At 73.2% G+C, this 48,428-nt stretch carries 37 protein-coding genes; 19 read left to right on the forward strand and 18 right to left on the reverse strand.

The genetic code is table 11. The features are described 5' to 3' along the window. Window positions 1-174: 174 nt before the first annotated feature. On the reverse strand, window positions 175-3,075 hold the full coding sequence (locus tag ABZY91_RS24895) for an RICIN domain-containing protein (protein WP_355405294.1): 2,901 nt from the start codon (window positions 3,073-3,075) through the stop codon (window positions 175-177). A 628-nt stretch (window positions 3,076-3,703) separates the two neighbouring features. Between ABZY91_RS24895 and ABZY91_RS24900 the strand changes: the two genes are divergently transcribed. The 3 genes from ABZY91_RS24900 to ABZY91_RS24910 all read left to right on the forward strand — a co-directional run bounded on the left by ABZY91_RS24900 (window position 3,704) and on the right by ABZY91_RS24910 (window position 8,094). Continuing rightward, window positions 3,704-5,743, forward strand: coding sequence for a phosphocholine-specific phospholipase C (locus ABZY91_RS24900; protein ID WP_355405295.1), 2,040 nt, complete (start codon window positions 3,704-3,706; stop codon window positions 5,741-5,743). A 94-nt stretch (window positions 5,744-5,837) separates the two neighbouring features. After that, entirely contained in the window at window positions 5,838-6,242 is a 405-nt protein-coding gene (locus tag ABZY91_RS24905) for a hypothetical protein (protein WP_355405296.1), read from the forward strand. Between the two features lie 490 nt (window positions 6,243-6,732). After that, window positions 6,733-8,094 carry a PhoH family protein gene (locus ABZY91_RS24910; protein ID WP_355405297.1) on the forward strand — a complete coding sequence of 454 codons (1,362 nt, stop codon included), beginning with the start codon at window positions 6,733-6,735 and terminating at the stop codon, window positions 8,092-8,094. Between the two features lie 16 nt (window positions 8,095-8,110). On the opposite strand, the gene ABZY91_RS24915 is transcribed toward ABZY91_RS24910, so the two are convergent. The 3 genes from ABZY91_RS24915 to ABZY91_RS24925 form a co-directional block, all read right to left on the reverse strand. After that, window positions 8,111-9,520, reverse strand: a complete 1,410-nt coding sequence (locus ABZY91_RS24915) for a peptidoglycan-binding domain-containing protein (protein ID WP_355405298.1) — start codon at window positions 9,518-9,520, stop codon at window positions 8,111-8,113. Window positions 9,521-9,754: 234 nt separating this feature from the next. After that, window positions 9,755-12,175, reverse strand: coding sequence for a M4 family metallopeptidase (locus tag ABZY91_RS24920; RefSeq protein WP_355405299.1), 2,421 nt, complete (start codon window positions 12,173-12,175; stop codon window positions 9,755-9,757). A gap of 450 nt (window positions 12,176-12,625) precedes the next feature. Beyond that, a complete protein-coding gene (locus tag ABZY91_RS24925; RefSeq protein ID WP_355405330.1) occupies window positions 12,626-15,265 on the reverse strand; it encodes a SpoIIE family protein phosphatase in 2,640 nt (879 codons plus the stop codon). Window positions 15,266-15,932: 667 nt separating this feature from the next. On the opposite strand from ABZY91_RS24925, the gene ABZY91_RS24930 reads away from it, so the two are divergent. Further along, entirely contained in the window at window positions 15,933-17,084 is a 1,152-nt protein-coding gene (locus ABZY91_RS24930) for an RICIN domain-containing protein (protein WP_355405300.1), read from the forward strand. Between the two features lie 157 nt (window positions 17,085-17,241). Here the strand turns inward: ABZY91_RS24930 and ABZY91_RS24935 are convergent, their stop codons facing one another. Next, window positions 17,242-18,477, reverse strand: coding sequence for an amidohydrolase (locus ABZY91_RS24935; RefSeq protein ID WP_355405301.1), 1,236 nt, complete (start codon window positions 18,475-18,477; stop codon window positions 17,242-17,244). A gap of 437 nt (window positions 18,478-18,914) precedes the next feature. Between ABZY91_RS24935 and ABZY91_RS24940 the strand changes: the two genes are divergently transcribed. Both ABZY91_RS24940 and ABZY91_RS24945 read left to right on the forward strand, forming a co-directional pair. Beyond that, window positions 18,915-21,290 (forward strand): hypothetical protein, encoded by a 2,376-nt coding sequence (locus tag ABZY91_RS24940; RefSeq protein WP_355405302.1) that lies wholly within the window; start codon window positions 18,915-18,917, stop codon window positions 21,288-21,290. 265 nt (window positions 21,291-21,555) lie between these two features. Next, entirely contained in the window at window positions 21,556-22,743 is a 1,188-nt protein-coding gene (locus ABZY91_RS24945) for a YncE family protein (protein WP_355405303.1), read from the forward strand. A 252-nt stretch (window positions 22,744-22,995) separates the two neighbouring features. Here ABZY91_RS24945 and ABZY91_RS24950 read toward each other — a convergent pair whose 3' ends face one another. After that, window positions 22,996-23,433 (reverse strand): hypothetical protein, encoded by a 438-nt coding sequence (locus tag ABZY91_RS24950; RefSeq protein WP_355405304.1) that lies wholly within the window; start codon window positions 23,431-23,433, stop codon window positions 22,996-22,998. Window positions 23,434-23,680: 247 nt separating this feature from the next. Beyond that, complete coding sequence (locus tag ABZY91_RS24955; protein ID WP_355405305.1) at window positions 23,681-23,941, reverse strand: DUF4235 domain-containing protein; 261 nt, start codon at window positions 23,939-23,941, stop codon at window positions 23,681-23,683. Window positions 23,942-24,256: 315 nt separating this feature from the next. On the opposite strand from ABZY91_RS24955, the gene ABZY91_RS24960 reads away from it, so the two are divergent. The 3 genes from ABZY91_RS24960 (at window position 24,257) to ABZY91_RS24970 (ending at window position 26,027) form a co-directional block, all read left to right on the forward strand. Then, window positions 24,257-24,475, forward strand: a complete 219-nt coding sequence (locus ABZY91_RS24960) for a DUF6479 family protein (protein WP_355405306.1) — start codon at window positions 24,257-24,259, stop codon at window positions 24,473-24,475. A 42-nt stretch (window positions 24,476-24,517) separates the two neighbouring features. Beyond that, a complete protein-coding gene (locus ABZY91_RS24965) occupies window positions 24,518-25,075 on the forward strand; it encodes a type 1 glutamine amidotransferase domain-containing protein (RefSeq protein ID WP_355405307.1) in 558 nt (185 codons plus the stop codon). Window positions 25,076-25,334: 259 nt separating this feature from the next. Continuing rightward, window positions 25,335-26,027, forward strand: a complete 693-nt coding sequence (locus ABZY91_RS24970) for a TetR/AcrR family transcriptional regulator (protein ID WP_355405308.1) — start codon at window positions 25,335-25,337, stop codon at window positions 26,025-26,027. A gap of 10 nt (window positions 26,028-26,037) precedes the next feature. On the opposite strand, the gene ABZY91_RS24975 is transcribed toward ABZY91_RS24970, so the two are convergent. From ABZY91_RS24975 to ABZY91_RS24985, 3 genes are all read right to left on the reverse strand, one after another. Further along, entirely contained in the window at window positions 26,038-26,877 is an 840-nt protein-coding gene (locus ABZY91_RS24975; protein WP_355405309.1) for an amidohydrolase family protein, read from the reverse strand. A gap of 17 nt (window positions 26,878-26,894) precedes the next feature. Continuing rightward, the gene (locus ABZY91_RS24980) at window positions 26,895-28,073 is read right to left on the reverse strand and encodes an alpha/beta fold hydrolase (RefSeq protein ID WP_355405310.1); all 1,179 of its coding nucleotides are present in this window, start codon (window positions 28,071-28,073) and stop codon (window positions 26,895-26,897) included. Between the two features lie 149 nt (window positions 28,074-28,222). Beyond that, window positions 28,223-29,725, reverse strand: a complete 1,503-nt coding sequence (locus ABZY91_RS24985) for an FAD-dependent monooxygenase (protein ID WP_355405311.1) — start codon at window positions 29,723-29,725, stop codon at window positions 28,223-28,225. 496 nt (window positions 29,726-30,221) lie between these two features. Here ABZY91_RS24985 and ABZY91_RS24990 point away from each other — a divergent pair, with 496 nt between their 5' ends. Further along, entirely contained in the window at window positions 30,222-30,452 is a 231-nt protein-coding gene (locus tag ABZY91_RS24990; protein WP_355405312.1) for a DUF6296 family protein, read from the forward strand. A gap of 229 nt (window positions 30,453-30,681) precedes the next feature. Here the strand turns inward: ABZY91_RS24990 and ABZY91_RS24995 are convergent, their stop codons facing one another. After that, complete coding sequence (locus ABZY91_RS24995; RefSeq protein ID WP_355405313.1) at window positions 30,682-31,461, reverse strand: helix-turn-helix transcriptional regulator; 780 nt, start codon at window positions 31,459-31,461, stop codon at window positions 30,682-30,684. A 55-nt stretch (window positions 31,462-31,516) separates the two neighbouring features. Between ABZY91_RS24995 and ABZY91_RS25000 the strand changes: the two genes are divergently transcribed. Beyond that, the gene (locus ABZY91_RS25000) at window positions 31,517-32,803 is read left to right on the forward strand and encodes an MFS transporter (RefSeq protein ID WP_355405314.1); all 1,287 of its coding nucleotides are present in this window, start codon (window positions 31,517-31,519) and stop codon (window positions 32,801-32,803) included. 33 nt (window positions 32,804-32,836) lie between these two features. Here the strand turns inward: ABZY91_RS25000 and ABZY91_RS25005 are convergent, their stop codons facing one another. Further along, window positions 32,837-33,691 (reverse strand): alpha/beta hydrolase, encoded by an 855-nt coding sequence (locus tag ABZY91_RS25005; protein WP_355405315.1) that lies wholly within the window; start codon window positions 33,689-33,691, stop codon window positions 32,837-32,839. Between the two features lie 78 nt (window positions 33,692-33,769). On the opposite strand from ABZY91_RS25005, the gene ABZY91_RS25010 reads away from it, so the two are divergent. Both ABZY91_RS25010 and ABZY91_RS25015 read left to right on the forward strand, forming a co-directional pair. Next, window positions 33,770-34,735 carry a DUF5937 family protein gene (locus tag ABZY91_RS25010; RefSeq protein WP_355405316.1) on the forward strand — a complete coding sequence of 322 codons (966 nt, stop codon included), beginning with the start codon at window positions 33,770-33,772 and terminating at the stop codon, window positions 34,733-34,735. Window positions 34,736-34,792: 57 nt separating this feature from the next. Beyond that, window positions 34,793-35,896, forward strand: coding sequence for a glutamate--cysteine ligase (locus ABZY91_RS25015; protein WP_355405317.1), 1,104 nt, complete (start codon window positions 34,793-34,795; stop codon window positions 35,894-35,896). A gap of 39 nt (window positions 35,897-35,935) precedes the next feature. Here ABZY91_RS25015 and ABZY91_RS25020 read toward each other — a convergent pair whose 3' ends face one another. Continuing rightward, complete coding sequence (locus ABZY91_RS25020; protein ID WP_355405318.1) at window positions 35,936-36,334, reverse strand: helix-turn-helix domain-containing protein; 399 nt, start codon at window positions 36,332-36,334, stop codon at window positions 35,936-35,938. Window positions 36,335-36,573: 239 nt separating this feature from the next. Between ABZY91_RS25020 and ABZY91_RS25025 the strand changes: the two genes are divergently transcribed. Together ABZY91_RS25025 and ABZY91_RS25030 are read left to right on the forward strand one after the other, a co-directional pair. Further along, window positions 36,574-37,308 (forward strand): alpha/beta hydrolase, encoded by a 735-nt coding sequence (locus ABZY91_RS25025; protein ID WP_355405319.1) that lies wholly within the window; start codon window positions 36,574-36,576, stop codon window positions 37,306-37,308. Window positions 37,309-37,383: 75 nt separating this feature from the next. Further along, a complete protein-coding gene (locus ABZY91_RS25030) occupies window positions 37,384-37,989 on the forward strand; it encodes a flavodoxin family protein (protein ID WP_355405320.1) in 606 nt (201 codons plus the stop codon). Between the two features lie 143 nt (window positions 37,990-38,132). Here the strand turns inward: ABZY91_RS25030 and ABZY91_RS25035 are convergent, their stop codons facing one another. The 4 genes from ABZY91_RS25035 to ABZY91_RS25050 all read right to left on the reverse strand — a co-directional run bounded on the left by ABZY91_RS25035 (window position 38,133) and on the right by ABZY91_RS25050 (window position 43,306). Further along, on the reverse strand, window positions 38,133-38,471 hold the full coding sequence (locus tag ABZY91_RS25035) for a hypothetical protein (protein ID WP_355405321.1): 339 nt from the start codon (window positions 38,469-38,471) through the stop codon (window positions 38,133-38,135). A 92-nt stretch (window positions 38,472-38,563) separates the two neighbouring features. Then, window positions 38,564-39,460 carry an SDR family oxidoreductase gene (locus ABZY91_RS25040; protein WP_355405322.1) on the reverse strand — a complete coding sequence of 299 codons (897 nt, stop codon included), beginning with the start codon at window positions 39,458-39,460 and terminating at the stop codon, window positions 38,564-38,566. 91 nt (window positions 39,461-39,551) lie between these two features. After that, window positions 39,552-41,846: a catalase gene (locus ABZY91_RS25045; RefSeq protein WP_355405323.1), complete on the reverse strand. Its 2,295-nt coding sequence runs from the start codon at window positions 41,844-41,846 to the stop codon at window positions 39,552-39,554. Window positions 41,847-42,379: 533 nt separating this feature from the next. Then, a complete protein-coding gene (locus ABZY91_RS25050) occupies window positions 42,380-43,306 on the reverse strand; it encodes a LysR family transcriptional regulator (RefSeq protein ID WP_355405324.1) in 927 nt (308 codons plus the stop codon). Window positions 43,307-43,513: 207 nt separating this feature from the next. On the opposite strand from ABZY91_RS25050, the gene ABZY91_RS25055 reads away from it, so the two are divergent. Both ABZY91_RS25055 and ABZY91_RS25060 read left to right on the forward strand, forming a co-directional pair. After that, window positions 43,514-44,782 (forward strand): FAD-dependent monooxygenase, encoded by a 1,269-nt coding sequence (locus ABZY91_RS25055; RefSeq protein WP_355405325.1) that lies wholly within the window; start codon window positions 43,514-43,516, stop codon window positions 44,780-44,782. Window positions 44,783-45,094: 312 nt separating this feature from the next. Next, complete coding sequence (locus tag ABZY91_RS25060; RefSeq protein ID WP_355405326.1) at window positions 45,095-45,583, forward strand: hypothetical protein; 489 nt, start codon at window positions 45,095-45,097, stop codon at window positions 45,581-45,583. Window positions 45,584-45,738: 155 nt separating this feature from the next. Here the strand turns inward: ABZY91_RS25060 and ABZY91_RS25065 are convergent, their stop codons facing one another. Next, entirely contained in the window at window positions 45,739-46,632 is an 894-nt protein-coding gene (locus ABZY91_RS25065; protein WP_355405327.1) for an NADP-dependent oxidoreductase, read from the reverse strand. 70 nt (window positions 46,633-46,702) lie between these two features. Between ABZY91_RS25065 and ABZY91_RS25070 the strand changes: the two genes are divergently transcribed. Both ABZY91_RS25070 and ABZY91_RS25075 read left to right on the forward strand, forming a co-directional pair. Beyond that, window positions 46,703-47,278, forward strand: coding sequence for a helix-turn-helix domain-containing protein (locus ABZY91_RS25070; RefSeq protein ID WP_355405328.1), 576 nt, complete (start codon window positions 46,703-46,705; stop codon window positions 47,276-47,278). A 121-nt stretch (window positions 47,279-47,399) separates the two neighbouring features. After that, complete coding sequence (locus ABZY91_RS25075; protein WP_355405329.1) at window positions 47,400-48,353, forward strand: hypothetical protein; 954 nt, start codon at window positions 47,400-47,402, stop codon at window positions 48,351-48,353. Window positions 48,354-48,428: the final 75 nt, after the last annotated feature.

The raw sequence follows: 48,428 nt of genomic DNA on the forward strand, positions 1-48,428 counted from the left end.
TCCGTGGCCGCGCGCGGGCCCGCCAACTCCGCCCCGGTCCCGGGCCCCGAGGCGCGGGGGCGGGTCGCCCCGGGCGCCGCCGGCAGGGTCCCCCCGGCCCTGCGCCGCGGCGTGGCCGGGTCCGGGCGGGTCAGGTCCGGGCGAGTCAGGTCAGGTCCGACGGGTCGGGCCGGGTCAGGCGGTCTCCAGCTTCCAGTCCTGGCCGGCCGTGCCGCGGACGGGCTGCTGGACGATCCGGGCGCCGTCGGCGGTGGAGCCGGCCTCCACGTCGGCGCAGAGGCCGCTGGAGACGTTGACCAGGTGGACGTGGCCGGCGGTCGTGGCGGGCACGATCCGCCACCACTGGTTGGGGCTCCGGGTGTTGGTCCACTGGTCCAGGGCCTGGCCGGGGACGGTGGAGGCGCCGGGGTTGTCCAGGACCTTGCCGCTGTGGACGTTGACCAGGCGGAAGGAGCCGTCCGCCTCGGGTTCGAGGTCCCACCGCTGGTTGGCCCCGCCGTTCCAGGGCCACTGGACGACGCCTCCGCCGTCGGCGGTGGAGTGGTCGCGGACGTCGAGGACCTTCCCGCCGGCCCGGTTGACCAGGCGGTAGGTGCCGGCGAGCAGGCCGAGGTTGATCCTGGTGCGGGTGCCGGCGGTCAGGGTGATCCTCCTGGCGTGGGCGCCGAGCGGGGAGGCGGCGACCGGGGCCCGGGTGGTGATCGACGTGATGCCCCGGCGGCAGATCAGGGTGATCTCCTGGGTGAGGTCCGAGGTCACGGTGACGGTGGCGGTGCGGGCCGCGGTGTCCCAGACGAGGCTCTCGACGAGGACCCGGTTGCGGCCGCGGACGCCCTTGACGGTGCCCCTGGCGAGTTGGGCGGGCAGGGCGGGCAGGAGTTCCAGGACGCCCGGGCGGGTGTGGAGCAGGGCTTCGGCGAGGACGGCCGGCAGGGCGTTGGCGGCGTCGGCGTTGTACGTGGTGAGTCCGGGGTTGTGGGAGGTCATCAGGGAGCGGAAGACCATGTCGTTGCCGAGGATCTTCCGGAGGTTCTCGTGGACGCCGGCACCGTCCTTGAGCCGGGCGCGGGCCAGCGCGCGGTGGAGGCTGCCGTGCGCGGAGAGGTTCTCGTCGCCGCGCAGGTCCAGGGCCCGGCCGGCGGCGCGGACCAGGTCGGGGCGCTCCTCGGGGTTGATCTCGTGCAGGGGCCAGGCCCCGTACAGGTGGTGGACGTGCCGGTGGTTGTAGCGGTCGGTCAGGCCGGGCCAGGACCACTCCGCGAGCGCACCGTCGCCGTTGACCGTGTAGTCGGGCAGTTGGGCCAGCAGGGCGGTCCAGCGGGCGACGCCCCGGCCCGGCCCCTGTTCGACGCCGAGGGCGTTCGCGGCGTCGACCGCCGCCCGGAGGGCGTGCCGTCCGGCCGCGATGTCGCCGGTGGCGTTGACCGCCAGCATCTGCCCGGTACTGGCGGGCGCGTTCTCCATCGAGTAGGACGGGACGAAGACCTTCTTCCCGCCGGCGTCGGTGCGGGTCAGGAAGTCCTCGTAGAACAGGGCGAGTTCCATGAGGGCCGGGCCCAGCTTGTCGCGGAGGAACGCGGCGTCGCCGGTGACCTGGTAGTGCTCCAGCAGGGGGTGGAGCAGCCAGTCGGCGCCGCCGGTCCAGCACTGGCCGGGGAAGTCGCCGCCGTTGAAGTGGAGCATGTGGCCGTGCTCGCCGTCGGTGCGGCTGGGGGCGAGGAACCCGCGGGCGCCGTAGATCCTGGCGGCGTTGTCGCGCCAGTCGGCGAGCTGGCCGAGGACGAGGGTGAAGTAGCCCTGCATCGCGTCGCCGTGGCTGAGGATGTTGCCGCCGGCGACCTGGAGGTTGACGTTGGCGTCCGTGGTGATGTCGTCGGCCCAGGCGCCCGTCCAGCTGCCGGACCAGATGCCGGTGAGCCGCGGCGGGAGGATTCCGCTGGAGCTGACGAACAGGTAGCGCCCGGAGTCGTACATCCGCTCCAGGAGTGCCAGGTCGAGGCTCGACCGGTTGCCGTTCTGGCGGGCGATCAGTTCGCCGGTGGACAGCCGGCGGTCGGCGGCCGAGACGCCGAGGTCGAGACTCGAACCGTCGAACATCGCCCGGTGCAGCGGCCGGTGCCGGCCGATCAGGGTGCCGTAGTCGGCCGTCAGCGCGGCGAGCGCCTTCTGCAGCGGCTGGGCGTCCCAGGCGTCCGGCGTCTCGTACCGGTCGAGCTTGGTGAGGAGCAGGACCCTGGCGGCCCCGGCGACGACCAGGGTGGAGCCGTGGACGGTGACCGACGCGCGGGCGCCGGTGGCGACGACGCGGGTGACGCCCTGGTAGCCGAACGCTCCCTGTCCGGCAGGGTAGGTGCCGCGGACGTCGAGGTAGCCGTCCCGTCCGACGACCGTCGCCGTGGTGCGGAAGGTGACGCTGCTCGGCGTCCCTTCGAGGGCGGTGTGGACGCCGAGCACGGTGGCGACGGTGCGGCCGGCCGCGGGCAGCAGTTCGTGGACGACGACCCGGTCCGCGCGGGAGACGAAGGCACGGCGCCTCCAGGTGCCGGCCGCGTCGGCCCAGGCATGGGTGACCTCGCCGGTGCGGAAGTCGGTCAGCCGTGCGTAGTCGGCGGCGCCGCTCATCTCCGGTGTGCTCAGGTGGAGTTCGTAGCCGGGGTGGTAGGTCTGGGTCCAGCCCAGGTCCCAGTCTCCGGCGAAGGCGCCGGCCGCGCCGGCGTAGTCGCCGGCCAGTGCCTTGTCCTGCACCTCGGGGAGCCGTCCGGCGAGGTCGGGGGGCTGGACCGCGCGGGTGCCGTTGGGCAGGACGAAGCGGTGGTGGTTGACCACGACCTTCTCCAGGGCGGGGGTCCCGTGGAGCACCGCGCCGTACTCGCCGTTGCCGGTGAGGAAACCGTCGGTCCAGTCCGTGGCGGGCGTGGTGTCGTGGATCCCGCGCTCCGGGAGGGTGACCTGGGGCGGCACGGCGGCCGCGGCCCGGGGCGGCCGGAACCCGCCGGGCAGGACGACGGCGCCCGCAGTGGCGGCGGCCCCGGCGAGGAAGTGCCGGCGGCGCAGAGGGGGATCGGGCAGGCTCATGGTGGGGCTCCATTGGCCGGGTGGGGGGAGGAAGCATCAAGGGGGAGGCGCGGAGCGCCTGCGGTGCGCACGGGCGGCTCGGCGCCGTGGTCCGGGCCCGGTACTGCACATGGTCACGCCCGGTGGCATGTTAACGTGAACATCGGGTTGCAGCCGAGTTTCGAGGACGAGTCGGCCCGCGTCAAGACCTTGGCCCCACAGGCCATTTGTTCGCGGTGATCAGTCGGCCGAGCCCGCGGCCTCCGACCCGGCACCCCGGGCGGACGCTTGACACCTCCCCCGGTCTTCCGATGTCATGAGAGCCCTCGCCTGTTTGAACGCGTTTAATTCCGTCCTCTCCTGTTCGATCGCTCCCCCATGCCTGTCGGACGGACCGGAGCCGGGGGAAACGCGCGGCGAGTCTCGCAACACGTTCGCGATCCCGCCCGGATCGCATCCGCCTCACCCCCAGAGGAATCCCATGGCGCAGCCCCGACCCGTTCCCGCGAACGCACCGGCAGTCACCGTGCCGCCTTCGCCTCGACGGTGCTGAGACCGTTCACCTCGATCCCGGCGAAGTGACCCACCCCGAAGTCACCTTGCTCCGGCTCCCCCACATCCCTTTCAGCCGTAAAGGAACTCCCCCCTCATGAACGACGAATCCAGACCCGGTGTCAGTCGGCGCGCCCTCCTCGGCAGCGCTGCCGCCGTGGCCGGCGCGGCCGCGCTGCCGGCCGCGCTGCGCAGGGCGACGGCCGCCCCGGCACCGTCGGGCACCGGCACGATCGCCGACGTCGAGCACGTGGTGATCTTCATGCAGGAGAACCGGGCCTTCGACCACTACTTCGGTTCCCTCAGCGGGGTCCGCGGCTTCGGCGACCGCAACGCGGTGAAGCTCCCGAACGGCGAGCCGGTGTGGCACCAGCCCGCGTCCGGTGGCACCGGCTCCATCCTGCCCTTCCGGATGGACACCACGACCACCTCCGCCACGTGCGCGGAGGCACCGGCCATGAACTGGCCTGTCGACCTCGCCATCTGGAACGGCGGCCGGTACGACCGCTGGAACACGGCCAGGGAGCCGGGTGTCGGGATGGGCTACTTCACCCGCCCGGACCTGGACTTCTACTACCGGCTCGCCGACGAGTTCACCATCTGCGACCACTACTTCCAGTCCACCCTGACCCAGACCAACCCCAACCGGCTGCACGCCTTCACCGGCAGCAACGGCCTCTCGGTGGGTGAGGCCGCGGTCATGGACAACACGTGTCCGGAGCCGGGGTTCGGCTGGACCACCTATGCCGAACGCCTGGAGTCGGCCGGCGTCAGCTGGAAGGTCTACCAGCAGACCGACAACTTCGACGACAACGCACTCGCCTGGTTCGCGACCTTCAAGCAGTCCGGCCCCGGCCAGGCCCTCCACGACAAGGGGATCGCCACCGTCGCCGACCTCGTCTCGGCCTTCGGCGAGGACGTCGCCCGGGACACGCTGCCCCAGGTCAGCTGGATCGTCGCGCCGGAACCCCTGTCCGAGCACGCGAACCACCGCCCCGCCGACGGCGAGAACCTCACGGCGCGGTTACTCGCCGCACTCGCCGCGAACCCGGCCGTCCGGGACAAGACCGTGTTCATCCTCAACTACGACGAGAACGGCGGCTTCTTCGACCACGTGCCACCGCCCATGCCGCCGACCTCCGAGGCCGACGGGCTGTCCACGGTCACCACCGCCGGGGAGATCAGCGGCGGGAAGCCGATCGGGCTGGGCTTCCGCGTGCCGCTGATCGTCGTCTCCCCGTGGACCCGCGGGGGGTACGTCTGTTCCGAGGTCTTCGACCACACCTCCGTCATCCGCTTCTGCTCCGAGGTGTTCGGTGTGGCCGAGCCGAACATCAGCCCCTGGCGCAGGGCGGTCACCGGGGACCTGCGGTCCGCCTTCGACTTCACCTCCCCGCAGAGCGGTTGGCCGGACCTCCCGGACACCGGCGGCTACCCCGCGCAATCCGCCGCACAGTGCCGCGACCTCCCCGCGCCGAGGGTGCCCCGCGTGCAGACCCTCCCGGTGCAGGAGGCCGGGCACCGCAAGGCCCGGGCCCTGCCGTACGCCTTCGAGGCCTCGGGGCGGGTCACCCCGGAGGCCTTCCGGATCGACATGGTGAACAGCGGAACCGCCGGGCAGTGCGTCCACCTCTACGCCAACGACTTCCGGAAGGACGGGCCCTGGCGACACACGGTGGAGGCGGGCAAGAGCCTGACCGACCACTTCGTCCAGGGCACGCCGGCCGGCTCCTACGACCTCTCCCTCTACGGTCCGAACGGCCTGCACCGACGCTTTCGCGGCAACCGGCTCACCGCCACCACCGCCGGGCACGCCAACCCGGAAGTCACCGCGCAAGCCGACGTCCCGAACGGCCGCCTCACGCTCACCATGACCAACAGCGGCACCGCCCCGTGCACCGTCACGGTCACGGCCGGCGCCTACCGCACGGACGGTCCCTGGACGTTCCACCTGCCCGCCTCCGCGACCGTGCGGAACTCCTGGACGATCACCGACAGCAGCTGGTGGTACGACCTCACCGCCACCGCCGACACGGCCGACGGCTTCCTGCGCCGGTTCGCCGGCCACGTGGAGAACGGAGCCGAGAGCATCACCGATCCGGCCGCCGGCGGCGCCCCCGGGGCCGGCCTCCGGTAGGCCGGGGGTTCGGCGCGCGGAACGGGCCCGCGCGCCGTCCCCCCACCCGGATCCGCCCCTCCCCGTGCCGTCACCTCCACCGGATACAGGTCACATGCCCCTTCCCCTGCGCTGCGCATCGGCCCTCTGGTCCCTCTTCCTGCTCGTCGCGGGCCTGATGCTGCTGTACGTGTTCTCCCTCCGGATTCCCGCAGGGCTGGAGCCCGGCGACGTCGTCCTCCCGCTTCCGGCGATCGGCGTGCTGGCCGCGTCGGGCGTCACGGTCCGCCGCGCCGTTCACGGAGGCCGTCGTGCGCGGGGGGTGCTGGACGTCCTCGCCGCCCTCTCGCTCCTGCTGGTCCTCGTGACGGTGGTGCTGACGATCGACGCCCCCGGACCTGTGCCCGTCGTCGACCTGGCGATCGTCCTCCTCCCGCCGGCCGCCCAGGTGCTGATGCACCTGCCGTCGGTCCGGCCCGCCTACGGTGGCGGGAGAGCGGGTCCGCACGGCGCACCGTGACACCGCGCCGTGGCTCCGAGCCGTGATCCACGTCACGTTCCCCGTGGCGCGGATTGCTGGTTATCGTGCTTCCAACGAAGCGACGACGGATTTCCGGCCCACCGCAGTGCGGACCGATTCCGGGTAGCCCGATCCCGCCCGAGAATTGACCGGGATCGGCGAGGCCCGGTCGGCCGCCGGGATTTCCGCGCATTCGGAGCCGCACAACCGCAGGTCAGGGGCCGTCCCACGACGATTCCCCACCTCGCCGGAAGGAGGTCGCCCCGGTAAGGAATACGGCACCGGTCGGCATTCCGGCGGTCTCGCCCCCGATGATTCGCCCATGCCTCCGGGCTTTCGGACCGGACACGGTCGGCGGTCGCGGAACACCCCGCCGATCCGGCGTCCGCCGCGATCCGCGAAGGATCGCCCGCCCCGGCGGACCGTGCGCCGTCCGGCCCGTCCCCCGGGCCGCGGTTCCCGCTCCGGCCAGTCCCCCTGGAGGTACCCGATGAGCATCGAAGACCACGGCAGCCGGCCCGAGCAGTGGCTCCATGCACGCAAGCGCGACCGGCGCACGTACGTTCTCGACACCAGCGTCCTCCTGGCGGACCCTCTCGCCATGACCCGCTTCGAGGAGCACGAAGTCGTCCTCCCCGTGGTCGTGGTCACCGAGCTGGAAGCCAAGCGGCACCACCCCGAACTGGGCTACTTCGCCCGCCAGGCGCTGCGGCTGCTCGACGACTTCCGGATCCGCTTCGGCCGCCTCGACGAACCGATCCCGGTCGGCGAGCTCGGCGGCACCATCCGCGTCGAGCTCAACCACTCCGACCCCTCTATCCTCCCGGCCGGCTACCGGATCGGCGGCGGCGAGGCCGACACCCGCATCCTCGCCGTCGCACGCAACCTCCAGGCCGAGGGGTACGACGTCACCGTCGTCTCCAAGGACCTCCCCCTGCGGATCAAGGCATCCTCCGTGGGCCTGCTCGCCGAGGAGTACCGGGCCGAGCTGGCGGTCACCTCCGGCTGGACCGGCATGTCCGAACTCCACGTCGCGGCCGACGACGTCGACGCCCTGTTCACCGCCGGCCACGACGCCGCGGTGTCCATCGAAGGCGTCAGCGACCTCCCGGTACACACCGGACTCGTCCTCACCTCCGAACGCGGCCGGGCACTCGGCCGGATCACCGGCGACGGCCGCGTCCGGCTGGTCCGCGGAGAACGCGAGGCCTTCGGACTGCGCGGCCGAAGCGCCGAGCAGCGGGTCGCCCTCGACCTCCTGCTCGACCCGGACATCGGCATCGTCTCCATGGGCGGCCGGGCCGGCACCGGAAAGTCCGCGCTGGCGCTCTGCGCCGGCCTGGAAGCCGTCCTGGAACGCCAGCAGCACCGCAAGGTGATGGTCTTCCGCCCGCTCTACGCCGTCGGCGGCCAAGAACTCGGCTACCTGCCCGGCAGCGAGAGCGAGAAGATGAGCCCCTGGGCCCAGGCCGTCTTCGACACCCTCTCCGCCGTCACCACCCCCGACGTCATCGAGGAGATCATCTCCCGGGGCATGCTGGAGGTCCTGCCACTCACCCACATCCGCGGGCGTTCCCTGCACGACGCCTTCGTGATCGTCGACGAGGCACAGTCCCTGGAACGCAACGTCCTGCTCACCGTCCTCTCCCGGATCGGCCAGGGCTCACGCGTCGTCCTCACCCACGACGTCGCCCAGCGCGACAACCTCAGGGTCGGCCGCCACGACGGCGTCGTCGCCGTGGTGGAGAAACTGAAGGGCCACCCACTCTTCGCCCACATCACCCTCACCCGCTCGGAGCGTTCGCCGATCGCCGCCCTCGTGACCGAGATGCTGGAGGACGTCCAGGTCTGACCCCGCCGTGGAGCGCCTACCGGCAGACCGCGGCCCGGTCGCCCCCTTCCAGTACCTCACGGGTCGCGGAGCCGTAGGACACCTCGGTGCGTTCGGCGCCACCGACGCCCGCTCCCCGCTGGAAGCGCTCCAGGGCGGCCACGGTGGCCTCGTCGAACCGGCCGCGGACGAACGGCATGGCCCGGTGGTAGCAGCCCGCGCCGAGCAGGAGTTGTTGCAGCGTCAGGACACCTTCGCCGCTGTCACCCCAGTGCAGGGGAGCGGGACGGGCGGAGTCGGTCGGCGACGTTGTGCCGGGCCGGCCTGACGGTGTGGGCCCGGGCGTCGCCGGGCGGCTGCTCCCCGAACCGCCCGCCGTGGCGGTGGGGAGGGAGGGTGCCGGCGCGGCGTCCGGTTCCTCCTCCGGCCGGGTGGGCACGGCACGCCGGTCCTCCTCCAGGTCGGGCGTGGTCAGCACCGGCGTCATGGTGCAGGCCAGCGTCAAGGTGCCGAGTCCGGCCGCCCAGAGGGCCGCCGTCCAGCGCCTGCGGGCGTGCCGTGCCGACCGGCGGCGCCGACGGTGTCCGGGCATGCGCGGCTCCGCGCCGACCGCTGCGGGCGCCGCACGGTCGGCGGCGTCCCCGGCCGCGGCGTCGGACGGCTCCGGCGGAGCCGGATCCCAGCGGCCGAGCAGTGCGCGCGCCTGCAGTTCGGCAATGTCCCAGTGCTGGACGGCCCGCAGGTCGGCCAGTGCCCCGGCGCAGGGCTCGCACCCGTCCAGGTGGCCGGTCATCTCCGGGTCGGCCGCACGACCGCCGCTCGCGGCGTCGGCCAGCCGGATCGCCAGGTGCCGGCACAACCGCTCGGTCACGAGGGAGTTGCGTTCCCGCAGGTAGGCCATGGCCAGTGCCTGCCGTACCGGGCCGGCCGGGGCCGGGCCGGCCGGGGCCGGGTGCGCCGGCGGGGCACCTGCTCCGGGTACCGGCAGCAAGGTGTGCCACACCTCGGTCGCCGCGGGTTCGGGCAGCCGGTGGAGCGCGCGAAGGAGCGGGCAGCCGCTCTCGGCCGCACGGAGCGCGGCGACGAGCCCGGCCCGGGCGGACCCCTGCTGCCGGTGGTGCAGCCAGCGTCCGAAGGCGGGCGACAGGTGGTCGGGGCCTCCGTCGTCGGCCCACCGGGCGGCCAGTTGACGGGCCCCGTCCACCAGGCAGGACATCCAGGTCGGGGCGGGGACGGGCCCGAGGTCGAAGACGTCCAGGGCCCGGTTGAAGGTCGCCACCGTGAGCGTTTCGGCGCTCCGCCGGTCCCCGCAGAGGACGCCGGCGTAGGCCAGCACCACCTCGCCGTGTCTGCGCATGAGCTCCTCGGCCGCGGCGCGCCGGGTGGGCGCGGCCACCAGCAGGCCGGAGAGTTCGGAGTCGGTGAGGGCGGCGACGGGAGCGGGCATGGAAGTCCTTGCTGGATCGGTCCTCGGCGGACCCGCGCCCTGCCGGGCTCCGGGTCTCCGTCGGCTGTCTCTGGGAGGAGCCGCAACACGGCGGCCACGCCCGCCGTGTTGCGCAACCGTGACCGCCCGACCGTGACCGCGCCGGCGCCCGACCGCGCTCCGGTACGCCCGGCGGACCGCCGCCCGGTGGGCGGCGGTCCTGGGGGGAGGTGTCCCTGCGGTCCTGCGGGTGGGTCAGTTCCCGAGGGTAAATGCGGTGTCGTCGATCAGATAGGTCGTCCGGGCCGAGAGGTCCTCCCGGCCCACGAAGCGCACGTCGACGTACTGACCGGCGTACGAGGACAGGTCGACGCTCCGCTCGACGTAACCGGTGGTCGCGTCCAGGTTGGACCAGGTGGCGAGCACCGTGTCGCCGACCTGGACGGTCAGCTTGTCGTAGGGCACGGTCGTGGTTTCCTCGCCGGTGCTGATGTGCACCCAGAAGGTCAGCACCGCCCGGCAGCCGTACGGAATGTGGACGGTCTGGGACAGGGTGTCGGTGCTGGTGTCGCCGTGCCCGCCCAGCCATGCCTTCCACGCTCCGCTGCGCGGGAGGGTGTAGGGGTTGCCGGAGTCGACGGTCCGGCCGTTCGACGCGGTCCAGGCGACCGGGCCGTCCTCGAAGCCGGGGTTGGCCAACTGCTGGGTGGTGGCGCACTCCCCCACGGTGTAGGTGATCCAGGAGAACGACACCACGTCGTGGGCCCCGGTGGGGTCGGTGGCCGTGAGCGTGACGGTGGCGGTGGCCTGGGTGGTGGGGGTGCCGGTGATCACACCGCTGGAGGCGTCGATCGTCAGGCCGGCGGGCAGGCCGGTGGCGGTGTAGGTGAGCGGCCCCGCGTTGCTGCTGGTGGCCTCGATCCGGAGGTTCACCTCGGTGCCGGTCCGGGTGACCTGGTCGCCGGGACCGGTCAGGGTGACGCCGGTGGTGATGCGGGATCCGACGTTGACGGCCGCCCACGCGTTGGCGGTGTTGCGGTAGGCGAGGCTGTCGGCGCCGTACAGGTCGGCGGCGGCCTTGAGGGTGGCGGTGCGAGCGCCGGCGTAGTCGGTGGAGGAGGTCATGTAGGTGCTCAGCGCCCGGTACCAGATCGCCGCGGCGGCTGCGCGCCCGATCGGGTTGACCGCCTTGCCGTCGGAGGTCGGCGAGTCGTACGCCACGCCGTTGACGAGCTTGGCGCCGCTGCCCTCGGAAGCCAGGTAGAACCAGTGGTTGGCCGGGCCGGAGGAGAAGTGGACGTTGACGGAGCCGATCCCGGCGTACCAGTAGTCCTTGGAGGCGCCGTCCTTGGAGGGCTTGTCCATGTAGCGCAGCGGCGTGCCGTCGCCGTTGATGTTGATCTTCTCGCCGATCAGGTAGTCCCCCGGATCGGCGGAGTTCCCGGCCCAGAACTCGACGGCGGAGGCCATGATGTCGGAGGTCGCCTCGTTGAGGCCGCCGGACTCACCGCTGTAGACCAGGCCCGCGGTGTGGGAGGTGACGCCGTGCGTCATCTCGTGGGCGGCCACGTCGACCGAGGTGAGCGGGTTGACGTCGTAGTCGCCGTCGCCGTACGTCATGCAGAAGCAGACGTCCCACCAGTACGCGTTGGCGTAGCTCGTGCCGTAGTGGACGTGGCTGGTCGCGGCGACGCCGTCGTTCCTGACGCCGTTGCGGCCCTGGACCTCCTTGTAGTAGTCCCAGGTCAGTTGGGCGCCGTAGGCGGCGTCGACGCCTGCGGTCTGCACCTGGTCGGGCCGGCCGTTGCCCCACACGTCGTCGGCGTCGGTGAACAGGGTGCCCTTGGCCCGGTCGTCCTCGGTGTGCTCCAGGTCGTACGTCCGGTGCCCGCCGCGGGTGTCGTCGGTCATCGTGTGGGCGCCGTCGGCTTCCTTGGTGCCGATGGTGACCTCGCCGGAGTACTGGCTGTGGCCGGCGCCGTTCTTGACGTTCTGGAAGTCGAACAGGTGGGCGCCGGTGGCGGCGTCGGTGACGACGTGCAGTTCCGCCGGGGTCCCGTCGCCCTGCACCCCGCCGACGACGCTCTCCCAGGCCCGCACCGGCCGGCCGGTCGCGGCCCACACGACCTCGCGGACGGACGCGACCGCCGCGTCGCTCACCCCCTCGGCCCCGGCGCGCTCCAGCGCCCGGGCGTTGGCGGTCCCGGCGGTGACGGCCGCCAGGGAGGGGCTGACCGCGAGGGTGACGCCGGTGGCCTTGTCGACGTCCTTGACGGTGCCGTCGGCGGCCGTGTGGACCACCAGGTCGCCGCCGAGGACCGGGAGTCCGGCGAGGGTGCGGTCGTACCGGGTGTGCAGCGATCCGTCCGTGTCCTTGCTGACGGACTTCGGCAGCAACTCCTCCTCGGGGCCGAGACCGAGGGCTTCGGCGGTGACCGAGCGGCGGGTCCGGGCGTCGGCCGTCAGCGCGGCCTGCTCCTCCTGGTCCAGCGCCGCGGGCGCGGCGCCGGCCCGGGGGGCGGGGACGCCGGGGCCGACGCGCTCGGCGGCGGTCACGGTGGAGCCGGAGGTGACCGGTCCGGCCGCGGCGGCGCCGGGCGGCAGCACGGCGGTGATGAGGGAGACGCCGAGCGCGAGCGCGCACGCTCCGGCTGTCCTGCGGGTGTGAGGTGTCAAGGAAAACTCCTCGGGGGGTGGCCGGCGTCGGGCCCGGCCTCGGGGGCCCGGATGCGCCGGACAACGCTGTCCGGTCGCCGTCCGGGCAACGGCGTAGAGGCAACTGCCGCTCTCCACTGATCACTTGAAGAGCTCGGCAGGCTCGACGAAGCCTGACATGTTTGCGCGAACATGTCACCCGGTCCGGTGCGAACCGGCCTGATGCGGCAAGCCCCGGCGCGGCCCGCGTTCCCACCGGCGGATCTTCCGCAGGACCCCCGCTCCGGGGCGGGGGCCGGGCCGGAGGACTGGTCGGAGCCTGTGCGACGACGACCTGCGCTCCCCGGCGGCGGGGCGCGTCGACGCCCCGGCCCCATGGAGAGGGTCCGGGGCGACAGCGGCCGCAATGGCCGGATGCGATCGGAGCCGGGTCGGCGCGTCGGGCGAACGGTCAGCGGGCCGGACGGACGGTCAGCCCTCCAGGTCGTCCCACTGGCCGAGCAGGTCGTCCTCCGAGAGCTTCACGGCCGGCCCGTCCTCCTCGATGAGCGACTGTGAGGTCCAGATGGTCTTGCCCCGCGCCGAGTAGCGGGTGCCCCAGCGCTCGGCGTAGCGGGCGACGAGGAACAGACCGCGTCCGCCCTCGTCGGTGTCCGCGGCCCGGCGGATGTGCGGCGCGGTGCTGTTCCCGTCGGAGACCTCGCAGACCAGGGTCTCGGTGAGGAGCAGGCGGACGTGGACGGGTTCCCGGCCGTACCGCACGGCGTTGGTGATCAGTTCGCTGAGGATGAGCTCGGTGCCGAAGGAGAGCCGCTCCAGCCCCCAGTCGGCCAGCCGGCGGGCGCAGTCCCGGCGCACCGGGCCCACGGCCTCGGGGGCGCTGGGCACGTCCCATTCGGCGACCCGGTCCCGGTCGAGGAGCCTGGTCCGGGCCACCACGAGGGCGACGTCGTCGGTCGGCCGGGTGCGCAGCATCGCCCCGATCACGCTCTCGCACGCCTCCTCCGGAGACCGGGTCGGGCCGGCGAGCACCTCCGCCAGCGCGTCCAGGGCGAGGTCGACGTCCCGGTCGCGGGCCTTGAGCAGGCCGTCGGTGCAGAGCACCAGTCGGGAGCCCTCGGGCACGGCCAGTTCGACGGCCTCGACGGGCATGCCGGCGCCGAGGCCCAGCGGAGGGGAGACCGGCGGCTGCACGAACTCGACGGTGCCGTCGGGGCGGACCAGGGCCATCGGGAGGTGACCCGCGCTGGCGGCGGCGACCCGGCCCGCGACCGCGTCGTAGACGGCGTAGAAGCAGGTGGCGCCCGTCATCATCTGGGCGCTGCCCTGGCCTTCGCCCTCCTGGTCGTCGATGCGGGCGACCAAGTCGTCGAGGTGGCCGAGCAGTTCGTCCGGGGGGAGGTCGAGGGCCGAGAAGTTGTGGACGGCGATGCGCAGGCGGCCCATGGTGACGGCGGCGTGCAGGCCGTGGCCGACCACGTCGCCGACGACGAGGGCGACCCTGGCGCCGGGCAGCGGGATGACGTCGAACCAGTCGCCGCCCACCCCGGCCTGGGCGGGCAGGTAGCGGTGGGCCACGTCCAGCGCTTCCTGGTCCGGCAGTTCCCGGGGCAGCAGGCTGCGCTGGAGGGTCTCCGCCATGGCGTGCTCGCGACTGTAGCGCCAGGCGTTGTCGATGCAGACCGCGGCCCGGCTGCCGACCTCCTTGGCGAAGGCGAGGTCCTCCTCGTCGAACGGCGGGGAGTCGTGGGCGCGCCAGAAGTTCACCAGCCCCAGGGTCAGGCCGCGCGCCTGGAGCGGGACGACCATCAGCGAGTGGATCCCGTGGTCGAGGATCCGCTGGGCGCGTTCGAGGTCCTGCGTCCGCCAGCCCGTGGAGCCCGCGAGGTCGGCCTCGACGACGGCCCGGCCTTCGCGCACGCTCGCCGCCATGGGTGTGCCCGGCACGAAGTCGATCAGCCGCCCGACCGGGTAGAGCGGGTGGTCCTCCGCGAGGCCCGCGACGGCGCTGCGGCGCAGCACGGTGGAGGCCCCGGCCGGGGCGTCGCCGTGCAGCACCGGGTCCTGCAGCTCGACGCTGGCGATGTCGGCGAAGCCCGGGACGGCCGCCTGCACCAGTTCCTCGGCGGTCCGCACCACGTTCAGCGTCGAACCGATCCGCATCCCGGCGTCGTAGAGCAACCGCAGCCGCGCCCTGGCCAGCTTCGCGCGGCCGGCCAGCACCCGCAGCTCCGTGGTGTCGCGCAGGGTCACCACGCTGGTGCCGTGCTCCCCGGTGGGAGAGGTGGGCCGCTTGTTGAGGGAGAGCAGCCTCTCCCCGGCGCGGTGGACCTCGTCGTCGGCGGTGCGGCCGGAGGCAAGCAGCTCGGCGGTGTCGGTGTCGAGCCCGAGGGTGTCGACGCGGCGCCCTTCGGCCTCGGCGGGGAGGTCGAGGAGGCGGCGGGCCTCGTCGTTGGCCAGGAGCAGGCGGCCGTCGTCGTCGGTGATCAGGACGCCCTCGCGCACCGAGTGCAGGACGGCGTCGTGGTGTTCGTACATCCGGGTCATCGCGGCCGGGCCGAGGCCCCGCGTCTGGCGTCGCAGCCGGCGGCTCACCAGGGCGGCGCAGCCGGCCGCGAGGGCGGTGGCGGCGGCCGCTCCGACCAGGAAGACGGGCAGCTCGTGGTGGACCGACTTGTGGATGGCTTCGAGGGTGACGGGGGCGGCGACGATGGCGACCACCGCCCCGGTCGAGTCCTTGACGGGGACGGCCGACACCACCGAGCGGCCCAGCGCACCGTCGAAGGTCCTGGTGACGGCCCTGCCCTCGGCGGCCTCCGCGTAGGGGCCGATGACGTGCTTGCCGAGCTGCGCGGTGTCGCTGTGCGTGAGCACGGTCCCGTCGAGCCGGTACACGATGAGCGCGTCGATCCCGGCGGCCGTCCGGACCTCCTCGGCCAGCGGTTGGAGGGTCGCGGTGGGGTCGGCGCCGTCCAGAGCGGCGACGAGTCCGGGCGCGTGGGCGAAGGACTCGGCGGCGGCGAGGGTGCGGTGCCGGGCGTCGGTGGTGGTGGAGCGCTGTTGCTGCACCACGAGGGCCACCACGGCGCCGACCACCAGGAGGACGACCATCACCAGCTGGAGGAGGAAGACCTCGCGGGCGAAGCTGCGCCCGGCCGTCCCGCCCGGTGGCCGGGGCGGCGACGCCGGTGGCGGCGGGTCGCCGTGCGGACCACCGCCGCCCTTCCCGGGGGGTCGGCGACCCGCTCCGGGCGTCGGCGCGCCGGCGCCGACGCCGGCCCGGGGGCCGGCCGGACGGTGCACGTCGCTTCCACCCGGGCGAGGGTCCATAGTCACTATTTATCCTGTTTTGCACGAGTTCAGGCAACAAGCGGCCGTCCCGTACCTCCGGACGGGCCCGGCCGGACCTCCGGCCTGGGCGGCCGTGGAGCGCCCCGCGCTCCGTCCGCGGCCGCCGCGGCGACGCCTGGCCGGCAGCACGGCGGCCCCTCCGGCCGCGAGGGCAAGGGCCGCGTCGAGGAGCATCCACAGCAGGTCGAGGAGGCCGGCGGAGCCGGTGGCGCCGAGACCGCTCGCGGTCACCGCGACCGTCACCTCGCCCCGGCCCGAGGGCGCCCCTCCCGGCCCTCGGTCGAACGGCACGGCGAGGTCCTGCGCGGACCGGGTTGTCCGTACGGGCCTTCGGCGGGTACCGGAGCACAGCCTCGTGGTGCGGCGCCGCGGTGTGCCGTGCACCATGGCGCATCCTCACCCGATCAGGTGATCATGTGGTGACTTCATGTCACATTCGACGACCGAGAGGCTGTTCACGATGCTGGTCGACTGGCCCACCGAGACCTTCGTCCTGCGCCTGCACCGCATTCCCGGCCTGGTGGCGGGTGCCCCGGCGGGGAGCCCGGAGGGCACCCCCGTGGTGCTCGGGCCCGAGACCGGCGCCGACGGCGAGCGGTGGGTGGCCGAGCGGTTCCGGGTGATCAACCACCGGATCCGGCACGCCGCCACCGGCCTCTACCTGACCGCCGAGGGCACGGGCAAGGGCGCCGCCGTCACCCTGCGACCCAAATTCTCCGACACCGGCAGCGACTCCTCGTACTGGCGGCAGGCGTGGCGGGCCTTCGTCCAGCGCGACACCGGTCGGCTCATGGCCCTCAACGACTCCTCCAACTGCCTCCTCGGCCTCGCCGACCCGGCCGCCGAGCGGCCGGGCGGACCGCTGGTCCTGGAGAAGGGCGCCGGAGCCGAGGACAAGTCCTGCACCGCCTGGGCACCCGCGGCCGTCGCACCGCCGGCGCCCGCACCCGCTCCGGCGCCGAAGGCCACCGACCTGCCGGTGGGGACGGGCCAGGTCCGGGTGCCGGCCCGCCGCTACGAGAAGTACGGGCGGATCATCGAGGAGATCTTCGGAGAGACGATCTTCCGGGAGGTCTCCGGCGAGCTCCTCGCTCCGGGCACGCGCATCGGGACCTTCGACTTCGACCAGTACTCCCAGGGCGACTGGTACACGGAGGGCCGGGAGGGAAGCCTCGTGACCTTCACCGACAGCTACGAGCGTGCGGGTGCCGTACGCAAGGCGTTCCACCGGCTGCCGGGGGAACCCGCCCGCTACGTGGACGGCGGCGAGGTCGACGTCCACTACGTCCCGCCGAAGCTCGTCGCCCGCACCAACTTCCCCGCCGCGCTCTTCGACGACGTCAGTGGCGCCCTCGTCAGGACGCCGTACCGGCTGGCCAACGGGCACGGCTTCTACCACCACCCGGTGCGCCGCGAGGGCCTCTACTACCCCAGGCACGACGGCGCCGGCACCGTCGTGCAGTGGAACAAGACCTGGATGGCGGACAACGACACCACGTCCAAGGTCTTCCTCTCCTTCGACGGCCGCTACTTCATCGACCAGATGGACATCACCTGGGCCGAGGACGGGAAGGGCTGACCCGCCCGCCCGGCCCGCCCGACCGACCCGTACGGCGACCGTGCGATCGACGCACCGCGCGTCCCGGCCGTCGGTCCGCCCCGCGGGCCGGGCACCTCGCACCCGACGTCGAGCACCCGCCACCAGGCCGAACGAGGCAGCCCGCCCCCGGCGGGTGTCAGCCGAGGAAGCGGCCGTCCCGGGCGACCACGCGGCCGGCGTGGACGACGACGTCGCGCGGGGGCAGGTCGACCACGATCTGCGGGAGGCACTCACCGGAGAGCAGCATGAAGTCGGCCGGGGAGCCCGGCCGGAGGGTGACGCGCGGGAGGTCGAGCAGGTCGGCGCCGCCGTCGGCGGCCAGGGCGAAGCAGTCGCTCAGCTCCTCGTCGGTGCGGGCACCGGTGGTCCAGCCGAGCAGGTGGGCGCGGTGCAGCATGTCAGCGTTGCCGTACGGGCTCCAGGAGTCCCGCACGCCGTCGGACCCCAGGCCGACGCGCACGCCGTGCGACTGCAGCTCGCGGAACGGCAGCACCTGGTGGGCCGAGGGGGCGACGGTGGTGAGGCCGACGCCGGCCTCCGCCAGCTCGTCGGCGAGGTCGGCGAGGTCGGTGAGCTCGGTAAGCCGCTCGCCGGCGAGCTCCGGGACGCAGAAGGCGTGGCTGACCACGACCCGGCCGGCCAGGCCCGCGGCCCGGGTGCGCGCGAGGATGTCACGCAGCGGGCCGAGGCCCCGCTCGCCACGGTCGTGCAGGTGGACGTCCAGCTGCAGGCCGTGGCGTTCGGCCAGGTCGAAGACCAGGTCGAGCTGGGCGGGACCCTCGCCGTCCGGTCCTCCGTCGAAGCCGGCGGGGTCGATCCCGCCGACCGCGTCGATCAGTCCGCTCGCCGCCGCCTCGGCCAGCAGCTCCGCCGCGCCGGGGGTGCGGCGGACGCCGTGCTGCGGGAAGGCCACCAGCTGGACGTCCAGCGCCGGGGCCAACCGCTCGCGCGCCTCGGCCAGCCCGGTCACCCCGTCCAGCCCGTAGGCGGGGGCGACGTCCACGTGGGCCCGGACCGCGCGCGTGCCGCAGGCCACGGCGTGGGCCAGCAGCCGCTGGGCGCGCGCGGCGAGCGGGGTGCGTTGATGGCGGTAGAGGTCGACGTCGCCGCCGACGTACTCGGGGAGCGAGCCGGCCGGGCGCCGGCTGTACCAGGGCTCGCCCCAGGCCGTCTTGTCCGGGTGAATGTGCGCGTCCACCAGCGTGGGCAGGGCGATCCGCCCCTCGCCCTCCACGACGAGCGGGTCCGCGCCGGCCGGCAGGCGCTCGACCAGCAGACCGTCGGCGGCGAACAGGTCGACGGCGCGATCGGCGCCGTACGGACGGACGTTGCGGAAGACGGTGGCGGTGGCGGTGGCGGTGGTTGCGGTCACGGGGGTCAACCCTTCCTCGGTGCGGTCGCGTCGGCGGGCGGTGGGCTGCTCCCTGCTGCCGGTGCGGACACCGATCCAGCCGCGGACTGCCCGACGGACAACCCGACGGACAGCCCGACGGACAGCCCGCCGGCGAAACATCCCACCATTTCCTGCAACAGTCTGTTTATCATCGCCGGGCCCCCGTTCCCCACCCGGCACCGCCCGGCGCCGCCCGGCGCACCCTTCGCGCGCCCCTCGCGCCGGCGGGCCTCCGGACGGGCCTACGCCCCCCCGGACGCTCCTGACAGCCGTACGGCCGGCCACCGCCGGCAGCCCCGAGGGCTCGCATCCTCGGGGCTGCTGTTGAAGTAGCCCTTCCCGAAAAGCGATCACATCCTGCCGGATGCGGCAGGTAGCGTCTCCCTCACTCAACCGGATGAACGAGAGTACGGGAAATGCCTCACACCGGACATGTCAACGGGACAATCGGCATCAGGCCGGTCAGGGTTGGGATGGTTCTCCAGCCTGTTGCCGAGGCCGTGTCCAGTGCGGCACAAGCGTCGACCTGCGTCTGGGGTGGGATGCACTATCCGTGGCTGGTACCTGGCGATCCGGGAATTCTCCGGACCGCCGAGGCACTGTCCATCGACGTTCTCCATCCCGTGGCTCAGGACCCGGCCGCGCAGGAGATCTCCAGCACCGAGGGGTACCGGTGGGACCCACAGCAAGGAACCCCTTTCGGCAGCCCTGATCGACTGCACGGCCCCGGTGTACTCCCGGTGGAGTGGCTGCTGGACGAGCCCGCGCCAAACCGGCGTCTCGTCCTGCCCGAGTGGAATGCGAGTGATCCTCTCGCTCCGCTGTTCGAGGTGTGGTTCGGCCGTTACGGCGGCTACCCCGCAGCCGTGGATCTGCGCTCCCGCTTCGCCCTGGTTGCCGAGGCTCACGCGATCGGCGTCAATGACCGAGTGCCTGATCTCGACGGACTCGTCACACCGATCGGCCTCACCGGCCTCGATATGGAGTACGACTCGGATGACTGCGCCACTCACATCGTCCTCGTCGATGTGAAGGATCCCGCCGACCTCATCGCCTTCTGGACAGCCCGCGCGGTCGGCCACCGCGTCTTCCCCTGGCCGGTCGCGCATTCTGCCCGGGTGTTCGAAGCGGCGGAGCGATGGCTCCGCAGAGCGCTGGTCGAGAACGCGCTCGACCGCTCGGTACGAGGCGACGGTCTCGACCTTGGAGCGTCAATCACCGTGATCGGACGGCATCGACGGATCCCCGAGGACCTCGCTGCTCTCCTCCAGGATCTGAGCATCACGGCCGTGGCGGGGCGAACGACGGCGTATGCCTTCCCTCAGCGCGGACGGCACCCGTTCATGACATCCTCCGTCAAGGAATTCTCGCTCCCCCTCGTACCCGAACAGACCAAGTTGGTACTGCCGATGCCCCGGTTCGGGCCGGAGCGCTGGCGGCCCGATCGGCACCACGCGGGAATCGTCGCTGCCCACGTCGTCATCGACAGCGTGACCCCCGGGCACCCTGACCGAACTCCGGTGCTGCCCAACTTGCGCGCGTTCAGCAGCTTGTTGGCACTCCAGTCAGCCAACCTCCCTGCGCCGTTCCATCGGCCTGCCCGCGGCGGGCGGGTCTTCGGTGTCGTGGCCGACGGCGTGAGCGACCACGTGCACCACAGCCTCCTGGAGACCGCCGATCTCCTCAGAGCGTTGTTCAGCGGGTCAAATTGGGATCCGCAGCAGGAGCCCAACGGCCGAAACGTGGCAGGACTGATTCGCAGGCTTGGCGGCATCGGCAGCAGCGTCGGATGCGAACCGGCCGTCTGGGGAGTGCTGCACGAGGTCTCCAAGAGTGTCGACGGCATGGTACAGAGCCAGCTCGAAGGCATGGCAGGCAAGCACAAGGAACGGTGGCCGGGCCCACTTGCAAACTCGGACGACCACAGGAACTACCCGAAGAACGTCGTCCTGGCTTTGCAGCGGCTCGGGCTCTTGGACCCGGTCGCCCCGCTCCACTGCCCCGAGTGTCGCGGGGACATCAAGGTGCAGGGAATCCGGCTGGAACCCCGGGTGGCCTGCCCTCGGTGCCACCGTGAGTTCCCTCTAGGCTTCGTCCTGGGTGCCGCCGGGCGGCGCTTCGACTGGCGGTTCCAGTTGGCGGACGGCCTCACCAAGAACTTGATGACCGAGACCCGGCCGGTCATGGCGGCCGTGTCCGTTCTCGCTGCCTACCACCGGGAACTCTTCCCGAGAAGCATGTTGCCGGCGTCGAGCGGAACGACCATGTCGTGCCACCTGGGAGTTCGGTTCCACTTCAAGCCCGAGCCTCGCGAAGTCGACTTGGTGGTGATCCTTGACGACGGCCCCCGACCGGTGGTCGTCGTCGGGGAAGTCAAGGGTGGACTCAACGCGCAGCACGGCGATCTCATCAACGACGACGACATCAGTCTGTTGTCCGAGATCCAAGCCCATCTGCGGGCGCAGGGAATCGAATGCTTTCTCTTGGTGGCCGTCATGCGTGAGCACCTCGAACCCGGTGAGCGCGATGTCCTCAACAAGCTGTGCGCCCCCTCCCTCATGACGACGAACAATACGGACGGCTTCGTTCGCCCGGTCCTGCCCATCGTGTTGACGGGTCCGGACCTGAAGCAGCCGCAGTTCACGGATGGGCATCCTCATCGCTGGGCATGTCATGGTGGCCTGGCCGGCCTCGCCCTGGAAAGCTGCCGTCGCAATCTGTGGCCGTGGCCGCCGGCACCCGCCGATGCGTCCGCGTCATCGCCTCTCCTGTCGCCGGCCCTGGGAGGTTGATGGGAGACCGGAGAGCACCTCCACGGCCCGCCTTCCTGGCAGGCACGGGCACCGGGGTCAACCGATCGGTTGACCCCGTCGTCCACCGACCGGCGGCGTCGGACGGGCCGGGCTGCCGATCCCCCGCCGGCGCCCGAAGGTACAGGCTGGAGCGCACCGCGGCCCACCGGCGCCGACCGGCGGCCCCTTCGTGGAGGAACCCTCGATGACCGACCACCCCCCTGTCACCGGCCGACCGGGCCGGCGGTTCCGTCGAGGATCGGAGGTGGCCGTTCGGGCCGCCCTGGCCCGGGCCGCCGCGGGCGCGGCGACAGCCCTCGTGCTACTCGCCGCCTGCGGACACACCCCACCCGCACCGCCGGCCGCCGACCCGAGCCCGAGCCCGAACCCGGGCCTGAGTGCAACCGCAGCGGCGCCCACCGCCGCCGAGCCCTCCGGCTCGCCGGACCGGCCGGCCCCCGTCCTCCTGGTCACCGACTTCGGTGCGGACACCGTCACGTTCGTCGACCCGTCCCGCACCGACCGCGGAGCGGACCTGGGCTCCGTCCGGGTCGGCACCGGCCCCTACGCCCTCGCCGTCGCGCCCGACGGCACCGCCTGGGTGGCCACCGCCGAGGGCGTCGCCGCCGTCGACACCCGGGCCCGCACGCGAACCGCGCTGGTCCCGTACAGGACCCGGACCGGCCCCGTGGCCACCGGCGAGTACCGGGGCGGCGGCATGGGCCTCGCCCTCTCCCCGGACGGCAGCCGGGTCTACGTCGGCGTCAACGTGCCCGGGGGGAACGGCACCCTGGAGGTCGTCGACACGGCCACCCGCGCCGTCGTCCAGGTCGTCCCGGTCGGCCGCCGCCCCTTCGACGTGGACGTGTCCGCCGACGGCCGCCAGGTCTACGTCACCGGCCACGACTCCTTCGACGTGACGACGGTCGACACCGCCACCTGGGACACCCGCCGCATCGAGGTCGCCCCGTACGGCACCGAGGGCGGCCTCGGCTCCTGGCTCAAGCCCCACTACGCCGCCGTCCGCCCGGCCGACGGCGCGTTGCTGCTTCCCTTCGAGGGCGAGCGCCTCGCCGTCGTCGACCCGTCCACCGGCCGCACCACCGTCGAACCGATGACCGCCAACACCCACCAGCACGGCGCCACCATCGCCCCCGACGGCACCCTCTACGTGGTCGGCACCGGGCCGATCGACCCCGCCACGGACGCCGGCCCCTCCCTCACCATCCGCTCCCCGGACGGCACGGAACGCGTCCTCCCCCTCGACGGCCCGCACGAGACCGTCACCCTCTCGCCGGACGGTCGCACCGCGTACGTCGCCGGCGGCTTCACCCGCGAGGGCGGCTGGAACGGCCTCACCCTCGTCGACACCGCCACCGGCCGGACCACCCGCCTCCCGGTCGGCCACCTTCCGCTCTCCGTCGCCGTCCTCCCGGAACAGGCCGGCGGTTGACGCCCGGGACGACGGGAGCCGCGTCCTGACAACTACCGCGTGACGGCGGGGCCCCGGGTCGTCCCGGTTCCGGCGCGCGGCGTACGGGTGGGGCGTGGGCGTTGAGCTCCGCCCCCCAACGGTCGGCGGCCACCCAACGGACGGTCCTGGCGGGCCACCGTGGGGACACGGTGCGGGGCCGGCACCGGGTATCCGCGGGTATCCGGTGCCGGCCCCGCATTCCGACGGACGTCCGACCGGCGGTGGGTCACCTCACCTACGGCGGCGGCGCACGGTGACGATCACAGCCGTGGCGAGCAAGGCACCCCCGACCGCGACGAGCACCGGGCCGCTGTACCGGAAGTCCTTCAGGGCCCGTCCGCGGGTCGAGGTCTCCGAGAGCCGTTCGAACACCTCGCCGGCCGAGTCCGTGAGACCTACGGTGTGCTCCTTCACCTGCACGCCCCCGGCGCGCAGACTGTCGGCAACCTCGCCGATCTGCTCCACCACGGCGTGCAGGGCCTGGTCGGCCGTGTGGCCGATGCTCTCCCTGGCATGTGCGGCGGCGTCCCGTGCCCGGGCGCCCACGTCCGCCTTCGCCACCACGACGTCGACGACGTCGGTGAGCCGCTCGCGGGTGTCGGCCATCCGGGCCGAGAGGTCCGCCGCAGTGGGGAGGACCGTCTTCTCGTTGCTGTGCTCGCGGGTCATCGGTGCGCACACTCCTTGATCGCGTCGGTATCGGTCCTGGCGGTCGCCGTCGCCTGCTCGGGGACGGGCCGCCCCGTCGGTCGGAAGCCCGTCGTGCGGCCCCCGTTCACACCGGTCCTCATGCCGATTCCCTCCGTCGTTCCGCGGGTCCTCCGTCCGTCTGACCGGATGTGCGCCCGGCAAACGCGCCGCGGGCCGACCAATCGATCCGGGTGCGAGCGCCCCCCGGGGGCACGCGGGCCGGCTCTCAGTCGGGCCAGGTTCCGGTCAGCCGGCGGATGCCCACGGCTCCTCCGCGGTCGACCGCCGCCTTCACGAGTGCGAAGACCGCGCCCTGCAGCGCGGCCGCGGTCAGCACCCCGCGCCAGCTCCGGTCCTCGTCCGTGGGGCTGGGCGCGTCGTCCTCGCCCCCGACCAGCTTCCAGAGCCGTCGAAAGAGGGCACCGGCCAGAACTCCTCCGAGAGCGCCGGCGAGCAGACCGAACGGCTTGTAGAGAATTCTGATCATCACACTCTCCTCGATCGTGCCGCCCGGGCTGCACGTGGCTGCGTCGGACCGGCGTTTGCGTCCATCGGGCCGGGCGCGGTGGAACGGGGCCGGGCATACGGCTCCCTCCCCTCCCCCGCCCTGCCGTCCCCGCGCCCGGGGAGGAGCGCCGTGCGCAGGCGTCTTTCCCTCCTTGTGCCTCCCAACCCTCCGATACCCGGTCCGCCCACCTCCGACCGAAGGCGCACCCCGGCGACTCACCACCACGCCGTCGCCACACCCGGCCGCCACACCCGGGCCGCGTGTAGCCGTGCGGATCACGGGCACCCGCAGTCCATGACGACGATGCTCACCAACGCGTCCGCAGCGGGCCCCGCCGTGTCCGGAATCCTGCTGGTCCTGGTGGTCCTGGCCATCGGCGGCGCCCTGGTCGGCTCCGTCCTGCTGGGCGTCCGCAGGCAGAAACGGCGCCGGCCGCCGCCCTACGCCGGCCGGGCCTCCCGGGGACCGGGCCGGCACTCCGGCCGGCGCCGGCCCCGGGACGGGCAGGCGTAGGCCCGCCGACACCGAATTCCGACCCCTGAACCGGAGGAGACCATGACCCGCACCGCCAGAGCACTCGCGATCGTGACCGACTACGGCGTCGAGCAGGACGAACTCCTCGTACCCGTCGGGCACTTGCGCGAGAGCGGTATCCAGACCGACATCGCCGCCGTCTCCCGGGACGGCATCCGCACCCTGATCGGGGACAAGGATCCCGGCGAGACCGTGCAGCCGACCCACACCCTCGCCGAAGCGAACGCCGACGACTACGACCTGCTGGTCGTCCCCGGCGGGACGATCAACGCCGACACGCTCCGGCTGGAGAAGGAGGCCGTCAACCTGGTCCGTGCCTTCGCCGGCTCCGGCCGTCCGATCGCCGCGATCTGCCACGGCCCCTGGTTGCTCGCCGAGGCCGGTGTGGCCGACGGCAAGACCCTCACCTCGTACCCGTCGCTGCGCACCGACCTCGGCAACGCGGGCGCGACCTGGACCGACCGGCCGCTCGTCGAGGACGACTCCGGCGGCTGGCGGCTGGTGACTTCCCGCAACCCCGACGACCTCGACGCGTTCCTGCGCGGCATCGACGCCGCGTTGGAGACCGCACAGCACTGAGGCGGGCCCGCGCCCGTACGCACGCCGTCCGGGGCCGTCCGATGCCGGTCAGCCCCGGGCGGGGTCCCCCGTCCGGGGCTGACCGGGCTCGCCCCCGGCCCGATGTCGAAAACGGATACGATACGTCCGAAACTCCTCAGCAAAGCTCCGCCGAGAGGGCCACTGCTTCATGGCGTCGAAGGTCAAGCCGGTCCCGGGAAGTCCCGCCTGGTGGGCGGGCCGGGCGCCGGCCCCGGAATACCGGCGCGGTCGTCCCCCGATGGAGGTCGGGCAGTTCGTCGACGCGGCCCTGAGACTGATCGACGAGGTCGGGATCCAGGCGCTGACGCTGCGCATGGTCGCCGATTCGCTGGGCTCCGGCACGGCGACGCTCTACCGGCACTTCAGTGGCAAGGACGAGCTCCTCGCCCTCGTCGCCGACAGGATCCTGGGCGAGGTCCGCGTCCCGCCCGAAGACCTCGCCGACCTGCCGTGGCAGGAAGCCGCCAGCGTCTCGGCCGAGGCCCTGTACGGCACGCTGTGCCGGCACCCCGACGCATTGCCCCTGCTGGCGGCCCGGGTCCCCGTCGGTCCCAACGGTCTCCGTGCCAGGGAGGGCCTCATCACGTTGTTCCTGGGCCACGGGTTCCCGGTCGGCCTGGCAGCCCGCGCCTTCACGGCGATCGGCCACTACGTGATCGGCTTCGCCATCCAGCAGCACGGCCCCGGGGCTCCAGGCGCCGACGACCGGTCTCACCTGCGGGAGTACTACGACTCGCTCGACCCGGAGGAGTATCCGGCCACGACGGCTGCGGCGGCGGAGCTGACCTCCGTCCCGCTCCACGAGGAGTTCCGGTTCGGTCTGGACCTGCTCCTCGTCGGGCTGGAACGGGCCAGGCTCGACTCGCCGCAGGAGCAGGAGCAGGAGCCGAAGCCTGAGCCGAAGCCGGCTAAAGCCTCGGAGTGGCACTGACGCGCGCCTCCTACGGTCGTCGTGCCGACGGCCGTTCCGCCGGTCGGCTCCAGCCGATCCAGTCGGCCACGGCGCGGCCCATGACGAGTTCGAGGTCACGGCCCCGCAGCCAGGGCAGTTCCTCGGTGAACATCGTCACCGCCTCCCGCCACGAGCACCGCAGACGCGTGATGTCGGTACCCCAGAACATCCGCTCGGCACCGAACGCGTCGAAGACCTGCCGCAGTACGCCGTGGGTGCTGGTGAAGGGGTAGGGGTCCGTCGCCATGCCCGGTACGCCCGTGGCCTTCACCCCGATGTTGGGGTGGCGGGCGAGGCCGAGGAGGGTGTCGAGGTGAGCCGCCGCCCCGGGCAGCCTCTCGAACGGGTTGGCGGCGAGGTGGTCGATCATCAGGCGGATGCCGGGGTACCGCGCGGCGATGTCGCCGACGGCCGGCAGGTACGGAGGCATCACCATGATCCCCACGGCGATGCCACGACGGTCGGCGGCCTCCCACAGCCAGTCGAGCGCGCCCGACGCCAGGCGTCCGGCCGTCTCCGGCGCCGCCATCACGAAGCGCAGCCCCACCATGCCGGGCTTGTCCAGCCACGCGTCGACGAGGGACTCGTCCGCGGCGGCGTCGAGGGGGAACCAGCCGAGAGTCGCGAACCGCTCGGGGTACCGCTCGGCCGCCTCCACCGCGTAGTCGTTCGCGCCCGCGTCCCAGATCGCCGGGCAGTTGACGGCGCGGTCCACACCGGCCTCGTCCATGTCGCGCAGGGCGTTCTCGACGGTGTACGGTGCGCGCCAGTGGTGCGGTGGCGCGCTCGCGCCGGCCCAGAGGTGGATCTGTGCGTCGATGATCTGCATGGGTGTGCTTCCTCGTCTCAGGACACGACGGCGGGGCTCGGGGTGCCGCACAGGCGGGCCCGCGTCCAGTCGGCGATGAGCGTGTCGCGGTCGTGCCGGTGGTTGTAGACGCAGTGGTCGCCGTCGGAGAAGACGACCATCTGCTTGTCGTCCGTGGGCGCGCCGTCCAGCAGGGTCTGCGCCAGCTCCATCGAGATCATGGGGTCCCCGCCGCCCTGGAGGACCAGGAGCGGATAGCCGGCGTTGGGCCCGTGGGCGAGCGGGGTGACGGTCCTCCAGACGTCCGCGGCCCGCTCCTCGTCCTCGGTCCCGCAGGTGGCCACCATCTTGGAGAAGAAGGTGCCCATGGTCGGGGGCACGAGCCACGGGGCGTGGAGACCGCCGTTGTCCACACACGCCCGGATCCGGGTGTCGGCCGCGGCGACGGCCATGGCGAAGCTGCCTCCCATGCTGTTGCCGACGAACCCGATCGGACCGCCCGGCGAGCGCGCGTCGAGGAAGTCGACGGCGTGCCGGTAGGCCTCGCGCCACTGCGCCGTCAGGTAGTGACCGTGCCTCAGCCTCGTCTCGCCCTGGCCCGGACCGTCGAGCAGCAGTGCGTCGACGCCGCGCGCCGCGAGCGCCTCGCCGATGCTGTCGAAGTCCATGGCCCAGCCCTCGACGCCGCCGATGACGACGGCCGCACCGACCGCGGTCCCGGAGGCGGGGGTCAGCCACCCGGCCAAGGGGCCGCGATCGGTCGCGATCGTGACGCGTTCGCGGTCCGCGCCCAGCTCGGCGGCCTGCGCGTAGAACTCGGCGGCACGCGCGAAGACCGATCGGCGCTCGGCGGTGTCGGACAGCATCATCATCTGGCTCATGCGCAGCAGGGCGGACGCACGGCGAAGGTAGGCGGCCCGCGTCGGCCTGCCGACGGCCCCGGGGGCGCCGTCGACGCGGCGCAGGCACGCGTCCGCGAGGTCGGTGGCAGCCGAGTGCCAGTCCTGGCCCTCGATCACGCGGGCGCGCAGTTCGACGGCATCGGCGTGGTCGACGCCGTAGCCGGTGATGCGCTCCGGGGAGAACTGGCGCAGCGCGGCCCGGGATTCGGCGGAGAGCCTCGCCGTGGCCTCCTCCGTCCCGGTGCGGTGGCCGACGAACGTCAGGGTCACGACCGGGGCCGGGCGGCCCTCGGTGACCTCCTGGGGTGCCGGCATTCCTGAGCTCCTCCTGTTCGACTTGGTCGGGCGGTACGCCGGGGACTGTCCGGCCGGTGGCGGCGGGGCGGGGTGCGCGTCCTCGTCGGCGTGCGGAACGACCGCGGGCGCCCCGGCCGCGTCGTGGGGCGCCGGACGGCCCGGCCGGGTCATTGCGGGGTGTAGGCCGCGGTCGCGGTGGCGAAGGAGGCCGGCCAGTCGGACTTGATGACGGCGGCGATGTACCCGTCCGGCCGGACGAGGATCAGCGCGTCGCCGTCGACGCCGTAGATGCCGGACAGCCGGCCGGTGGCGTCGGTGAGGTGGCCACGGTCGATCCCGCGCCCGTCGCGGACGGCGTAGCGGTGCAGTTCGGCCCCCTCGGACGGCCAGGTCAGGCCGGGCAGGGCCGCGGTGGCGCCGGGGCCGAAGGCCAGCAGTGTGAAGTGCGGTCCCCGGAGGACGTCGAACACGCGGGTGGTGCCGGGGGCGGTGCACGGCGCGTCGGGCGCCCGGTCGCCCACGTGCAGGGTCCTGGTGGCCGGGGCGTCGCCGGGAGCGAGCGGGCCGCCGGCGTAGGTGAGTCCGAGCTGCCGCTCCTCGTCTCCGCGTTTCAGGCCCGCGACACGGTGCCTGCCGAGGCTCCTGTAGAGCTCGCTGGACTTGCCGAGGACGCCTGCGGCGATCGGGAGCCGTTCGGCCTCGTAGCTGTCGAGCAGGTCGTCCGGCGAGCCGGCGATCACCTGCCCGAGCTTCCAGCCCAGGTTGTAGGCGTCCTGCACACCCGTGTTGAGGCCCTGGGCGCCGGCGGGCGTGTGCACGTGGGCGGCGTCGCCCGCCAGGAGGACCCGGCCCGCGCGGTAGCGCTCGACGAGCCGGACGTTGGGCCGGAACACCGAGGTCCAGGTGATGTCGCGGAGCTTGAGGCCGGTGAGGGTGTGGAACCGGCGGGTCAGGGCGGCGTGGTCGAGATCCGGCGCGTCGCCCGGCTTCAGTCGGATCATCACCTGGAACTGGTCGGAGTGCGGCAGCGGGCACGCTCCGGCGGACGCGCCGGGCCACATGTGCCACCGGTCGCGGGACAGTCCGTCGATCGTGCCGTCGATGATGAGGGTCTTGTCGGAGTCGTCGGTCTCCCCGACGAAACCGAGACCGGTCGCCGCACGGACGGCGCTCGCGCCGCCGTCGGCGCCGACGAGGTACCGGGTGCGCACCCGCTCGCCGGTGGAGAGCGTCGCCGTCACGCCGTCGGCGTCCTGCTCGAAGGTCTCCAGGGCGGCCCCGTATTCGATGCGCAGCCCGTGGCGTTCGAGCAGACGGTGCAGGATGGCGTCGGTGCGGTGCTGCGGCAGCAGGAGGATGTTCGGGTACGGCACGTCCGGGGTCGGCCTGTTCCGCTGCTGCATCCGCCACGGCGCGGTGAACGGTCCGAGGTGGAGTCCTGCGAGCGGGTAGGGGCCGCCTTCGGCGTGTGCCTCGTGAAGGACGCCGAGGTCCTCGAACACTTCCTGGGTGCGGGGCTGGATCCCCTTGGCGCGGGAGCCCTGGAAGGCCTGTGTCGCTTTGTCGACGACGCGGACGCGGACGCCGCGCCGCAGCAGGTCGGCCGCCAGGGTGGAGCCGGTGGGTCCGGCCCCGGCGACGAGGACATCGGTGTCGTGGGGTTCTGTCATGGTGATCGGCCTCAAGTTGATCTTGCCGGGAAGGGTGACGGGATTCGGCACCGGGGCCCGTCGAAGGTCCTCCGAAAATCCGCCGAAGGTCCGCCGAAACGGACCGCGCGCTCGCCGGACGGACGTCCGGGAGCCCGGTCGCCGGCTATCGGCTACGGCAGTACCGAAAAGCCTTTTGGATACAACGTAGCCATTTACGGAGGGCGGGGCAAGACCGGCGCACGAAGCGCCCGCTCCAGCGACCGCCCCCCTCCGCGGATGCGGGAGCAGGAGGGCGGCGACCGGGCTCCGGTCGGCAGCCGGCTCGCGCGCAACGTCCTCCGGGCAGCCGAGCCCCCGCACGGGTTGTCGCGCGTCCCGCGCCGGCAGGAGGCAGGGTGGTGGGATCCGTGCGACGCACGGAGCTTCGACACTGAAAGGTGATCGTCATGTCCGACACCGACAGCGGAACCCCACGAGCCCTGGGCCGGTCCCTCCGCCTCGACCACCCGGTCGCATGACCACCCTGACCGGCGCCACCGCCGCCTACCTGGTGAGCCTGCGGGACCCGGCCGGCGCGGTCCGCTGCGCCGTCGTGACGGCGAGCGCCAGGACCGGACCGGCGGGGCACCGCGTCTACATCGACGGCGACGGCGGCCTGGAGGTCGAGATCACCTGCGGCGGCGACCACCGCGTGCTCCGGTGCGCGCCCGGTCTGCGGATCACCTCACTGGCCGGCCTGTCCTGAGGACGCCTGCCGCCCCGGCCTCGCCCACGTCCCTCCCGCTGCCGGGCAGGAACGGCCGGACCTTGGCCTTCACCCCTTGCCGGTTGGCGGACACCCGGCCGCTGTCACCCTTCAGGACCGACTTGGCGACGCCTCCCGGAACGCGCCCGGAACGGTCTGGGCGGGTTCGGCAGGCGCCGACGTCGGCGCCCGGGCCCAGGAGCGGCTGAAGGGCGGGCCTCGGCGGCCCTCAGCTGCCGCCCTCGGCAGGGAGTTGACGCTTGCGGTAGCGGCCGGGGGTCTCGCCGACGAGAGCGGCAAAGGCCTCGATGAAGCTCGTCGGATTGGCCCAGCCGCAGGCGAGAGCGGTGTCGGTGACGGACTTCCCCGCGGCGAGCCGGGTGAGCGCGTGGTGGACGCGGAGCTGAGTGCGCCACTGATGAAAACTCATCCGGAGGTCCTGCCCGAAGAGCCGGCTGAGCGTACGCTCACTCGCCCCGACGCGCGCGCCGAGCTCGGCGAGGGTCTGCTGATTGGCAGGGTCGGCGTAGAGGACGGCGGTCAGCGCCCGGAGCCGGTCGTCGGCCGGCTCGGGCAGATGCAGCGGCTGCTCGGGCGCCGCGGTGAGCTCGTCGACGACGACCGCGTGCAGCCGGTCGACCGCCTCCGGCGCCCGCACACCGGTGTCCGCCTCCTCGGCCGTGAGGGCGAGCAGGGCTTCGCGGGCGAGCCCCGAGACGGTGAGCACCGCAGGATGCGCGGGCAGTCGGGCGGCGAGTGCGTCGAACAGGAACAGAATCCGCATGTCCGCGTTGCCGTGCGCGGTGTGGTGGTGCTCGAAGGCCGCGGGAGTCCACGCCACCCGGGTCGGCGGAGCGATCCACGTGCCCCTGGCGGTGGTCACGGACAGCACGCCGGTGGCCGGATAGACCAGGTGACCGCGGTCGTGGGCATGGGTGGGCAGCCGCTGCCCGTGCGCCAGGGCGATACGGCCGCGTTCCGCGGGATCAAGATGGCGGGTTTCCCCCATGGGTTGGCATCCTACCGGTAGCCCGCCGACCCGGCTCCGCCCGAGAGTGGACGGCATGAACAGCCCACTGACCCATCAGGCCCCAGCGGCCCGCCCGTCGGCGTCCCGGCAGCCGTCCCCTCCCGGACGGGCCGGGGCGCGCACCGTCCAAGCCGCTCTCGCGTTCGGCCTGGCCGCGCTGAACCTGCGCATCGCCGTCGCGTCCCTGTCCCCGCTCCTCACGGAGGTCGAGCACGACGAGCACCTCTCCTCCTTCGGCGGCGGAGCCCTCTCGACGGTGCCGGTCGTCTGCTTCGGGGCGTTCGCGTTCCTCGCGCCCCGGCTCACCCGCCGCTTCGGACCCCACCACCTGCTGTGGTACGCGCTGCTCGCGCTGACCGGCGGCATCGTGCTGCGCTCGGTCCCGGGCGTGCTCGCCCTCTTCGGCGGCACGCTGATCGCCGGTGCGGCGATCGCGGTCGGCAACGTCCTCATGCCGCAGCTCGTCAAGCACGACTTCGCCGGCCGCGCCGGGCTGATGCTCGGCTGCTACTCCCTGGCCCTGTCCGGCGGAGCCGCGCTCGCCGCGGGCGTGGTCGTCCCGCTGGAGTCGGCCACCGGCTGGGGCTGGCGACAGGTGCTCGTGCTGGGGGCCGTCCCGTCCCTCGTCGCCGCCCTCGCCCGGCTTCCCGAACTGCTCGCACCGGAGCGGCGTTCCCCGAACCGCCGGCGGCAGGAGCCGGAGAAGCAGGGAGGAGCCGATACCGCCGCACCCACGCTCAAGGCGCTGTGGCGCGACCGAACGGCCTGGGCGGTGACCCTGTACATGGGCCTGCAGTCCCTCGGCTACTACGCGATCCTCTCCTGGCTGCCGACGCTTCTGCAGGACCACGGCATGAGCGCCGGCCAGGCCGGATGGATGCTCTCCTTCTCCAGCTTCCCCGGCATGGCCGCATCCTTCGCGGCACCCTGGCTGCAGGAGCGGCTGCGCCCGGCCTTCGTCGCGCCCCTGGCGGCCGCCCTGCTGTGCGCGACCGGCTTCGTCGGCCTGCTCACGTCCCCCGTGTCGGGCGCCTACCTCTGGATGACCGCCCTCGGGCTGGGCCAGGGCCTCGCCGTCGGCCTCGCCCTCGGCTACATCGTCGCCCGCTCGCCCGACGCGCACCACACCGGCCGGCTCTCGACGATGGCCCAGGGGATCGGCTACCTCATCGCCTGCCTCGGCCCGCTCGGTCTCGGCCTGCTGCACTCCGCGAGCGGGGGATGGTCGCTGCCCGTCACCGTGCTGCTCGCCGTGCTCGTCGCGCAGACCGTCGCGGCCTTCGGCGCGAGCCGCGACCGCCATGTCCTGGCGTCCTCCTGAAGGGCCACGGCCCGCGAGCGCGGCAGGGACGTCCTAGCCCACCGCGGACAGGAAGCCCTCCAGCACGGCCGTGAACGCCTGCGGGTCGTCCAGCCACGGGTAGTGGCCGGCGCCCGGCTGGACGGCGAGCGTCACCTCGGCGAAGAGTGACGCGGCGTCGGCGGCGGCTCCGGCGGTGGGCCACAGGTCCACCTCGCCCGCGAGGAGCAGCGTCGGGCGGTGCAGGGCGCCCAGGCGCCGGCGGAGTTCCCCGGCGTCGGGCGTGTAGCCCTGGTAGTAGTGCTCGCTGACGGGGAGCGCGCGCTGGGCGGGGTCGGCGGCGGCATGGGCGCGCGCGGCGTCGTCCCAGCGGCCGTACATCAGCGGCTCGAAGGCGAGTCGGTACGGCGCGGCCTCGGCGAAGCTGTTCGCGGTCGTCATGTGCCGGTGCGCCGCCACGGCCCCGGCGTGCCAGGGCTCGGCCGCGCGGGCGGCGATCACCTCGTCCACACCGGTGTCGGAGGGCAGTCCGACGGCGGCGAACGAGGGGGTGACCAGGGTCAGGCTGTTCAGCCGGTCGGGGTGGGCGGCGGCGTAGAGCATGGCCAGGCTGCCGCCGGCGGAATGGCCGAGCAGGTCGACGCGGTCCAGGCCGAGGTGGCGGCGCAGTGCCTCGACGTCGGCGACCAGGCGGTCGACGCGGTAGGTGGCCGGGTCGGCGGGAATCGCGGAGGCGCCGGTGCCCCGGGTGTCCGGCAGGATCAGCGTGCGGTGGGCGGACAGTCCGCCGAGGTCGCCGAGGTACTCGGCCGCGCGGCCGGGTCCGCCGGGGAGGCAGAGCAGCGGCGGGCCGTCCCCGAGCGTGCGGAAGGCGAGCGTGGTTCCGTCGTACGAGGTGAAGAACTCCATGGCGGACAGCCTGGGGGACGGCGGCCGGGCCCGGCTATCGTTCAGCCAGGGCTAAACGATCAGCGGAGTGGGGCGGACGTGGCGGTGGAGATCCGGCTCTCGGCGGCCGAGGTGGCGCGGGTGCGGCTGGCGGTGTCGCCGCTGGCCGAGACGGTGCTCGGAGTGCGGGCGGCGCTCGGTGTCGGTGGGCACGAGGTGCACCGGCCGTGGGTGCGCGAGGCGCAGCCGGTGCTGGCGGAGGAGCCGCAGTTGCCGTTGCTGCGGACGCTGCTCGAAGGCTGCCTGCCGTCGTTCCTGTTCCCCGTGCCCGAGGAGCGCCTGCCGGCGTTCGACGCCGAGGTGGCGGGCTTGCGGACGACGGACCCGGCGTACGTCGTGGCGGAGTGCGCCGCCGCGCTGGGCGCCCGGGCCGGGCGGCTGCCGGAGCCGGCCGTGCTGCTGGAACGGGCCGCCGATGCGCTGACGCGCTGCCACGCCCGGCTGGTGGCCCCGCACTGGGGGCGGATGCGGGCGGTGCTGGAGGCGGACCTGGGCCGGCGGGCGGTGGCGCTGGTGGACGGCGGGGTGGAGGGGCTCTTCGCGCAGTTGCACGGCGACGTGGTCTGGCGGGAGGGCGAGTTGGTGGTGCACGGGCGCCGCCGCTCGGGTGCGGCGTGGACCGTCGAGGCGGGCGGCCACGGGCTGGTGCTGATGCCGTCCGTCTTCGGCTGGCCGGACGTGATCGTCGACCACTCCCCCCGCACCGCCGCCTCCATCCGCTACCCGGCCTCCGGCGTCGGGCTGCTCTGGGAACAGCCCCGCCCGACCTCCGCCGGCCTCGCCGCCGTCCTCGGCCGCACCCGCGCCGCGCTGCTCTCCGAACTCGGCGAACCGCTGAGCACCCCCGACCTCGCCGCCCGCCTCGGTGTCACCGCCGGCGCCGTCTCCCAGCACCTCGGCGCCCTCCGCGCCGCCGGTCTGGTGACGACCCGCCGCACCGGCCGCACGGCCGTACACCTGCGCACCCGGACGGGCACGGTGCTCACGGCCGAACCCTCGGGCTGACCGGGACCGGGCACCGCGGGAACGACTGCCGGCGCCCCGAACGGGTAGACGCGCGGCATGCTCACGTTCGGCATGGAGGAGGAGTACCTCCTCCTCGACGCGGTGACCGGACTGCCCCGCGCCCGGGCCGTCCAGGTCCGGGACGCGGCCGGACTGCAGCCCGCCCTGGACAGCGGCGAGGTGCAGCACGAGCTGCTCCAGGCCCAGCTGGAGGTGGCCACCCCGGTCTGCCACGACCTCGACGAGGGCGGCGGCCACCTCCTCCGGATGCGCCACGCACTGGGCCAGGCCGCCCGCGCGGACGGTTGCGTGCTCGCCGCCTGCGCCGCCGCCCCGTTCGCCGACACCGACGGACTGCCCGTCCCCGTCACACCCACGGCCCGCTACCGCGCCATGCGCGGCGACACCGGGCGCCTGACCGACGAGCAGTTGATCGCCGGCATGCACGTCCACATCGGCGTCCCCGACCGGGCCGCCGGCGTCACCGTGCTGAACCGGCTGCGCCCCTGGCTGCCGCTGCTGATCGCGTTCGCCGCCAACTCGCCCCTGTGGCACAGCACGGACACCGGTTTCGCCTCCTGGCGCACCCCGGTCTTCGGACGCTGGCCCGTCAGCGGGCCGCCCCCGCACTTCGACGGCGACCGCGACTACGACCGCCGCACCACGGCGCTCGTCCGCGACGGTCTGATCCCCGACATCGGACAGCTCTACTGGCACGTCCGGCTCTCCGAGCGGTACCCGACGGTCGAGACACGCGCCATGGACGTCCAGCTCCGGCCCGACGAGGCGGTCATGCTGGCCGGCGTGGTCCGTGCCCTGGCAACCCGTGCACTCGCCGACGAGCACGCGGGACGGCCGGGCCCGGCCGTCCTGCCGGAGCAGCTGGCGGCGGCCGTCTGGCACGGCGCCCGCCACGGCTGCACCGGCACCGTGTTCGACCCCCTCGCCGGCCGGCTGGTCGCCCCGGCCGCCGCGGCGGCGACGCTCCTGGAGCACGTGGACGCCGCTCTGGAGGCCGACGGCGAACACCGCCACGTCGTCCCGGTGCTGGAGCGCCTGCTGCGCGAGGGCAACGGCGCCGTGCGCCAGCGCCGCGTCCTGCGCGAGCACGGCCGACGGCAGTTCCTCGCGATGATCGCCGACCAGACCACCGGGGCCTGAACCGCACGGTAGCGGCAGGATCACGGCCCGCGACCCGGGTCAGGGGCGTCGCTCACGGTCCGAGGCGTCTGTCACCTCAGCCGTCTCAGCCGCCTGCTGAAAGGCGACGATCGCTTCACCGTTGGATCTCGCCCATTCGGTCAGCAGGGCGATGGGCCCCTCCAGGGTGCGCCCGAGCTCGGTCAGGCCGTATTCCACGCGGGGTGGCGCTTCGGCGTAGGTACGCCGCTCGACGAGCCCGTGGTCCTGGAGCCGGCGCAGCGTCTGCGTCAGCACCTTGCGCGAGACGCCGCCGATCAGCTCGACCAACTCGCCGTGCCGCAAGGGACCGTCACTCAGCGCAAAGAGGGTGACCACGGCCCACTTGCCGGCAATGACCTCGACGGCCAGGCGGGCGGGGCAGTCGGAGAGGAAGACGGTTCCGGGACGGAGACTCATGAGCTGAACGGTACCTACAGGTACCTGTCGGCTGCCTAACGTCGACGGCATGCAGCGCACCGTCCCGACGGGCACCGAGGCCGGCATCCTCTCGCCCCACTCGCACGACCCGAGACGGCGCCTTCCCTGCTGAACCGCCAACTCGGCTGCCCCGTGCCCGGGGTGTCCACCGCTCCGCACCCGCATGCGTGCACCTCCACCTGCCGGCAGGACCACCCGCTCACACCAAGGAAGCATCCGTGTCCCACTCGACCACCTACGTCCTCGTCCACGGCGCCTGGCACGACGGGCAGTCCTGGAACCGCGTCGCCCCGCTGCTCACCGCCCGGGGCCACCGTGTCTTCGCTCCGTCCCTCACCGGCCACGGGGACAAGGCGCACCTGCTCAGCCCCGAGACCGGGCTCACCACCCACGTCGACGACATCGTCGGCCTCGTCCTCGACCACGACCTCGGCGACGTCGTCCTCGTCGGGCACAGCTACGCGGGAATGGTCATCTCCGGCGTGGCGAACCGTGTCCCCCAGCGCATCTCCCGCCTGGTGTACATCGACGCGATGGTGCCGACGCACGGTGAGAACGCCATCGATGTCATGCCGTTCACCCAGGTCCTGATCGACGGTGCCGCCGGCAGCGCCCAGCCCTGGCGGATTCCGCCGCTGCCGGAGTTCCGCCCGCCGCTCGGCCTGTTCGGTGTCACCGACCCCGGCGACATCGCCTGGCTCAGGACCACGCTCTCGGACGAGTCGGTCCTCTGCTTCCAGCAGCCGGCCGAGATGGACAACCCCGCACAGGCGCTGATCCCCCGGCTTCACATTCTCTGCGTCGGCAGCGAGCCCGAAGGCGTCACTCGCCGACCCGTCCCGAACGCTCAGCCCAACGGCCGGCCGTCTCGCGTCTACGAGTTGGAGAGCGGCCACGATTCCATGATCACCAAGCCCGTGGAGCTCAGCGACCTGCTGCAAAGAAGCGTCTGACGCGGCGGGGCCGCCGTCCGGATGAATCGACCGCCCGGGGGCCATACCCGACTCCGGGCGGGGTAGGCGGGGCTCATGCGAGCTCTCGTCATCAACTGCACCCTCAAACCGTCCCCCGAGCCGTCGAACACCGAGGCCCTGGCCGACGTCGTCGCGAACGAACTCACCAGCCTCGGTGTGGAGGTGGAAACCGTCCGCGCCGTCGACCTGGACATCCGGCCCGGAGTGGGGACGGACATGGGCCACGGAGACCAGTGGCCGCCCGTGCACGACAAGCTCACGTCCGCCGACATCCTGATCGTCGCCTCCCCGACCTGGGTCGGCCGCCCGTCCTCCGTGGCGCAGCGCGTCCTGGAGCGGATGGACGCGATGATCTCCGAGACGGACGACCGCGGAGTGCCGGTCGCCTACGGCAAGGTGGCCGGCGTCGTCGTCACCGGGAACGAGGACGGCGCCCACCACGTCATCAGCGAGATCTCCGGCGGCCTGGTCGACATCGGTTACACGATTCCCGCCCAGGCCTGGACCTACTGGCACCTGGGCCCCGGTCCCGGCCCCGACTACCTGGACGACGACAAGGGCCACGACTGGGCCCACTCCACCGGTCGCACCATGGCGGCCAACCTCCACCACGTGGCCTCCGCCCTCACCGGGCGCCCCTGGCCGGCCCCTGCCGAGTGAGCCCGGGGCCCGTCCCGTCCGGGCATGACGGTGGCCGGCACCGAGTACTCGGTGCCGGCCACCGTCATGCCGCGGTCGTCGTCGTTCCACGGTTCTCCGTTCGCCTGACCGGCAGCGCACCCGGCGAACGCCCCGCGGGCCGATCAACCGGGCCGGTGCGAGCGGTCGCCGTGCCGGGGCCGGGTACCCGTACCCTGCTCGGCGTCGTCGTCGGCCGGTGGCGCGGCGTACGGGCTACGTGGGTCGGCCGCGGCGGCCGCACTCTCGGCGGTGGCGTCGTAGCCCTGCCGCACAGGGCCGCTGTCGGGGCGATCCGGGTCGGGCCCGTCCGCCGGGTCCCCGTCGTCGGAGGCGTTGTCGTAGGCGCCGTCGGAGGCGTTGTCGGAGGCGTTGTCGCCGTACGATCGGTCGGCGGGCGGCCCGGTTCCGGCGGCAGCCGCCCGCTCGTTCCGGTCCTCGCGCTGCGGGTCCTCGTCTGCCACGGGAGGCTCCTCGGGTTCGTTGCGTGCGTGTCTCGTTCAGTGGCGTGACCCTTGCCGGGCCGACCCCGTCGTGCGCCGGCCGGCGCGGGGTGTCAGGGAAGCGGGGTGCCGCCGGTCGCGTTGATGATCTCCGCGGTGATGTAGGAGGCCTGCTGGGAGGCGAGGAAGACGTACGCGGGCGCCATCTCGGCGGGCTGGGCGGCGCGGCCGAGCGGGGACTGCTCGCCGAAGTGGGCGACCTTCTCCTCGTCCATGGTGGCCGGGATGAGCGGCGTCCACACCGGACCGGGGGCGACGGCGTTGACCCGGATGCCCTCGGGGGCGAGCTGCATCGCCAGGCCCTGGGTGAACGCGACGATCGCCGCCTTGGTCATGGCGTAGTCCAGCAGGTGGGGGCTGGGCTTGTACGCCTGGACGGAAGCGGTGTTGACGATGCTCGCGCCCTCCCCCAGGTGCGGCAGAGCGGCCCGGGTCAGCCAGAACATGCCGTACAGGTTGGTCTTCATCACCCGGTCGAACTGGTCGCTGGGGATCGCGGCGAGCCCTTCGGGCCTCGACATCTGGTAGGCGGCGTTGTTGACCAGGATGTCGAGGCCGCCGAAGTGGGCATGGGCCCGGTCCGCCAGCCCGGTGCAGAAGTCCTCCTCCCGGATGTCCCCCGACACGGCCAGGGCCCTGCGGCCCGCCTCCGTGACGAGCCGCACCGTCTCCTGCGCGTCCTCGTGTTCCCCGGGTAGGTGGCAGAACGCCACATCGGCGCCCTCCCGCGCGAACGCCAGGGCCACGGCGCGGCCGATGCCCGAGTCGCCGCCGGTGATCAGGGCCCGACGGCCTGCCAGCCGCCCGCTGCCGCGGTAGGTGGCCTCGCCGTAGTCCGGTTCGGGCTCCATGGCCGCACCGCTGCCGGGGTGCGGCTGCGACTGGGCCGGGAACGGCGGCCCCGGGTACTGCTCGACCGGATTGCGCGGGGTGTACTGGTCCTTGCTCACATCACCACTTCCTCGACGGTCGCTGTCGGTGCCCGCCGCGCCGCCGTCCACTGCGCGGCGGTGTGCCCGGGTCCGAACTCCAGGGGTCCGGTCAGCGGGCGGACCCGGACGGCCCGGGGAAGCGGTCCCAGACCCGGTGTGCGGCGAGGAGGCCCACGACCCTGTCGACGACCTCCTCCCCCACGCCGCCGAGGACGATGCCGGGGGCACCGGCGGGGATACCGGCCGCTGTCAGGGCCTGCTCGGCGGTGCCCCAGCCGCCGATGGCCTTGGCGTGCCGCCACGCCTCGGCGAGCAGCAGGGTGACGCGCGGGTCGACCGGCGCACCCGGGTTGCCGGGCGCTCCCGCCCTGGCGTCCCGGCCACCGTCGGCGTCCAGGCCGGGGGCGGGGGTTCCGGCGAGCAGGACGGCGTCGAACTCGGTCGAGCGGGCGGTGGCGAAGGTCCGCCGGACAGGGACGGGATCGACGCCCTCGGCCGTCAGCTCCCCTCCGGTCGGGGCGATCACCAGAGGCACCAGGCCGGCGTCGAGGACCGCGCGCCGTACGGCGGCGAGCTGTGCGAGGTCACCGGCGGGGTCGGCGACGATGCCGATGACGCGGCCGTCGGTCGGCCACTCCTGCCCCAGCTGGGACAGGGCCGGACTCGGCGCGGGATCCGCGAGCGGCTCCGAGGCCTGCGGCGCGGGCAGGCCCAGCCCGTGCGCGACCTGTGCGCACAGGTACGGGTCGATGTTGGCGAGTGCCAGCAGGGCCCGTTCCTTGACGGCCTGGTGGTAGCACTTGTTCAGTTCGAAGGTGTACGCGGCGATGATGTGCTCGCGCTCGGGCGCGCTCATGCTCAGCCAGAACAGCCGGGCCTGGCTGAAGTGGTCGCCGAACGACGCCGGGGCCTCACGAACCTTGGACGCGGCCGCGATCGGGGTGGGGTGCTCGATGAAGGCGTGGTCGCCGGCGCCGGCGAAGAACGGGCAGCCGCCGTCGAGGGAGTTGGGCTTGTAGGGGGCGACGCCGCTGTGGACGGCGTCCTGGTGGAAGCCGTCGCGCAGCATGTCGTTGACGGGCGCGTGGGTGCGGTTGACCGGGATCTGCGCGAAGTTCGGGCCGCCGAGGCGGGTGATCTGGGTGTCGAGGTAGGAGAACAGGCGCCCGGCGAGCAGCGGGTCGTCGGTGACGTCGATGCCGGGGACGAGGTGCCCGGGGTGGAAGGCGACCTGCTCGGTCTCGGCGAAGAAGTTCGTCGGGTTGGCGTTGAGAGTCATCAGCCCGATCGGCTGCACGGGGGCGAGTTCCTCGGGGACGATCTTGGTGGGGTCGAGGAGGTCAATGCCCTCGAAGGTCTGCTCGGGAGTGTCGGGGAAGGTCTGGATGCCCAGCTCCCACTGCGGGAACGCGCCGGCCTCGATGGCGTCGGCGAGGTCGCGGCGGTGGAAGTCAGGGTCCGTGCCGGCGATCAGCTGGGCCTCCTCCCAGACCAGGGAGTGCACGCCGAGCCTCGGCTTCCAGTGGAACTTCACGAGGGTGGTGGCGCCGCCGGCGTCGACGAGGCGGAAGGTGTGGATCCCGAAGCCCTCCATCGTCCGGTAGGAACGGGGGATGCCGCGGTCCGACATGTTCCACAACGTGTGGTGGGTGGCCTCGGTGTGCAGGGACACGAAGTCCCAGAAGGTGTCGTGGGCGCTCTGCGCCTGCGGGATCTCCCGGTCCGGGTGCGGCTTGCCGGCGTGGATGACGTCGGGGAACTTGATCGCGTCCTGGATGAAGAACACCGGGATGTTGTTGCCGACGAGGTCGAAGACGCCTTCGGCGGTGTAGAACTTCGTCGCGAATCCTCGGGTGTCACGCACGGTGTCGGCGGAGCCGCGCGAGCCGAGGACGGTGGAGAACCGCACGAACACCGGCGTCTCCACGCCCTCCGCCAGGAACGCGGCCCTGCTGACTCCGGCCGCAGTACCGTATCCGCGGAACACGCCGTGGGCGGCGGCGCCACGGGCGTGGACCACCCGCTCCGGGATCCGCTCGTGATCGAAGTGCGTGATCTTCTCGCGCAGGTGGTGGTCCTGCAACAGCACCGGACCGCGAGGACCGGCCTTCAGCGAGTGGTCGGAGTCCGGCAGCCGTGTGCCGTTCGCCGTGGTGAGGAAGCCGCCGTTCTGCGCCCGGACGTCGTCGACCGCCCCGCCGTCCCGTCCGGTGGCGGACAACGGCGCGGGCGCCCGCTGGTCGGGTGAGGGGGGAAGCGGGGCCCGGGGCTCGGTGGGCTCGGCCACCGGCGGCGGCTCCGTACCCGGTGCACCCGGGACCTTCGCCTCGGGACGGCTCGTCTCGTCGGTCAGGGCATCGATGACGGCGTCAGCCGCCCTCTTGAGGGGACCCGGCGTTTCCATGAGCGTTCTCACCTTCGGGTAGGGGTGGCACGCAACCGCCACGGGGGCGGCGCGGTTCCTGAGGAGTCGTGCTCGGGTGGAGGGCTCCCGGGGGCGGGCCGTGTCCTGGGACCGCGCGGCCGCACCATCAGTGCCCCCGCTCCATCGCGTCTGCCCCGGTGGCGACGTACCAAGCAGATGCCTGCCCTGCAGTCCCGCGGCGGGACGGGGTGCGCAGAGAAAACGGACTCAAGGCCACCGCGAAGTACCGCCCGCCCCGGGTGCGCTCGATCCTGCTGGACGGTGTCGAACCTCGCATCCCGACGGCTGTCCACAGCCGAGACGGTCGGCGGCACGATCCTGAGGTTTCGGCATCGGGACGGCTTGTGGAACGGACCCGATCGTCGACCGCCTGCGGGAACCGTCAGGGCCCCGGGGGTGCCTCCAGGACCTGCTGGAAGCCGCGACGGCGGTCGGCCGGGAACGCTGCCTGTCGTGCATCGACTGAGCCGCGTCGGTCTGTCCCGTCCGACAGCCCTCCCTCCCGCCGGGAGTCACCCGTCGGTGGTGGCCCCTGACACACCCCCGTCACGCTCCGGTCGGTCGGACAGTTCCGTCCACAGGTCGAGGAAGGCCCGCAAGGGCGCACACGGCCGGGTGCCCGCCCGCCACACGAACACCTTCCGCAGACGGATGGCGGGCTCCAGCGGCACGACGTCGAATCGACGGTCGGCGGCGAGGACCGGACTCGCGCGGGACGTCAGGGCGATCCCGATCCGCTCGGCCACCAGGGCGAGTTGGAGGGCGACGTCGTTCGTCGCGTAGGCGATGTCCAGCCGCAGTTCCTCCGCGGCGAAGGCCTCCCGGATGAACGCGTGCACTCCGCTGTCGGGGCCGTAGCTGATGACCGGGCTCCGGACCGCCTCGTCGAGGGTCATCGGACGGTTCGCGGGCCGGCTTCCGGCGGGGAGGACCGCGACGATCCGGTCCTCCAGCAGCACGCGCGCGGCGACGGCGGAGGGTTCGCCGTCCGGCGGTCCCGCGACCACGGCCGCGTCGATCGCCCCGTCGCGGACCTTCGCCAGCAGCGACGGGCTCGACGCCCCGACGAGACTCACCGCGACCCGCGGATACCGGCGGTGGTACTCCCCCAGCAGCCGGGGGACGGCGGTCCCTTCCAGGCCGCCGACGGTCCCGAGCGCGAAGGAACCGCCGAGCAGGCCGGAACGGTCGGCGAACTCCAGGACGGCCGACGCGGCCGACGCCAGACAGGCCCGGGCGTGCGGCAGCAGGGCGGTGCCGCCGGAGGTGAGGACCACCTGCCGGGGCAGCCGTTCGAACAGGGGCTCTCCCAGCTCCTTCTCCAGGGCCTGGATCTGCTGGCTGATCGCGGGCTGCACGACGTGACAGCGGGCCGCCGCCTTCGTGAACGACCGCTCCTCCGCCACCGCGACGAAGTACTCAAGCGTACGGAGCTCCATGGCTGACAAGCTATCAACTGCGCACCTCAGCGACCGGATTGCGCCCGACTCCGACCGATCGCGAGCCCGGAACGACGACCCCGGTCCGATCAGCGATCGTGACGGCTGCCATCACCGCCGGGTATTGGACGCGCGCGGCCGGGGCACCGAAGCTGGTGACAGGGCGTCGGCCGGACCGGGGCCCCGGCGAAGGGTGAGGACAGGCAGATGAGAGTGACCGTCGTCGGCGGCGGCATCGCCGGACTGACCTGCGCCCTGAGCCTGCACGCCGCCGGCTTCGCGCCGCGGGTGTACGAAGCGGCACGGAAGGTCGAGGCGGTCGGCGTCGGGATCAACCTGTTGCCGCACGCCGTCCGGGAACTCTCCGAACTCGGCCTGGACGGCGAGCTGGCCTCCGTCGCACTGCCCCCGCACCGGTTGAGCTACCGGGGCCGGACGGGCGAGACACTCTGGGAGGAGCCGCTGGGACGCGCGGCCGGGTACCGCTGGCCGCAGTACTCGGTGCACCGCGGCCGACTGCAGATGCTGCTGCTGGCGGCAGTACGGGAGCGGCTGGGGCCGGACTCGGTCCGCACCGGCCTGCTGTTCCAACGGTTCGAGCAGGATGCGGGCGGCGTCCGAGCCCACTTCCTGGACCGGTCGAGCGGTCTGCCCGTGGTCGACGACGCCGACGTGCTGGTCGGCGCGGACGGCATCGACTCCGTGGTCCGCGGCAGGTTGTACCCGGACGAGAGCGCCCCGAGCGGGAACGGCGTCCACATGTGGCGCGGGGTCGCACCGCACCCGCACATCCTCGACGGCCGTTCGATCGTGGTGGCCGGGGGCACCCCCGGTGCGAAGTTCGTCGCCTATCCGATCGAGGACCCCGCGACCGCGGGCGCCGATGCCCTGGTGAACTGGGTCCTGGAGGTCCGGCACGGGCCGTCCGCCCCGCCTCCGGGCGGCCCCGGCCGTCGCGTCACCGAGGCGGAGGCCCGCGCCGGGCTGTCGTCGTGGAAACTGCCGTGGATCGACCTCACGAAACTCGCCGAACGCTCCACGGCGATCGTCGAGTACCCGATGACCGACCGCGACCCCCTGCCGCGCTGGAGCTTCGGGCGGGTCACCCTCCTCGGTGACGCCGCACACCCGATGTTCCCCATGGGCATGAACGGCGGCTCGCAGTCCGTCGTCGACGGCCGCGTGCTGGCCTGGTGCCTGGCCCGTGACGACGACCCCGCCGCCGCGCTCCGCCGCTACGACCGGATGCGCCGGCCGGCCGTCAACGCGATCGTCCTGGCCAACCGGGACCTGGGACCGGAGGAGACCATCGCGCGGGCCGAGGAGCACGGCGGGGCGCTGCCCGTCGGGGAGGCCGAGAGGATCGCGACCCGCTACAAGACGCTGGCCGGGGCCACCGTGACCCAGGTCAACACCCACCCGTCCTGGACGGTCCCTGCCGTCGCCGGTCAGGAGCGGCTCGTCAAGGGGCAGTGACGGGTCAGGACCCTCGTTCCGGCGGTCCCGGGCGGACCCCTCTCGGGCGGGGCCGGGGCCCCACAGCCCGAACCTCGAACCCGGTCCGGCATCGGCCTACGCCAGGCGGGGCAGCCCCGGACGACGGTGCTCGGCCGAGGCCGTCCGGAGCCCCGCCGCACCTCCCGGTGGACGGTCATGGACATGTCTACCGTTCGGGTCCGCCGACCCGGGCGCCGGGCCGGATCCGCGTGCTAGAACCGGCAGCGGGCGTGAACCCGCGCCCCGAAGCACCGTGCGACCCCATGCCACCGACCACGCCTCGGGAGACTCATGTCCGCCGCACGCACCTCACGCACCCGCCCGGTCCGCCTGCTGCTCGCCGCCCTCGCCGCCCTGACGCTGCTGCTCTCCGGAGCAGCGGGCGCGACCGCCGCGACCACCTCCACCACGGCCGTCACCGGCCTGGACGGCGTCTGGGCCTGCACCGTGCCCACCGGTTACGTCTTCGACCAGGTCGTCCAGGACACCCAGTGCAGCTCGGGCAGTTGGACCGCACCCCGGTTCCACCTGCGCACCCCGGTCGACGGGCTGACCTCGTGCCGTCAGGCGCCGGGCTTCACCTACGACTTGATCACCTACACCTACGGCTGCAGCCAGCAGCCGAGCGTGCCCTCGACGACCTTCCGCATCCGGGTCCCGGTGAACGGCCTGTGGGCCTGCGTCGTCCCGGCCGGCTTCACGTACAGCTTGAAGACGACCACCACGGACTGCAGCTACAACCCCGGCGTCCCGTCCACGAAGTACCAACTGCTCGGCTGAGCCTGCTCGTACGGGTGGCGCGGGCCTCGCGCCACCCGTACGACGGGCCGCCCTGCCGCCGGTTCGCCCCGCGGGCCTCGAACTCCCCCGGCCGGCAGCCGACGCGGGACGCCGGCGGCGGGCCGGCGGCGGGCCGGCGGCGGGCGGGCGGCGGCTCAGACGACCAGGACCCGGCGCCCGCGGGTGTGGCCGGCGCGGCTGTCGGTGTGCGCCGCCGCCGCCTCGGTGAGCGGGTACGACTTCTCGACCGGGATGTGGAGCCTGCCCCGGGAGATGAGGTCGACGGCCTCGGCGAGCGCGTCCGGCACGCTCCCGGCCACGCCGGAGAACCGGACGCCCAGCTGCGGCGCACCGAGGTCGGCGATGGAGACGACCTTGCGCGGGTCCCCGGTCAGCTCGACGAGTTCGCGGATCACGCCCGAGCCGGCCAGGTCGAGGGCCGCGTCGACCCGGCCCAGGTGCCGCACCCGTTCGACCCAGCCGTCGTGGTAGGTCGTGGCGAGGGCGCCCAGGCCGCGCAGGTAGTCCTGGTTCGCAGCCCCGGCCGTGCCGATCACCGCGATGCCGCGCGCGCGGGCGATCTGCAGCACCGCCGACCCGACGCCGCCGGACGCGCCGCTGACCAGCAGCGTCTGCCCGGGCCGCACGCCGACCTCGCGGATGACGCGCAGCGCGGTCTCCACCACCGACGGGTAGCCGGCCGCCTCCTCGAAGGTCAGCCCCTCGGGCATCCGGGCCCAGGCCGACAGCACGGCGAATTCGGCGTACGTGTCGGCGCCCTCGCCGAACACGCGGTCGCCGATCCCGATCCCTTCGACACCCTCGCCGACCTCGTCCACCACCCCGGCGGCGTCCAGGCCGACCCCGGCGGGCAGCTCGATCGGATGGGCTCCCAGGACCTGACCCTCCCGGATCCTCCAGTCGACGGGGTTGACACCCGCCGCCCGCACGGCGATGCGTATCCGACCGGGGCTCGCGCGGGGCTCCTCGGCCTCCACCAGGTGCAGGACCTCGGGACCGCCGAACTCGGCGAAGCTGATTTTCCTCATGCGACCGAAGATAGCCCTAACCGTTAGCTTTTCACAACGGTGAGGGATTCCTACCTGGTAGTGTCAGGACATGATCGAGCCGCCCGGACGCCGCGAACGCAAGAAGGCCGCGACCCGTCAGAAGATCGCTGACACCGCGCTGCACCTCTTCCTGGAGCGCGGGTACGACGCCGTGGGCATCCGCGACGTGGCGGCCGAGGCCGACGTGGCCGTCACCACCGTCTTCGCCCACTTCGCCTCGAAGGAGGCGCTGGTGTTCGAGCGCGACCAGGACTTCGAGCAGCGCCTCACGCGGGCGGTGACCGACCGCCCTCCGCACGAGCCGCTCATCCCGGCGCTGCACCGCGAGGTCCAGGCCCAGGTGCGGCACTGCACGGCGGAGGGCAGTGCCCCCGTCCGGCGCATGATCGAGGGATCACCCGCCCTTCAGGAGTACGAGGAGTCGATGAGCCTGCGTCACGCGCAGGCGCTGGCGGCGGCGCTGGCCGCCGATCCCCACCTGTCCCGGAGCGCGACGGCCTGCCGGGCCACCGCGCGGTTCGCCATCGACGCCTACGCGCTGGGCTGCCGGGCGGACGATCCCGGGGCCACGGTGGACGAGGTCTTCCGGATGATCGAGGCGGCCTGGGAGGCCACCGCGCCCTGAGCCGGGTGCCGGCGCGGCCCAGGGCCGCGTGTCACACCGCGCGGCCCTGTGCGGTCAGTCGGGTGGAACGCGGCGCATGCCACGTTCTCACCTCACCGAAGCCGCTGGAGGTCGGAAAGCCGTGCTGGCAAGAACCCGCCGGAGCAGGATCGCGCACCGCCTGAAGGTGTTCCTGGTCACCGCTCTCGCCGTCGCCGCCACTGGGATCTGGGCACAACCCGCAGCTGCGGATGTCCGGCCCGGCCAGTGGAGGTACCTGCACACCAAGATCATCCAAGACGCCGCGTCGGACATCTCGGGCGAAACCGAGTACACGAACGTCGTCACCGCCATCCGTCAAGCCGCGGGTCACCCGTTCGACGGCGACATCCGCGAGATCCAGGACCATGCGGGCGGGCTCATCGTCCTCGAAATCGAGGGCGAACTGAGCCAGCTGCGGGGCACGCTCCTGATCAACCCGCAGTCGCTCTACATCGCAGGGTTCGTGACCGCCCACAACGCCTACTTCTACTTCCGGGACGCCGCCCCCAGCGTCATCTCGGAGATCCACCAGCTGGCCCTGTCGCAGAACGGCCGCGCCCTCCCGCTCCAGATGAACGGCAGCTGGGGCGACTGGGAGCAGCGGATCAACGCGTCGGGCGTCGGGCTCCAGAGGAACTTCAACACCGCGGACTTCGGCAGTGCCAGCTGGTACCTCTGGAGGATGACCGTCGGTGCCCACCACGATCACCTCCCCCAGATCGCGGAGGCCATGCGCACCCTGGCCGCCGCCTACGAACTGGGCGTGCGCTGGACCAGCTTCCGTGACGACGTCGCCCGCGCGATGGGGCGGACGACCTACGAGACGAGGACCTCGGTCTACGACGAGGGGTCGATGGAGGTCCGTCGCTCCTGGGCGCGTTGGACCAACTGGGCCGCCCGGCACGCGGAGTGGTGGAGGAACCACCGGGCCGCCGAGGCCGCGACCCGGCTCCCGGAGAACTTCGAGATCGGCCCGATCAACGGGACTCTCCGCACCATGGGGGACATCCACCGGGAGATCCGGATGACCCCGTACCTCGGGCCCTCCCGCTAGACCGCCGGAGCCCGCCGAGCCGGCTCGGGGCCCGGCCGGACGGGGCGACGGGCGGCGGGCGGGGCCCCGGGCTGC

The sequence above is a fragment of the Kitasatospora sp. NPDC002965 genome, assembly GCF_040611255.1.
Classification (GTDB): domain Bacteria; phylum Actinomycetota; class Actinomycetes; order Streptomycetales; family Streptomycetaceae; genus Kitasatospora.

Excerpts from the sequence above, each read along its gene's own strand:
- ABZY91_RS24910 (WP_355405297.1), top strand. The coding sequence starts at position 6,733 with ATGAGCATCGAAGACCACGGCAGCCGGCCCGAGCAGTGGCTCCATGCA.
- ABZY91_RS24985 (WP_355405311.1), bottom strand. The coding sequence starts at position 29,725 with ATGACAGAACCCCACGACACCGATGTCCTCGTCGCCGGGGCCGGACCC.
- ABZY91_RS25030 (WP_355405320.1), top strand. The coding sequence starts at position 37,384 with ATGCGAGCTCTCGTCATCAACTGCACCCTCAAACCGTCCCCCGAGCCG.
- ABZY91_RS24895 (WP_355405294.1), bottom strand. The coding sequence starts at position 3,075 with ATGAGCCTGCCCGATCCCCCTCTGCGCCGCCGGCACTTCCTCGCCGGG.
- ABZY91_RS25015 (WP_355405317.1), top strand. The coding sequence starts at position 34,793 with ATGCTCACGTTCGGCATGGAGGAGGAGTACCTCCTCCTCGACGCGGTG.
- ABZY91_RS24955 (WP_355405305.1), bottom strand. The coding sequence starts at position 23,941 with ATGATCAGAATTCTCTACAAGCCGTTCGGTCTGCTCGCCGGCGCTCTC.
- ABZY91_RS24965 (WP_355405307.1), top strand. The coding sequence starts at position 24,518 with ATGACCCGCACCGCCAGAGCACTCGCGATCGTGACCGACTACGGCGTC.
- ABZY91_RS24995 (WP_355405313.1), bottom strand. The coding sequence starts at position 31,461 with ATGGGGGAAACCCGCCATCTTGATCCCGCGGAACGCGGCCGTATCGCC.
- ABZY91_RS24915 (WP_355405298.1), bottom strand. The coding sequence starts at position 9,520 with ATGCCCGCTCCCGTCGCCGCCCTCACCGACTCCGAACTCTCCGGCCTG.
- ABZY91_RS24980 (WP_355405310.1), bottom strand. The coding sequence starts at position 28,073 with ATGCCGGCACCCCAGGAGGTCACCGAGGGCCGCCCGGCCCCGGTCGTG.
- ABZY91_RS25055 (WP_355405325.1), top strand. The coding sequence starts at position 43,514 with ATGAGAGTGACCGTCGTCGGCGGCGGCATCGCCGGACTGACCTGCGCC.
- ABZY91_RS24950 (WP_355405304.1), bottom strand. The coding sequence starts at position 23,433 with ATGACCCGCGAGCACAGCAACGAGAAGACGGTCCTCCCCACTGCGGCG.
- ABZY91_RS25050 (WP_355405324.1), bottom strand. The coding sequence starts at position 43,306 with ATGGAGCTCCGTACGCTTGAGTACTTCGTCGCGGTGGCGGAGGAGCGG.
- ABZY91_RS25045 (WP_355405323.1), bottom strand. The coding sequence starts at position 41,846 with ATGGAAACGCCGGGTCCCCTCAAGAGGGCGGCTGACGCCGTCATCGAT.
- ABZY91_RS24960 (WP_355405306.1), top strand. The coding sequence starts at position 24,257 with ATGACGACGATGCTCACCAACGCGTCCGCAGCGGGCCCCGCCGTGTCC.
- ABZY91_RS25060 (WP_355405326.1), top strand. The coding sequence starts at position 45,095 with ATGTCCGCCGCACGCACCTCACGCACCCGCCCGGTCCGCCTGCTGCTC.
- ABZY91_RS25005 (WP_355405315.1), bottom strand. The coding sequence starts at position 33,691 with ATGGAGTTCTTCACCTCGTACGACGGAACCACGCTCGCCTTCCGCACG.
- ABZY91_RS24900 (WP_355405295.1), top strand. The coding sequence starts at position 3,704 with ATGAACGACGAATCCAGACCCGGTGTCAGTCGGCGCGCCCTCCTCGGC.
- ABZY91_RS25000 (WP_355405314.1), top strand. The coding sequence starts at position 31,517 with ATGAACAGCCCACTGACCCATCAGGCCCCAGCGGCCCGCCCGTCGGCG.
- ABZY91_RS24905 (WP_355405296.1), top strand. The coding sequence starts at position 5,838 with ATGCCCCTTCCCCTGCGCTGCGCATCGGCCCTCTGGTCCCTCTTCCTG.
- ABZY91_RS24930 (WP_355405300.1), top strand. The coding sequence starts at position 15,933 with ATGTCACATTCGACGACCGAGAGGCTGTTCACGATGCTGGTCGACTGG.
- ABZY91_RS24990 (WP_355405312.1), top strand. The coding sequence starts at position 30,222 with ATGACCACCCTGACCGGCGCCACCGCCGCCTACCTGGTGAGCCTGCGG.
- ABZY91_RS24975 (WP_355405309.1), bottom strand. The coding sequence starts at position 26,877 with ATGCAGATCATCGACGCACAGATCCACCTCTGGGCCGGCGCGAGCGCG.
- ABZY91_RS24925 (WP_355405330.1), bottom strand. The coding sequence starts at position 15,265 with ATGGTCGTCCTCCTGGTGGTCGGCGCCGTGGTGGCCCTCGTGGTGCAG.
- ABZY91_RS24940 (WP_355405302.1), top strand. The coding sequence starts at position 18,915 with ATGCCTCACACCGGACATGTCAACGGGACAATCGGCATCAGGCCGGTC.
- ABZY91_RS25020 (WP_355405318.1), bottom strand. The coding sequence starts at position 36,334 with ATGAGTCTCCGTCCCGGAACCGTCTTCCTCTCCGACTGCCCCGCCCGC.
- ABZY91_RS25065 (WP_355405327.1), bottom strand. The coding sequence starts at position 46,632 with ATGAGGAAAATCAGCTTCGCCGAGTTCGGCGGTCCCGAGGTCCTGCAC.
- ABZY91_RS25070 (WP_355405328.1), top strand. The coding sequence starts at position 46,703 with ATGATCGAGCCGCCCGGACGCCGCGAACGCAAGAAGGCCGCGACCCGT.
- ABZY91_RS24970 (WP_355405308.1), top strand. The coding sequence starts at position 25,335 with ATGGAGGTCGGGCAGTTCGTCGACGCGGCCCTGAGACTGATCGACGAG.